This window comes from Methylomonas lenta, from assembly GCF_001644015.1.
Classification (GTDB): Bacteria; Pseudomonadota; Gammaproteobacteria; order Methylococcales; family Methylomonadaceae; genus Methylomonas; species Methylomonas lenta.
Genome location: NZ_LUUI01000066.1, coordinates 1 through 57,671 on the forward strand (window position 1 = coordinate 1; position 57,671 = coordinate 57,671).

Annotated in this window: 52 protein-coding genes and 2 pseudogenes (1 of these 54 running past the window's edge); 17 read left to right on the forward strand and 37 right to left on the reverse strand. The window is 46.0% G+C overall.

Annotated features, from left to right (window positions below; translation table 11 throughout):
• The coding region (locus A1359_RS04295) for a glycosyltransferase family protein (RefSeq protein WP_198159270.1) at positions 1–334 on the reverse strand (334 nt) is incomplete at its 3' end.
• 152 nt (positions 335–486) lie between these two features.
• A complete protein-coding gene (sseA, locus tag A1359_RS04300) occupies positions 487–1,371 on the reverse strand; it encodes a 3-mercaptopyruvate sulfurtransferase (protein ID WP_066978519.1) in 885 nt (294 codons plus the stop codon).
• 136 nt (positions 1,372–1,507) lie between these two features.
• On the opposite strand from sseA, the gene A1359_RS04305 reads away from it, so the two are divergent.
• The gene (locus A1359_RS04305) at positions 1,508–2,062 is read left to right on the forward strand and encodes a DUF2799 domain-containing protein (RefSeq protein WP_198159271.1); all 555 of its coding nucleotides are present in this window, start codon (positions 1,508–1,510) and stop codon (positions 2,060–2,062) included.
• A gap of 96 nt (positions 2,063–2,158) precedes the next feature.
• Here A1359_RS04305 and A1359_RS04310 read toward each other — a convergent pair whose 3' ends face one another.
• A complete protein-coding gene (locus A1359_RS04310; protein ID WP_232322109.1) occupies positions 2,159–2,422 on the reverse strand; it encodes a hypothetical protein in 264 nt (87 codons plus the stop codon).
• 205 nt (positions 2,423–2,627) lie between these two features.
• Here A1359_RS04310 and A1359_RS23770 point away from each other — a divergent pair.
• A pseudogene (locus A1359_RS23770) lies at positions 2,628–4,477 on the forward strand (ATP-dependent DNA helicase); the annotation flags it as partial.
• Between the two features lie 162 nt (positions 4,478–4,639).
• Complete coding sequence (locus A1359_RS23605) at positions 4,640–4,720, forward strand: hypothetical protein (protein WP_408606525.1); 81 nt, start codon at positions 4,640–4,642, stop codon at positions 4,718–4,720.
• A 357-nt stretch (positions 4,721–5,077) separates the two neighbouring features.
• On the opposite strand, the gene A1359_RS04320 is transcribed toward A1359_RS23605, so the two are convergent.
• Together A1359_RS04320 and A1359_RS04325 are read right to left on the reverse strand one after the other, a co-directional pair.
• A complete protein-coding gene (locus A1359_RS04320) occupies positions 5,078–5,653 on the reverse strand; it encodes a hypothetical protein (protein ID WP_066978525.1) in 576 nt (191 codons plus the stop codon).
• Between the two features lie 165 nt (positions 5,654–5,818).
• On the reverse strand, positions 5,819–7,531 hold the full coding sequence (locus A1359_RS04325) for a patatin-like phospholipase family protein (RefSeq protein ID WP_066978527.1): 1,713 nt from the start codon (positions 7,529–7,531) through the stop codon (positions 5,819–5,821).
• A gap of 206 nt (positions 7,532–7,737) precedes the next feature.
• On the opposite strand from A1359_RS04325, the gene A1359_RS04330 reads away from it, so the two are divergent.
• The 3 genes from A1359_RS04330 to A1359_RS04340 are packed head-to-tail and all read left to right on the forward strand — an operon-like array spanning position 7,738 to position 10,277.
• Entirely contained in the window at positions 7,738–8,391 is a 654-nt protein-coding gene (locus A1359_RS04330; RefSeq protein WP_066978530.1) for an SOS response-associated peptidase, read from the forward strand.
• Entirely contained in the window at positions 8,388–9,338 is a 951-nt protein-coding gene (locus tag A1359_RS04335; protein WP_066978532.1) for a phosphotransferase, read from the forward strand. Before A1359_RS04330 ends, A1359_RS04335 begins: the two co-directional genes overlap by 4 nt.
• An 18-nt stretch (positions 9,339–9,356) precedes the next feature.
• Complete coding sequence (locus tag A1359_RS04340; protein WP_066978535.1) at positions 9,357–10,277, forward strand: 3'(2'),5'-bisphosphate nucleotidase CysQ family protein; 921 nt, start codon at positions 9,357–9,359, stop codon at positions 10,275–10,277.
• On the opposite strand, the pseudogene A1359_RS23775 reads toward A1359_RS04340, so the two are convergent.
• The 10 genes and pseudogenes from A1359_RS23775 to A1359_RS04385 all read right to left on the reverse strand — a co-directional run.
• A pseudogene (locus A1359_RS23775) lies at positions 10,274–10,864 on the reverse strand (aldehyde dehydrogenase family protein); the annotation flags it as partial. The gene A1359_RS04340 and the pseudogene A1359_RS23775 overlap by 4 nt on opposite strands.
• Entirely contained in the window at positions 10,786–11,928 is a 1,143-nt protein-coding gene (sbcD, locus tag A1359_RS04350) for an exonuclease subunit SbcD (protein ID WP_083960490.1), read from the reverse strand. The pseudogene A1359_RS23775 and the gene sbcD, both read right to left, overlap by 79 nt.
• The gene (locus A1359_RS22695; RefSeq protein ID WP_198159272.1) at positions 11,810–12,220 is read right to left on the reverse strand and encodes a hypothetical protein; all 411 of its coding nucleotides are present in this window, start codon (positions 12,218–12,220) and stop codon (positions 11,810–11,812) included. Before A1359_RS22695 ends, sbcD begins: the two co-directional genes overlap by 119 nt.
• 104 nt (positions 12,221–12,324) lie before the next feature.
• Complete coding sequence (locus A1359_RS04355) at positions 12,325–12,783, reverse strand: DUF3368 domain-containing protein (RefSeq protein WP_066978540.1); 459 nt, start codon at positions 12,781–12,783, stop codon at positions 12,325–12,327.
• On the reverse strand, positions 12,776–13,003 hold the full coding sequence (locus A1359_RS04360) for a UPF0175 family protein (protein ID WP_066978543.1): 228 nt from the start codon (positions 13,001–13,003) through the stop codon (positions 12,776–12,778). The genes A1359_RS04355 and A1359_RS04360 overlap by 8 nt, the downstream gene beginning before the upstream one ends.
• A 2-nt stretch (positions 13,004–13,005) precedes the next feature.
• Complete coding sequence (locus A1359_RS04365; protein ID WP_066978546.1) at positions 13,006–14,400, reverse strand: HEPN domain-containing protein; 1,395 nt, start codon at positions 14,398–14,400, stop codon at positions 13,006–13,008.
• A 52-nt stretch (positions 14,401–14,452) separates the two neighbouring features.
• Complete coding sequence (locus A1359_RS04370; protein ID WP_066978549.1) at positions 14,453–15,607, reverse strand: restriction endonuclease subunit S; 1,155 nt, start codon at positions 15,605–15,607, stop codon at positions 14,453–14,455.
• Positions 15,607–17,181, reverse strand: coding sequence for a type I restriction-modification system subunit M (locus tag A1359_RS04375; protein ID WP_066978552.1), 1,575 nt, complete (start codon positions 17,179–17,181; stop codon positions 15,607–15,609). Before A1359_RS04375 ends, A1359_RS04370 begins: the two co-directional genes overlap by 1 nt.
• Positions 17,178–20,591, reverse strand: a complete 3,414-nt coding sequence (locus A1359_RS04380; protein ID WP_083960492.1) for a DEAD/DEAH box helicase family protein — start codon at positions 20,589–20,591, stop codon at positions 17,178–17,180. The genes A1359_RS04375 and A1359_RS04380 overlap by 4 nt, the downstream gene beginning before the upstream one ends.
• Before the next feature lie 28 nt (positions 20,592–20,619).
• Positions 20,620–22,137 (reverse strand): sigma-54 interaction domain-containing protein, encoded by a 1,518-nt coding sequence (locus tag A1359_RS04385; RefSeq protein WP_066978555.1) that lies wholly within the window; start codon positions 22,135–22,137, stop codon positions 20,620–20,622.
• A gap of 520 nt (positions 22,138–22,657) precedes the next feature.
• Between A1359_RS04385 and A1359_RS04390 the strand changes: the two genes are divergently transcribed.
• The 3 genes from A1359_RS04390 to A1359_RS04400 all read left to right on the forward strand — a co-directional run bounded on the left by A1359_RS04390 (position 22,658) and on the right by A1359_RS04400 (position 27,286).
• Positions 22,658–23,893: an NYN domain-containing protein gene (locus A1359_RS04390; RefSeq protein WP_066978559.1), complete on the forward strand. Its 1,236-nt coding sequence runs from the start codon at positions 22,658–22,660 to the stop codon at positions 23,891–23,893.
• Positions 23,894–24,084: 191 nt separating this feature from the next.
• Complete coding sequence (locus A1359_RS04395; RefSeq protein ID WP_066978561.1) at positions 24,085–25,842, forward strand: SIR2 family protein; 1,758 nt, start codon at positions 24,085–24,087, stop codon at positions 25,840–25,842.
• A 1-nt stretch (position 25,843) separates the two neighbouring features.
• Positions 25,844–27,286, forward strand: coding sequence for an argonaute/piwi family protein (locus tag A1359_RS04400; RefSeq protein WP_066978564.1), 1,443 nt, complete (start codon positions 25,844–25,846; stop codon positions 27,284–27,286).
• 477 nt (positions 27,287–27,763) lie between these two features.
• Here A1359_RS04400 and A1359_RS04405 read toward each other — a convergent pair whose 3' ends face one another.
• The 5 genes from A1359_RS04405 to A1359_RS04425 all read right to left on the reverse strand — a co-directional run bounded on the left by A1359_RS04405 (position 27,764) and on the right by A1359_RS04425 (position 32,422).
• The gene (locus A1359_RS04405; RefSeq protein WP_066978567.1) at positions 27,764–28,417 is read right to left on the reverse strand and encodes an SOS response-associated peptidase; all 654 of its coding nucleotides are present in this window, start codon (positions 28,415–28,417) and stop codon (positions 27,764–27,766) included.
• A gap of 54 nt (positions 28,418–28,471) precedes the next feature.
• Positions 28,472–29,908: an SEFIR domain-containing protein gene (locus A1359_RS04410; RefSeq protein ID WP_066978570.1), complete on the reverse strand. Its 1,437-nt coding sequence runs from the start codon at positions 29,906–29,908 to the stop codon at positions 28,472–28,474.
• Positions 29,909–30,104: 196 nt separating this feature from the next.
• Entirely contained in the window at positions 30,105–30,467 is a 363-nt protein-coding gene (locus A1359_RS04415) for a SpoIIAA family protein (RefSeq protein ID WP_066978573.1), read from the reverse strand.
• A 571-nt stretch (positions 30,468–31,038) separates the two neighbouring features.
• Positions 31,039–31,893, reverse strand: a complete 855-nt coding sequence (locus tag A1359_RS04420; RefSeq protein ID WP_066978576.1) for a hypothetical protein — start codon at positions 31,891–31,893, stop codon at positions 31,039–31,041.
• A gap of 223 nt (positions 31,894–32,116) precedes the next feature.
• The gene (locus tag A1359_RS04425; RefSeq protein WP_066978579.1) at positions 32,117–32,422 is read right to left on the reverse strand and encodes a helix-turn-helix domain-containing protein; all 306 of its coding nucleotides are present in this window, start codon (positions 32,420–32,422) and stop codon (positions 32,117–32,119) included.
• Positions 32,423–32,648: 226 nt separating this feature from the next.
• On the opposite strand from A1359_RS04425, the gene A1359_RS04430 reads away from it, so the two are divergent.
• Positions 32,649–33,488: a hypothetical protein gene (locus A1359_RS04430; protein WP_066978582.1), complete on the forward strand. Its 840-nt coding sequence runs from the start codon at positions 32,649–32,651 to the stop codon at positions 33,486–33,488.
• 54 nt (positions 33,489–33,542) lie between these two features.
• On the opposite strand, the gene A1359_RS04435 is transcribed toward A1359_RS04430, so the two are convergent.
• Positions 33,543–34,217: an ankyrin repeat domain-containing protein gene (locus A1359_RS04435; protein WP_083960494.1), complete on the reverse strand. Its 675-nt coding sequence runs from the start codon at positions 34,215–34,217 to the stop codon at positions 33,543–33,545.
• Positions 34,218–34,878: 661 nt separating this feature from the next.
• Here A1359_RS04435 and A1359_RS04440 point away from each other — a divergent pair.
• Complete coding sequence (locus A1359_RS04440; RefSeq protein WP_066978587.1) at positions 34,879–35,706, forward strand: OmpA family protein; 828 nt, start codon at positions 34,879–34,881, stop codon at positions 35,704–35,706.
• Between the two features lie 57 nt (positions 35,707–35,763).
• Here A1359_RS04440 and A1359_RS04445 read toward each other — a convergent pair whose 3' ends face one another.
• The 3 genes from A1359_RS04445 to A1359_RS04455 are packed head-to-tail and all read right to left on the reverse strand — an operon-like array spanning position 35,764 to position 38,660.
• On the reverse strand, positions 35,764–37,608 hold the full coding sequence (locus A1359_RS04445; RefSeq protein ID WP_066978590.1) for an Hsp70 family protein: 1,845 nt from the start codon (positions 37,606–37,608) through the stop codon (positions 35,764–35,766).
• Positions 37,605–38,255 carry a DUF2760 domain-containing protein gene (locus A1359_RS04450; RefSeq protein ID WP_066978593.1) on the reverse strand — a complete coding sequence of 217 codons (651 nt, stop codon included), beginning with the start codon at positions 38,253–38,255 and terminating at the stop codon, positions 37,605–37,607. The genes A1359_RS04445 and A1359_RS04450 overlap by 4 nt, the downstream gene beginning before the upstream one ends.
• Positions 38,256–38,276: 21 nt before the next feature.
• On the reverse strand, positions 38,277–38,660 hold the full coding sequence (locus A1359_RS04455; RefSeq protein WP_066978595.1) for a hypothetical protein: 384 nt from the start codon (positions 38,658–38,660) through the stop codon (positions 38,277–38,279).
• A 362-nt stretch (positions 38,661–39,022) separates the two neighbouring features.
• On the opposite strand from A1359_RS04455, the gene A1359_RS04460 reads away from it, so the two are divergent.
• The 5 genes from A1359_RS04460 (at position 39,023) to A1359_RS04480 (ending at position 44,934) form a co-directional block, all read left to right on the forward strand.
• Positions 39,023–39,292, forward strand: a complete 270-nt coding sequence (locus A1359_RS04460) for a hypothetical protein (protein WP_066978598.1) — start codon at positions 39,023–39,025, stop codon at positions 39,290–39,292.
• A 75-nt stretch (positions 39,293–39,367) separates the two neighbouring features.
• Positions 39,368–39,766, forward strand: coding sequence for a hypothetical protein (locus tag A1359_RS04465; protein ID WP_066978601.1), 399 nt, complete (start codon positions 39,368–39,370; stop codon positions 39,764–39,766).
• A gap of 38 nt (positions 39,767–39,804) precedes the next feature.
• Positions 39,805–40,818, forward strand: a complete 1,014-nt coding sequence (locus tag A1359_RS04470) for an HAD family hydrolase (RefSeq protein WP_066978604.1) — start codon at positions 39,805–39,807, stop codon at positions 40,816–40,818.
• Between the two features lie 80 nt (positions 40,819–40,898).
• Complete coding sequence (locus A1359_RS04475; protein WP_066978607.1) at positions 40,899–42,311, forward strand: carbohydrate porin; 1,413 nt, start codon at positions 40,899–40,901, stop codon at positions 42,309–42,311.
• A 46-nt stretch (positions 42,312–42,357) separates the two neighbouring features.
• A complete protein-coding gene (locus A1359_RS04480) occupies positions 42,358–44,934 on the forward strand; it encodes an arylsulfatase (RefSeq protein WP_198159273.1) in 2,577 nt (858 codons plus the stop codon).
• Positions 44,935–45,134: 200 nt separating this feature from the next.
• On the opposite strand, the gene A1359_RS04485 is transcribed toward A1359_RS04480, so the two are convergent.
• The 10 genes from A1359_RS04485 to A1359_RS04530 all read right to left on the reverse strand — a co-directional run bounded on the left by A1359_RS04485 (position 45,135) and on the right by A1359_RS04530 (position 53,200).
• On the reverse strand, positions 45,135–46,358 hold the full coding sequence (locus A1359_RS04485) for a glucose-1-phosphate adenylyltransferase (RefSeq protein WP_066978610.1): 1,224 nt from the start codon (positions 46,356–46,358) through the stop codon (positions 45,135–45,137).
• A gap of 77 nt (positions 46,359–46,435) precedes the next feature.
• Entirely contained in the window at positions 46,436–46,783 is a 348-nt protein-coding gene (locus tag A1359_RS04490) for a cupin domain-containing protein (RefSeq protein WP_083960495.1), read from the reverse strand.
• Positions 46,784–46,862: 79 nt separating this feature from the next.
• Complete coding sequence (locus tag A1359_RS04495; protein WP_066978613.1) at positions 46,863–47,033, reverse strand: rubredoxin; 171 nt, start codon at positions 47,031–47,033, stop codon at positions 46,863–46,865.
• A gap of 99 nt (positions 47,034–47,132) precedes the next feature.
• A complete protein-coding gene (locus tag A1359_RS04500; RefSeq protein WP_066978616.1) occupies positions 47,133–47,714 on the reverse strand; it encodes a uracil-DNA glycosylase family protein in 582 nt (193 codons plus the stop codon).
• Positions 47,715–47,870: 156 nt separating this feature from the next.
• Complete coding sequence (locus tag A1359_RS04505; RefSeq protein ID WP_066978618.1) at positions 47,871–48,239, reverse strand: DUF488 domain-containing protein; 369 nt, start codon at positions 48,237–48,239, stop codon at positions 47,871–47,873.
• Positions 48,240–48,292: 53 nt separating this feature from the next.
• A complete protein-coding gene (locus A1359_RS04510) occupies positions 48,293–48,622 on the reverse strand; it encodes a cupin domain-containing protein (RefSeq protein ID WP_066978621.1) in 330 nt (109 codons plus the stop codon).
• 94 nt (positions 48,623–48,716) lie between these two features.
• Positions 48,717–51,014 carry a nitric-oxide reductase large subunit gene (locus A1359_RS04515; RefSeq protein WP_066978625.1) on the reverse strand — a complete coding sequence of 766 codons (2,298 nt, stop codon included), beginning with the start codon at positions 51,012–51,014 and terminating at the stop codon, positions 48,717–48,719.
• A gap of 16 nt (positions 51,015–51,030) precedes the next feature.
• Positions 51,031–51,753 (reverse strand): ferredoxin--NADP reductase, encoded by a 723-nt coding sequence (locus A1359_RS04520; protein ID WP_066978627.1) that lies wholly within the window; start codon positions 51,751–51,753, stop codon positions 51,031–51,033.
• A gap of 60 nt (positions 51,754–51,813) precedes the next feature.
• Positions 51,814–52,794 carry an FAD-binding oxidoreductase gene (locus tag A1359_RS04525; protein WP_066978630.1) on the reverse strand — a complete coding sequence of 327 codons (981 nt, stop codon included), beginning with the start codon at positions 52,792–52,794 and terminating at the stop codon, positions 51,814–51,816.
• Between the two features lie 31 nt (positions 52,795–52,825).
• Entirely contained in the window at positions 52,826–53,200 is a 375-nt protein-coding gene (locus tag A1359_RS04530; protein ID WP_066978633.1) for a group I truncated hemoglobin, read from the reverse strand.
• 192 nt (positions 53,201–53,392) lie between these two features.
• Here A1359_RS04530 and A1359_RS04535 point away from each other — a divergent pair, with 192 nt between their 5' ends.
• A complete protein-coding gene (locus A1359_RS04535; protein ID WP_066978636.1) occupies positions 53,393–53,845 on the forward strand; it encodes an RrF2 family transcriptional regulator in 453 nt (150 codons plus the stop codon).
• Here the strand turns inward: A1359_RS04535 and A1359_RS04540 are convergent.
• The 3 genes in view from A1359_RS04540 to A1359_RS04550 are tightly spaced (each overlapping or abutting the next) and all read right to left on the reverse strand, a layout consistent with a single transcriptional unit that may run on beyond the window.
• Entirely contained in the window at positions 53,819–55,009 is a 1,191-nt protein-coding gene (locus A1359_RS04540) for an efflux RND transporter periplasmic adaptor subunit (protein ID WP_066978639.1), read from the reverse strand. The two genes, A1359_RS04535 and A1359_RS04540, sit on opposite strands and share 27 nt — an antisense overlap.
• Positions 54,999–56,462, reverse strand: a complete 1,464-nt coding sequence (locus A1359_RS04545; RefSeq protein WP_083960496.1) for an efflux transporter outer membrane subunit — start codon at positions 56,460–56,462, stop codon at positions 54,999–55,001. The genes A1359_RS04540 and A1359_RS04545 overlap by 11 nt, the downstream gene beginning before the upstream one ends.
• A protein-coding gene (locus A1359_RS04550) for a DHA2 family efflux MFS transporter permease subunit (protein WP_066978642.1) crosses the window boundary here: on the reverse strand, positions 56,462–57,671 show its 3' portion. Its footprint extends 371 nt past the window's final position; only the last 1,210 of its 1,581 coding nucleotides appear in the window; the start codon falls outside the window, past its right edge; it ends in the stop codon at positions 56,462–56,464. The genes A1359_RS04545 and A1359_RS04550 overlap by 1 nt, the downstream gene beginning before the upstream one ends.

The following is a 57,671-nucleotide window of genomic DNA, read 5'->3' on the forward strand; positions in this document are numbered from 1 at the left end:
CGATCACACAATCGTTTTCAGCTACCAATGTCTGGGCGGCTTGGTAGATCTGCTGCTCGGAAGGAAAGAATGCCTCATCCAGTAAAGCTCTCAACCATTGCAATGGATTCATCCGAAATGAGCGTTTGGCAAAATCTTCCATATCGAAGTCGATATGTTCCGGCACCTGTCGATAGTGAATCTGCAGTTGATCGCAGATAGCTTGGTAACTTTGATTATCGAGGCTACTAACTACTAGCGCGACCTGATGACCAGCCTGTTGCAAGCCATCGGCCAGTGCCAGTAACGGGCGAACATCACCATTAGAGCCCCAAGTTTGGATACCGATTTTCATTTAGCGTTAAATGGCCAGATAAGTGGGGGTGAGTTTAGGTTATTGGATTATTGATAGACAACACGCCAACAATTTAAAACTGTGTCTCTTAAAGTTTAACGCCGATGACTTTGAAAGGCATTGAAAAATATCTCGGTTAAAGCAAACCAAGTTTATAGCGTGGTTTGTCGAGGAAGATCTGCTCGACGACCCCATTCCGCCCAGGAACCATCAAACATAGGAACGTCATGGATGCCCATTTGATAAAGTGCCAACAATAATAACGCCGCAGAAACGCCAGATCCGCAGGTAGTCACCATTGGCTTGGAAATATCGACACCAGCCAAAGAAATCCGCTGACTCACTTGATCTATTGGACATAAAGTATGGTGTTCGTGCGTGAATAAATATTGATAGGGAATATTGAAACTACCTGGAATATGACCGGGTTGCAGACCAGCATCGCTTAGCGGACGATGGCCGTTAAAACTGTCTTCAGACCGGGCATCCAGGATTTGTCTGCTGCCCTGCTGTTGGATCACCCGCATCTGTTCCAAATCGACAAACAATTCGCGATGAAACACCGCGTCAAATACTTTCCGTACCGGCATAGTCCTGTCGGACATCAACGGAAACGATAGATACTGCCAGCGGCTTAGACCACCATCCAAAACGTTGACTTTCTCGTGCCCGAATACGCGAAACATCCACCAAGCGCGCGCAGCAGCAAAAAAGTGGTTATTGTCATAAATGATGACCCATGTGTCGTTATCGATGCCTAACTGCCCTACTTGCTGAGCAAATTGTTCTGCACTTGGCAAGGCATGCGGCAGTGGATGGGTAAGATCGGCAATGTCATCAATATCGAAAAATTGTGCACCAGGGATATGTTGATGTTTGAATTCTTCTTGGGCATTACGTTGCTGCCGTGGCAAAAAGAAGGTGGCATCCAGGATAACTTGATGGGGACGATCGATATTTTCCCGCAACCATTCGCAACTGACTAAAGCACTGCTACTATTGAATTCGGCGTGTATAGGGAATGTAATGTTAGCCATAGCAAATTAAATTTCAGTTGGTCGATTATGCTGTAAAACCCTTGAATAGTTGGGTTTTGAATGATTTATACTCATTTCCTATTCTTTTTATGGCTGATCTGATAAAGCATAACGGTCTATGTTGGCGGAATTACACATGCGACACTTATTGGGAATTCTAAGCTTCATTGTACTATCGGGCTGTGCGACACTCAGCCAAGAAGAATGCGTACGCGGCGATTGGTTTGGATTAGGTGTTAACGACGGGCGCACTGGTGAAACCATGACTCGATTGGATTCACATCAAAAGGCATGCATGGAATATGGCATTGCAGTTAACAGTGAAGCTTATTTTGCCGGTCGCGAACAAGGATTGCGTGAATATTGCCAACTAGACAATGCCTTTCGAATAGGATTGAGTGGACAGCCGTATCACCATGTTTGCCCACCCTCTATTGATGGATTATTTACCCATTATTATTCGGCAGCCTACTTCGTCTATGAAGACCATGCTGAACTGCAAGCATTAGATAACGAACTATCCAGCAAAGAGAATTATCTACATGATAAAAAATTAACCGACAAAGATCGAGCCAGGATCCGAAACGAGATTAGCGACCTGGACCGGAGACGTTATCGCCTAAGAGATGATCTCTATTACCATGAGCGACAACTGGATGATTTGCGTCGAGAAGCCAATTCATATCGCTAAGCAAGACTTCGTTTTAGATGACTTTAATTGACGGGTACAGGTCTGTCGAATGCAGTTTACTGATGGTCCGTATCATCAATTACTGTAAATTCAGCATCAATGCTTTGATGAGTGGCTTGTTGTTTTGCGTTTTTCATCAATCGCCAAGCTCTGTAGCCTATGATTCCCATCGAAATCAAAAGCACGGCAAAAAATACAGAATGTTCCCAGAATAGCACCTGCAATCATCGCCGGAACAGCCACGATCTTAGAAATGCGCTGAGAAATGGACTTTTCTTGCGCGTAGTATTCCGTTGAATTTAGTCGCTGAATGCGTTCCGGCTGACCGATATGAATGGTGCGTTTATAAATTTTGAGCATATGACTGAAAGCGAATTAAGCGTGAAGGGACATTATATCCAGTGTAGATTCAGAATAATGCAGAGCAAAAAAAATCGGTGCACCTGGAAAAAAGCATCTCAGAAACACCGACATTTTACTATCTCCAAAAGTATGACCTTCAGTAACCATTGAAGTTCCTAGTCGCTTGTTCAAAATCGCTGGCAACTTAGCTCATAATAAGGGCATGAACCATCCCTCGCCCCCACCTCATTCAGCAGACAATCCCCTTGAAAAACTACAAGGATCCATTGAGCGTGTCACTTTCCATAGTGAATCATCGGGGTTCTGCGTCCTACGGGTCAAGGTAAAAGGTCAGCGTGATATGGTTACTGTTATTGGCTCTGCAGCGACCATCACTGCCGGTGAATTCATTGAATGCGTGGGATGTTGGGTTAATGATCGAGAACATGGCCAACAATTTAAAACCGTCTCGCTAAAGAGTGTACCGCCGACAACGTTGGAAGGTATTGAGAAATACCTCGGATCAGGCATGGTCAAAGGGATCGGACCGCACTTCGCTAAAAAACTCGTCCATGCATTTGGTGAGCTTGTTTTCGATGTCATCGAGCAAACGCCGGAACGCATGCTGGATTTACCTGGCATTGGTAAAAAGCGCATGGAACGCGTCACCGGTGCCTGGGCCGAACAGAAAGTCATTCGAGAGATTATGGTATTCCTGCAATCCCACGGTGTGGGTACTTCAAGGTCTGTCAGGATTTACAAAACCTATGGCGACCAAGCCATAGCAAAAGTCAGGGAAAACCCTTATCGATTAGCGCTTGATATTCATGGCATTGGCTTTAAAACAGCGGATGCCTTAGCACAACAGCTCGGTATTGCACCCGATTCATTAATGCGTGCTCAAGCCGGTGTGCGACATACATTACAAGAGCTATCGGGCGATGGCCATTGCGCTGCCAAGCGTGAGCAACTCATTAGTAAGGCTGTCGAATTACTGGGCATTCCCGCCCCAATCATCGAAGATGCTATCAATGCCGAAATCAATGAAGCCAACTTAATTGCCGATACCATCGGCGATGATGACGTGCTGTTTTTAACGCCGCTGTACCGTGCTGAGGTTGGTTGTGCAACTCATTTACAAAGATTGAATGATGGCATCCCACCCTGGGGAGTTATTGATAGCCAAAAAGCCATTCCCTGGGTTGAATCGCAAACCGGATTAACATTATCTGACTCACAACGTTTGGCTGTCGAAACTGTTATCCAGCACAAGTTGGCTGTGATTACCGGTGGCCCTGGCGTCGGCAAAACCACCCTGGTTAACAGCCTGCTTAAAATTCTGGCCGCCAAAAAATCAAGATCGCCCTCTGCGCCCCCACCGGCCGTGCGGCAAAACGGTTAAATGAGTCCACCGGTCTTGAAGCGAAAACGGTTCACCGATTATTAGAATTTGATCCGGCGACCTTTGCGTTCAAAAACAACGAAGAAAACCAACTCGATATCGATTGCTTGGTTATCGACGAATCATCCATGATGGATATCGTGTTGATGAATCAATTGTTGAAAGCCATCCCTACGGAAGCTGGACTTTTGATCGTTGGCGATGTCGATCAATTGCCGTCTGTTGGGCCAGGCGCCGTGTTGTCCGACATTATCGATTCTGGCCGTATTGCTACTGTCAGATTAACTGAAATATTCCGGCAAGCCGGTTCATCAAAAATTATTACCAATGCGCATCGCATTAATCATGGTCAATTACCGGTCATCAATAAGTCTGAAAACTTGAGCGACTTTTATTGTCTTTATGCGGAGACGCCGGAAGAAATTTTTGCCAAGTTACTCCATGTAGTCTTGGAAAGAATTCCGCAGCGTTTCAATTTTGACCCGATTAACGATATTCAGGTGTTAACCCCAATGAATCGTGGCGGCCTGGGTGCAAGATCAATAAATCTGGAATTACAAGCAAAATTAAATGGCCAAAGCGAACCTAAGATTACCCGTTTTGGAAATACTTATGCGCCTGGCGACAAGGTTATCCAGCGCGTCAATAACTATGACAAGGAAGTCTTTAATGGCGATATTGGGGTCATCAAATCGATTGAGATTGAAGATGCTCAAGTCAAAATTCAATATGACGATCGCCTAGTGGATTACGATTTTAGCGATCTCGATGAAATTAATCTAGCCTATGCCGCGAGCATCCATAAATCGCAGGGTTCTGAATACCCTGTTGTTGTGATACCGTTGGCGATGCAGCATTTTATGTTACTTGAGAGGAACTTGATTTACACCGGTGTGACCCGTAAAAACAATTAGTGGTGGTCATCGCTCAACCTAAAGCCTTGGGTATGGCTGTCAAAAATCAACGATCACAGCGTAGGATGACCAATTTGGGGGCTCGGTTAGTTCAAACGCGTTAAAAGTTATAAGAAAAACAACTCAACGATGAACCGGATACATAGACAGTGTTGCGGTTATCTATCAGATTAATTGCCATCTGCAACGTCAAATCAGTTGTATTAGCATAAGTCATTTGAATAACTTAACAGGTTGTTGAAAAACTAATTATTATCGTTAGTCTGAGACAATCTATGGTTCCCACCTTAGCTCCTGACCACTATATGCAGTGATCAAAATTTCAAATTTTGCAAAAATCAACAGCCTGTTAAATGATCATGCTGGTGGAATATAGATCTTTGCATAGCTTATTGCTGGTATCCGCCAACCTACAGACTCATATTTAACTTCGGCTATAATATAAAAACCTTTCGTATCTACTAATTTTTTTACGATAAAAGGTGCAGATGTTTTTTCCTTGGGAGCCAGGCGCAACACATCATTATTATCAATATTTCTCATTGGAAAGTTAATAGATTTCCACTGGTAGTCTCCAAATTCCCTTGGAGTATTACTATCTTTATCAGTTATTACATATCTAATATTCTTGATTTCAGAGAGCCATTTATCGCCCCTTTCAATAGTTGCAATCACATGAATAATATCAGAATTATTTTCATGCTCTTCAATATCTAAAAATATTGAAGTCGTCGCAAAAAATGCACCAGAATACGCTTGATATAAAAAATAGGCTAAAGCAACTGATTGCAACAACCCAGTTGAATAAATACTAATTTTATCAGTACACTTGGAGTCATTATCGACAACATATTCTAAAATCACATAAGGAAGAGCCGTAACAATTACGACCAATAGCACCCAAAACAAAAAATAGGCCGTTCTAGAATACATTTTTATATGTTCTCCGCTTCTGGAATACGTTCAAAACCATGCAACTTAACCCAACAAGAAATGAAAAATCCATGCTTTCATTGGCAAAGACACCGCAACTATGAGCCTCATAATAAAAACATAAACAATAAATAAAAACTTAACATTTACCAGACAATCCTTTAATTACTTAATTTCCTCTATCAATTCCATCTTAATCAGATCATCTTTTACAATTTGTCTAACATACTCGACAGCAGCGGTCTTTTTTTGCCCAATTATCATCTTAGCTATGAAACGAACGATAGGATTATTGGATTTAAAATACTGTGCAACTAATCTGTCAAAAACAACGTTTACCCTACTTTCAATTTGAGTAGTTAATATGTTGAGTTCGTCGTAGGTATAGGTGGGCCATTTTGGTTCAACACATTCTGAAAGGCCATCAACTAACGGTATGACCGGCAATAGTCGATAGCCATCTTTAAATACAGGTTGATTATCTGTGCTCTTCACACAATAGCGTTGCTTCAAATCTGCATCCCAGTCATCAAACAATTTGTTGTTTTCCGGTAAGACGAGATGATCCTTTAGAAACTTTTGAGCATTCCGGCGACCAAGAAAGAAATCGTGGGATCTAAACTTCCGACTGAGAAACCCACCAAATCCACCCAGCAATCCGCAGGCAATCGGATAGGTTTCGCCATTGGAGCCATTTCGCTTTGGAGCAATCATAAATCTCGAGTACACATCCGTATTTCCAGCTAACGCCAGCTCATCTGGTTTAAAGCGTGCTTGATTTTTTAGGGCGTCAAAGAGCTTGAAAACAACGCTGAATAGATCTGAAGCGGGTTGATATTTCAGTTCAAACGGTGAGTAATTCGGGAACGGGTCAATCAATAAAATTGCTTTATCTGCTAAGGTGCCACTCCGCTCATTTCTGGCTGCTCCGCCTGAAAGAATTCGTCTGGCGAGCTCTAGTGGTTCATTGTTCATTACGCCACCGTCTACGCATTGGAAGTCGTAAATGAATGGTTTATCTGTCTGCCCCCAACTGGCTTCTATTGGAGCCATTGTTATGCATTGATGCGGGTGTTTGCTTTCAGGTGTTGGGATTGGCCATGTGCGAGAGCTGTAGCAGTCACCATAATCAGTTTTAGGAGCAATACTATGAAACAAGGTACGAGGCGCTAACCCCACGGGAAACGCGCCCGACGCAATAGCCGATAACTTGAGCTTTTCCTTGATCGGCGAAGATTCCCCAAATTCACCCCATCGCATAAGAACACGATCTGAAAGCCAATCTTCACCCGCATCGTTAATACGAAAATGCACATAGTCGGCATGAATCGTCATATCGTAATTTTTGGCATGATCGCCTATTAATTCAAACTCGTAAGGAACACCACGCAGATTGGTGACAGTCAAAAGGAGTTCGAAATTATCTGGGATATAAGGCCGTCTTATTTGTCTTGGTGTTACGTCAAGACCGCTATTCGCAATTTCCGGTAAGACTGATGAATCAAGTAATGAGAGAACATTGTTACCCTCTGGCAGATCCTTTGCTTCAAGCAGCTTTTTGATATCGATGCGATTAACCCAGGAATCAAAGAGTTTGTTTTGAGTACCTAGCTCAGATTTCTCATCGACTTCGTTGATAACAGGATGTTGGTTTGACCCCATATAGGCAGCCGCAATCGCGGCGGTCATTGCACCGGCTGAGGCACCTGAAAATACAGATATTTTGACGTCATGCTGCGGGACATTCTCGTTTTTAGATTTGAGGTCATACCATGTGTCCAGCGCTTGGATTAAAAAATCGATAACACCGGCTGTATATGCACCGGCAGAAATGGCGCCCGCGCCAACTAAACCTAGTTCAAAAGTCTTATTACGCATACTCCCCCCTCAGTTACTATTAGCAAACGAGAATTTTTGTTTTTATTGCTCGGAGCCAGGAACCTTTAGGCTCAGTTGCTAACTTTAGAACTGGTTCACATATTTTTCAAATTTATTTTCAGCGCGTAACATGAGATTCTGATTCCATAAGCATCCGCATCAAGCTGAACGAATAACAACCCATTATCAATAAATTTAAATTTATCATGTGTGGTCGCTACCAATTGACAGAAACTCCTGAAACCATTTCCGAGCATTTTCAACTAAACCGACTACCGCGTTTTGAGTCCAGTTATAACATCGCCCCTGCTCGAAAAATTCTCACTATCGTGGAGCTTGATGACCGCTCACGCAAAGCGGTCAATTTGTTCTGGGGCTTGGTGCCATCCTGGGCCAAGGATGCCAAAAACAGCGCACATTTGATCAATGCACGCATGGAAACGATTCGCGAAAAGCCTTCGTTTCGATCAGCTTTCAAACATCGCCGCTGCCTGATACCCGCCAACGGTTTTTACGAATGGCAAAAATCAGATAGCGGCAAGCAAGCCTTTCATATCCATCGTCAAGATAATCAGATTTTTGCCTTTGCAGGGCTGTGGGAGCAATGGCAGCACGAAACCGAAACATTGTATTCCTGTACGATTATTACCACTGAGGCCAATCAACTCATGCAGCCCATTCATGACCGTATGCCGGTAATCATTTCACAAGATGAGTATCCTAAGTGGCTGGATACATCTGATGAAGGTGATCATGCATTTGAATTACTGGCTGATCGGGCTTATGAATTGATGACTGCCACACCGGTGAGTGACTGGGTGAACAACCCTCTGCATGATAGTGAGCGGTGCGTGCAGTGAATTCCCATATTCGAGAACTAATACTTACGTCGACCGGTGCTCAAACAGCTTTTCATATTGAGATTGTTCAGCGTTTGTGGAGCGGATATGGCGATATCGTGCGTTATGGTTTAACGGGCGGCGACAGGAGTACCGTCATTGTTAAGCATGTAAAACTCCGCAGCTCGGGTCGCGGCGTGTCGCATCAACGCAAAGTGCGTTCCTATCAGGTTGAGACAGCCTGGTATAGTCAATGGAGTGGGCGTTGCGATGCGTATTGCCGCGTACCAGCTTGTCTGGCGTTTGAGTCCTTCGGTGATGAGGTGTTCATCGTACTGGAAGACTTGGACACGGCGGGATTTCCGAAACGCCGATCGTTCGTTGGTGATGATGAAATGCATGCCTGCTTAAAATGGTTGGCAAATTTCCATGCGACATTTATCGGTGAGCACCCCAAGGGATTGTGGTCTACCGGTACGTATTGGCATCTGGCGACTCGGCCCGATGAATTGCAGGCTCTGAACGATCCAGTCTTGAAAAACGCCGCTTCGTTGATTGATCAAAAATTGCGTAATAGCTCGTATCAAACCTTCGTTCACGGCGATGCCAAATTGGCCAATTTTTGTTTTTCAGATGACGGCAAACACGTCGCGGCCGTGGATTTCCAATATGTTGGCGGCGGTTGCGGAATTAAGGATGTGGCTTATTTTATCGACAGCTGCCTGGACGGAGATCAAGCCGAGCGTCAGCTGAATCAATTGCTGGATGTCTATTTTCTGGCTCTGAAACAAGCGTTGAAGACCAAACAAAAAGCCGTCGATGCGGATGACGTGGAAAGAGATTGGCGAGCGCTTTACCCTGTGGCGTGGACCGATTTCCACCGGTTCCTGAAGGGGTGGGGTCCTGGGTATTGGCCAACCAACAGTTATAGCGAACGACTGGCTCGGCAAGTGATCGCGCAATTATGAATTCGACAAGGAGTGATGATGGAATTATCGTGTAATGATTTATTTTTGCTGAGCCAATGTGCAATATCAGCAGCATGTCAGGCTGGGCATGCTATTGCGAAATATTCGAGAAGTGATTTATCTGTAAGTACAAAAGATGGTGGTGCAAGTTTGGCTGCGCAGGTGGTCACTGAAGTTGATCACTTGAGTCAGGCTATTATCTTGCAAACTCTGCTACCCACCTGCGAGATGTTCGATTTAGCCTTATTATCTGAAGAAAGTCCTGATGACGGAGAACGTCTAAACAAGGATTTTTTCTGGAGTATCGATCCTTTGGATGGCACCTTGCCTTTTATAGAAGGCGTCCCTGGATACTCGGTATCTATTGCCTTGGTGTCTCGAGCGGGCGAGCCAATCATAGGCGTCGTCTATGACCCATTAACCCAGACGGTTTACCATGCGATTATGGGGCAAGGCGCCTGGAAGGACGGCCAACCCTTAAAGCCCATCGAATTGTCGAAGCCAGCGGCACAAACTCTGCTATTCCTCACGGACAAAAGCTTTGCTCAAGATCCGCTTTACCCTGCTACCCTGATCGAACTGGATTATCTAGCGACCGAGCTAGGTTATGCCGGTGCCGCATTGAAGTTACAAGGCGGCGCGGCGATGAACGCTTGCCAAGTGCTGACGACAAAACCAGCGTGCTATTTCAAATTCCCTAAACCGCAAGTCGGTGGCGGAAGCATTTGGGATTATGCTGCGACAGCTTGCCTTTTCAACGAAGTTGGGTTGCCGTTTAGCGACGCTCTTGGCCGGACATTGGTGTTGAACCCAGAAGGATCAACTTTTATGAATCATTGCGGGGTTTTATATTGCCATGATCAAGATATTGCTGATCGGATGATTCGGGCCTACAACAACTTGAGTCAGATAAAAAAGCAATTTAAGGTTTCTAGCTAACCCCTCAAATGGCCATCCCCATAAGCCACCCATTTGTAGGTTGTTAGCTCGTCAGGCCCGACAGGACCACGGACATGAAGTTTATCCGTGCTAATGCCAACGACTGATCCCAAACCGTAATCGCCGCCACCGGACAATCTTGTTGAGGCGTTAATCATCACCGATGCCGAATCAACCTGCTCTTCAAATTGTTGGGCCAACTTCAGGCTTTGCGTCACAATGCCATCGGTATGTCCCGATCCAAAGTGGTTGATATGGTCAATAGCTTCTTCAATACCATTCACGATCTTTACCGAAAGAATCGGCGCCAGATACTCGGTATGCCAGTCCTCGTCTGTCGCCGGTTGAATATTTGGCAATAGCTTTCGCGTTTCTTCGCAGCCTCGTAGTTCGATTTTGTTTTCAACAAATGCCGCTTGCAGCAGTGGCAAAAGCTGTTCGGCACATTGTTGATCGACCAGCAGGGTTTCTAACGCGTTACAGACCTGAACGCTTTGGCATTTCGAATTTATTGCGATGGCGACAGCCTGTTCCGGATTTGCATCTGCGGCGATGTAGAGGTGGCAAATACCATCGTAATGTTTAATGTGCTGATCTTTAATAAGCGTATGGGAAGTTGCGCTATAGCTTCTTCAATTTGCTGGCGAAGACTAGGCTCTGGTTTATCAAGCCGAATTCGCAATTCCAACATTGGTCTTTGATCCATAGGTAAATCATCCAGCTGTAGGCTTTCCAATTGCTGGATCACCTCAGGTAATACTGCGAAATCTTTACCGTTGGGGATTCGTAATAGATCGATACTACGGGGTATCTTTAGGACAGAGACATCTGCGGCTTGATTTGGCTTGATATCAACTTGAAGTACCTGGTGGTGATAATCAGACTCATCAAAAGACATCGGGATCGGCGACCCACTATACCGAATGTGTTCCTTGCCGCCAACATGCTGGGCTAAATGTAAATGGCCCAATGCAACGTAGACTATGTTTTCGGGGAATAGCTCAAGAGGCAAAGCATGTTGATTGCCGCCGAGAATCTTCCGTTCGCTTAGTTCTGATAAAGCTCCGTTAACCATATAGCAATGCCCGGTCAGGATCATCCGAGAATCTTGCCCGGCTTTTTGGGCTAGTTGGTCAACAAGTTCGGCATATAGGGATTTCATGCCGGAAATTAATGGGTCGGACTCATCAATATTTGTTGGCAGGTCAGCATTCCGCAAAAAAGGCATGGCTCCACACCAAGCCCTTATATCTCCGGTAGAATTCGTCAAGGGCACTAGTAATCGATCCCAATCGATATTGCCTTCCTCGTTACGCGACAAACCACCTACAACGTGCACACCTAGTGCATTTAAGATTGGCGAAGGTGCATCCAATCTTGATGCAGAGTCGTGATTACCGCCGACTAAGATGATAGAAAGACCCGGTAAGCTTGTTCTGGCGTTAACCAAAAAATCATACAGCTGCGCTTGCGCAGTAGCTGGGGGATTGGCAGAATCGAAAATATCACCGGCAACAATCAAAGCATCCGCTTCATTGCTTTCCAAAGCATCTAAAAGCCAGTTCAAAAATTGTTGATGTTCGAAATGCCTCGAGACGCCATGAAGTTGGTGGCCTAGATGCCAGTCGGCTGTGTGGAAAATTCTGAGCATTGATTAAATAACCCTTGGTTAGTGGTTTAAAATGCCTGAAGTGATTGGCCCATCGTCCTAAATGATCGGCTGTGGTTTTTGCATCCCATTTATGACTGAAAAAACCGACGATAAACTCTTGAATATCGTGAATAGTGCTTTTTCCAGCGGAGTTTTGACCATAAAGCAAGGTCAATGCCGCCAGGGGTATTTTTGTATATTCTCGAATACCTTGGAAATTTTGCACTCCAAATGAAAATTCTGTTTTCGAGTTTCGATAATATGTTTCAAGCTTTTCAGTAAGATCTTCCAAGATTAATGTCCTTTTTGGTCGATTGCCATGCAGTCAATAACGCATCCACCAAGCAAATATTCACCCATTTACAGCGCTGTAAGAATACTTAACGTGACTTGGTGTTAAAGCTCGCCGGCTAGTTTTAATACTTCTGCTTCCAGTTTTTCAGAAAACCTGAAATTCACTTGCCTGAACTGGGCCAAAATATCGGAAACGGATGCAATGACGTTTTGTTGTTTGGCTTTGAGAAGAATGCCCAACAACCCGGTATATTTCAGATCCAATTGTTTAGCGAGCTTTCTGGCTTTTAAATCATCCAGAATCATCACATGATCGCCCGGCATTTGCACTGCCAAAGCAATGGTGCTGGCTTCGCCTAAGTCAACACTGGCGTTCAAAAGCCGCAGATAATTTTTATCCTCTACGACATTGACCGTCATCCAGTTTGCTAAAGGTTTGCCAAATTCCTGCGCCACTTCCTCGGTGAGATGAATGGTTTGATACAACTTTTGCAGAATATCCAGCCGATTAATATTGTCCAGAATGATCATGCAACTGGTGTTGGAAATCATATCAGGCATTTTCAAAATCCTGTCCAATGTCATCGGCAGGGTAATTCAATACCGATACCTGATAACGCCCTAATAGCTCCATAAAGGCGCGTTTGGAAAACCCCGCCATTTGCGCCGCCTGGCCGATAGATAACAGGCCTTTTTCATACAACTTTCCCGCCAGTAGCAATTGAATTTCCTGGGCGTCTATATTGACGGTATCGGGTAACTGGACTTGAATCGTTTGCATGATTATTCCTCTATTTTCGTAAGTTGCCGATCGGCCCAATTAGTCACGTTATTAAACCACTCACCTAATCGCCTTGAGCTAAATTTATCTTCTTTAAGTTCATCAACACCAAATTCATTTAGCACTCTCAAAAGAGTGATTTCACACAACTGGGCTCCGACATAAACGCCTTGCCAAACCTCATCCGACCTTGGTGAAATACTGCCATGTATCAATTTAGAACGTAAGTCGTATGTCTTCTTAACCTTTGCACGCCATGTTTCACGATCATCAGGCTTTTCGAAACAAAATGCAGAAACACGATCAGACACTAAACGTGAAATGTCATCGTGCTCTTCAGTCATCACCATGCGCTCAAGGGCCGTAACATATTTCACGACGCGAGTTGAAGGGCTTTTTTCGCGAGAAGCTTCGCCAAACCACTGAGCAGCATCGAGGAATCGCTGGCTTAACGGTCTAGCTAGAGCAGGATCGACTGCTAATTCCAAGGCTACGCCAAAGAGATTCAATATATTGGTGTGCTCAGGAGAAGATAATCCGACAGACCAGCCATCCGTAAAATTAACTTGCCCAAACACACTCGATGAAAGCGATGCTTCCAGTTCATTAGAATCGGACAAATACAATTTAGCTCGACGATCCATGAAAATTGCCGGCCCTTGTATTTGCATCTTATCTGTCCATTCTGCGCCCAACATCAGATGTAAGCAATCGAGCGCGGAAGTAACAGCCTGTTCTGCTATTTCGCCTGACGTTTCGCGGTCATAGCCTTTAATTTCAACTTCGGCGACCCATTGAAATTTACGATAATAACGTAGTGCGTCCTTCAGCAGCCGACGCGAATATTTATTATCTTCATGTCCATTGTCTTCAGTTCTTTGGCGTAACTTATCCAGAAATACCCGGCGAATACTGGTTCTGTTATGAAACTTTATTGGCCCTATAACTAATGCTTCAGGATCTTTAGTTCGCATTAAATGACAAGGGATGAAATAAGTAACATTTTTTAAATGGGTCTTTGCCTGTTTAACTGAAGAAGCTATAACTTTGTCAACTTCTTTAGTATTAATGGGCCTATTTTCTCGAAGAAATCGATTTACCATTATCCGTGAAAATATTTCTCTAAACTTTTCGAGCTTTATCTTCTTTTCTAATCCATGTTGTTTTGCAATATTGCTGCTTAATTCGATTAATAGCTCACTTGCGGCGCGGCCGCAGATCATTTTTGCCGAATTATTACTGGGATGAGGTATTTCGCAAAAACTGTCTTCCTTGGATATGCTAAGTAGACCCTGGCTTTGAATCTGATCCCACAACCGTTCACACTCTGCAAAAATAAACTTTATATCCTCAATCAGTTGTTTTTTTGAATCCATAAATACCGTTTGATTTTGCATGTCGCAGATAGCAATCAATCAAGTTGGTTTGGTGTTGGCTGCACCAATAATTCTATAGTTTGCCAGCAAAAGCTTTTTGGCTGAGGGATTTAAAAAGAGATTCTGAAAATTGCAGGGATTCTTGTTTAAAGTTGATTGAAAAAGTTACTTTTTTATAAAGTTCTTCATATTTATTTTGTAGCTCAATCGCGGGCAACAAAATATTCAATGTTCTAATGTCAGTAAAATTCAGTCCGGCCTTTACAGCAGACTTATTTTTTGCTTTAAACTGTGTAACACCTGCCTCAGAAGAAAGATATGCAGCAAAATATCTTGGATTCAATTTATCTTGTTTAACCCTTAATAAAGCTAAATGTTGATTTATATAACTACCTGCAATTTCCTCAGTAACGACTGCTGCTCTTCCTAAATCAGCAGTTATAGAAAGTAAAACATCGCCAATTTGAGTTTTAGTTCTATTAGCTTCAGCTCCAACAGGAGCGTTTACGTAGGCTAAATCATTTAATAGCAGCTTGTTCTTTGAAACATTTTGTATCCGAATGAATTTATCTCCCGAGCTACTGTAATGTTTAGCCCAACCGCGCGATCCACTAGTTAAAAAAATCAAGCAATCATCTAATTCTCTGACATCCCACCCCTTCGGATTAGTCACCGGATCGCCGAACATATCCAAAAACACCGCGCGGAGAAATTGGTCGGCGAGTTGGATGGCTTGCTGGTTTTTACGGCGCAGGCTGTCGGCTTTGTCGAGTATCGCAGCGATGCGTTTTTGTTCGGCTAATTTGGGTAAGTAAATTTCTACAGCTTCTAATTTACCTTTTGTAATGTGTTTGAGCCCAACTCCGCCATGAGCATGATCAATAATATGAGTTAGTTTTGAATTTATTGCATGGCGCAAATAGTTTTTATCAACAACGTTTTCATCAATATCTACCCTGAATATGTGTTGATTCAGAAATGCTTTACCTCTATTCCAAAAAAATGCACCAAATGAAGTTCCTGGAGTACCAGACCAGGAAAACAATAAATCACCAGACTGAATGTGAAACCTATCTTCGACCTCAAAATTGCAATAGTTAAAAGACTTTGTTTCATCATTTAAATTTTGGATACGAACTATCGGAGTACCGGCTTCCGCCCATTCCGATGGTTTAAATGCACGACCATTTTGTAAATCACAGACGCTTCCAAATGAAACTAAATTCATTAAAGCATCCCCTCTAACTCTTTCAACTCATCCTGAATCTCATCGACCAACCCCATCCACTGCTGCAATATCGCTTTCGGGTCTTCGTATTCTTCTTCCTGATGCACAGTTTCCTTATACCGATTGACCGATAAGTCATATTTATTAGTGGCAATCTCGGCTTTACTGACCCAGAAACAAGCTTGGGTTTTGTCATTGGCTTCTGTGTCGGCGATGGACTTATCGCGGTTTTGATAGGCTGCCAGTACCTTGGGTAAATCGCCGGCAAAACTCAGCGGATTGCCTTGCTCGTCCTGATACAGCGGGTCGCGTTTGTCGTCCAGCGAGTAGCCGTCGTCTTGCACGTCGTAAAACCAGACGTGATCGGTGGCTCCGCCTTTGGCGAAAATCAAAATTGCAGTGGCGACGCCTGCATAAGGTTTGAACACACCGCTGGGCAGGTTGATAACGGCTTCCAGCTGGTTGTGTTCGATTAGTAATTGCCGCACGGCTTGATGGGCGTTGGAAGAACCGAACAACACACCTTGCGGTACGACGGTGGCACTGCGGCCGCCGGGTTTCAGCATGTGCAAAATCAGGGCAATAAACAACAATTCGGTTTTTTTGGTTTTGACCAGCCGCAAAATCAGCGGGTTGATGGTGTCTTCGTCCAAACTGCCTTTGAAGGGCGGGTTGGCAAAGATCACATCAAAGGCATTTTGCTCAAGCTCTGGAAAATGATTGGCAAAACTCTGCGCCAAGGTGTCTTGATAATGGATATCTGGATTGTCAACACCGTGCATGTACAAATTCATGGCGGCAATGCGCAACATGGTGTTGTCAAAATCAAAGCCATGAAACATGCGGGTTTTGATGGTTTGCCATTGCTCCTGGGTTAATAAATCACCGGTGTAAATTTTTTGGCTGACGGTTTTGCCCTGATCGTCGATGAGCTCTTCCTGCATCACGCCCTGTTGGCTGCTGTAGATTTCCAGCAGATATTCCATCACGGCCACCAAAAATCCGGCGGTGCCGCAAGCCGGATCGGCTACCACTTCACCTGGTTGCGGATCGAGCATCCAAACCATCAGTTTGATGACATGGCGCGGGGTGCGGAACTGGCCGTTGATGCCGGCAGTGGTGAGTTTGCTGAGCAGGTATTCGTATAAATCGCCTTTGGTGTCGCCGGCATCCAGCGGCAAGGCGTCGATCATTTCGATGGCTTTAACCAACAGGCTGGGTTTATCGATGACCATGCGGGCATCTTTCATGTAATCACCAAAGCGGCTATCGCTGGTGTGCTCGCGAAAATGCTTGAACACTTCATCGCGCACCAAATTCATCAGGCGCTCGGCATCTTCGATATGACTGAATTGGCTCCAGCGCAGATATTGTTCGTTATCCTTAAATCGTCGGGTAAAACTACGTCCGGTGCGGTCAGCGCGTTTTTCGTCGCGGCTTTCGTTGATGTCCAGCAGCTTGGCGAACATCAGGAAGGTGACTTGTTCGATGACGGTCAAGGGGTTGGCGATGCCCCCTTGCCAAAATTCCAGCCAGAGTTTGTCGATTTTGTTTTTCAGTTCGCCGGTAATCATGCATTTGTTCCAGGTGTTGATAATGGGTTAGCCTTGGCGGGTTGTTTGCCAAAGCTTTCTACGATTGACAGTAAGTCGTCGATTTGTTGTTCGTTGGTAAATAAAGCATCCAGTTCGCCGAGGGCGGCAAACGGCATTTGGTAAAGATGGTCAATTTCAATCGCGCCGCTTTGGGCGATTTGACGTTTGAGCAAACCGAGAAACTGCACTTGCCGGGCGTTGAGGCTGGGGTAGTGTTGGATAAACGCTGCAAAACGTTCATTCACCTTGTCCGCGTCCATACCGACGATGGAACGCAGAATTTGTTCCAGCGGCGCAGCGGTATCGTAAAAGCTTTTTAACACCTGCAAATCCACATCAGGATGATGCGTGTGAATCAAGGCGTTGAGGTTGGCTAATTCGGCTTCTGTGACCGCTTCACCGGCGCGGATTTTCTTCAGGACTGCGTCCTGCTCGAACAGTTCTTTTAAGGCTTGCTCTACCTTGAGGCGATAGCTGGCCATATCGACCGCATTAAGATAAGTGCTTTGTTTTTCGCGGACTTCGTCGCCATCCGGAATGTCGATGATAGGTTTGTCGACGCTTGGGCCGGTGCCTTTGTCTCGATGTTGCATGATGCTACGCAGTTCAGTGCGCGCCTGTTCCAATTCATCGAGTGAGGCGGCTTGCCACCAAGTCAGCTCGCGGCATTGTTTGATGGTTGCGGCTTTAGCCTTGACCTGGTTTAAGTTCATTTGCAGTTGCCAAAGCTGACCGATGGCTTCGCCGGCCAGATCATCATAGGACTGGGTGTTTTGCAGTTTGTGTTGCTGAATTTGGCAGAGCAGCAAATCCCATTGGTAGGCATCGCTATGGCCGCGCACATCCAGCCATTGCATCAGAGGGGCAATCTCGGTTTCCAGCAGCGTGACGGTGTTGGGGCTGAATTGGCGCAACGCGTCGAGTTGGCTCATCTGCTGTTTGAGTTTCCATTTGTCGCGCACGGCGATGGTTTTGTCGTCCAGGCTATTGATGGCTTTGTGCAGAGTTTGAACCACGACATCGAAAAAATCCGGTTCGGCGTGGTGTAAGGCGGTTTTAGCCAAACTCAGTTGCGCTTCAAACAAGCGCTGCATCAGGGATTTGCTTTGGCTGATTTCGACCTCGCGTTGCTTCAGGCCATGGTATTCCACCACGCCCCAATGATCGAAAATCTGAAAATGGGTTTTGTGTTTGCCGGGGCCAAACAGGTTAAGGCACAGCCGTGTACCACGCCCGAGCATTTGCCAGAATTTGACCGGCGATTTAACCGGGCGGGCGAACACCAGGTTGACGATCTCCGGCACATCGATGCCGGTATCCAGCATGTCGACCGAGATGGCGATGGTGAGTTGGTCGTTATTACCTTCGCCCTTGAAGTCGTCGATCAATTCTTCGGCGCGTGGATCGTAGTTGTCGATGACCTGGCAGAATTTGCCGGCGTATTGCGGATATAGCTCGTCGAACAGTTTTTCCAGCAACTTGGCGTGCTGGTGGTTGCGAGCGAAGATAATAGTTTTGCCCAGCGTTTGCCCATCAGCCTGACGAATGCCATGTTCCATCAGGTTTTGCAGTATCTTGCGGTTGGTGTCTTTATTGAAAATAGCGCTATCGATTTGTTCCGCATCAAAATCCAGGCTGTTAGGATCAATGCCTTGGTCTTCCAGCGCAGCAATGGCTTCGGCCGACAAAGCGTGGCCTTTAATGCCGTCGCGCAAAAATTGCGTCGTGTGTTTGACCACTTGATACGGCACCAGATAACCTTCTTCAACAGCCGTTTCCAGGGTGTAATTGCTGGTGGGTTGTTTAAAGTCACAACCGAACAATTGGCAAGTGGAACGACTAACCATTTCCACCGGCGTGGCGGTCAAACCGACTTGCAAGGCATCGAAATAGCGGAACATGTCGCCGTAGATGTTGTAAATGCTGCGGTGCGATTCGTCAGCGATGATTAGATCAAAGAAGCCGGGATCAAAGGCATCGAACACTTTGGTCATGGCTGGATAGGTGGCGACGAAGATGCGGTTGTGGGTGTCCTGCACGCTTTTGCTGGTCAGTACACTAATCGGCGCAGGTAAAAAGGCGCTAAAGGCATTTTTGGCCTGTTTACGCAGCTCACGGCGGTCGCAAACAAACAAAACGCGCTTGACCCAACCAGCTTTCATGCAGACATCGGCTAAGGCAATCGACAGTCTAGTCTTGCCGGTGCCGGTGGCTTGTACCGCCAAGGCTTTGCGTTGTTTAGTTTCGAAGCGTTCGGTGATGCGTTTTAGCGCTTCGTGTTGATATAAGCGGTCTGTCAATATTTCCGGTTTGGGTGTGACCGTGTTGAAAGGCTTGCGCTCGCTGCGCTGGCGTAATTGATATTGCAGACTGGATTTAGAATAAAACCCATACAAACGGCGCGGCGGATAATTTTGCGCTGGATGATCATCCCACAACCAGATATCGTGGCCGTTGGTGTAAAAGATGATCGGACGCTGGCCGTGCATTTTTTCCAGGCCGTCGGCATAGTGTTTGGCTTGATGGCGGCCTGTTTCAGCATCGACGGCGGTTTTTTTGGCTTCGATGACCGCGAGTGGTTTGCCTTTTTCATCCCATAACACATAGTCGGCATAACCTTCGCTGCTGGCAGTGGGTTGATGCAGCACCTTTTCTTCCAGCGACACTTGCTCACTATCCTCAAGTTGCCAGCCCACTTGAGCCAGCTGCAAGTCGATTAGATACTTGCGAGTGGCGGCTTCGTTAAAATGTAAATCCAGCGCCGCTTTTTGGCCTTTGCTGGTGGCTTGTTTTTTAAGCTGCTCCAATTCTTCAGCAGTTCGCTGCAGTTGCGCGGCTTTTTCCCGTTCTACTTCCAATTCCGCCAGCATGGCCTGCATGCGGGCTTCCTGTTTGGCGTATTGCTCCAGCAGGGCTTTACGTTCTTTTTTATAATCCGCTTTTTCCGATTGTGCAGGCTTAGGCTGTTGGTAATCGGCAATGCTGTTTTGATCACCATTGGCGTAGGTGATGAACAGCCAGCGGGCGATGTCGAAGGTTTCTTTCAATAGCCATTGGGCACTTTGTTCACTGACTTTATCGCCGTGAGCGGCTTTATTGCCGTGAATGCGCAAGGCATGCAGTTTGTCGATGACGACTTTAGGTGTGACCGCTTCGAAGGCTGCGTTGGTCAACTGTTCCATAAAGTTGGCTTGCGGTGGACGCGGTAATCCCAGTTGAGAATAGACAATCGCCACCGAACGCTCGGCAAAGTTGCGCAATTTGGTCTGCGCGCTTTGCGGGTCGATTGAGGTGTAGTGCTCGGCAAAACCTGCAAGGCTGGCTAACTCCGGCCATGTGCTTCTTAGGAATTCAAAGTTTTGTGATTGCATGATGTCGATTCTGTCCATAGCTCTTCTAGTGCGAAAAGCGTGCCAATTATTCTTGTATGTTTAGCTTGTCCATCCAATTGCTGAGCGTTTGGTAGTTCGGCAATCCTAGCAGCGTCGTGGCTTTCTTTTTATTACCGGCGACTTGCGCCAGTGCCTTGGTAATGTATTGTCGTTTGATGTCGTCTAACAAGCCTTGAATATCAAGGCCTGAACCAATTTCCGGCAGTTCGCTTTTATTGCCGTTGACCGGTCGGCTAATCATAGCTTCCTTGATATCAAACTCGCTTATGGTATCCGATTCCGCCCAGATTGAAGCGCGCAATAACGTACCGTGTAATTCGCGGATATTACCTGGCCAAGCATAGCTGAGGATAATGTTTTTTGCTTTTACAGAAATTTTCTTATTGATATAGCCCGGTTGATTGGATGCTTCGCGATTGATTGATGTCATTAAATGATCAACCAATAATACAAGATCGCCACTGCGTTCGCGTAAGGGTGGTAATGTCAAAACGCCAATAGCGACACGGTAAAACAGGTCTTCGCGAAACCGCCCCTCTGCAATGTCTTGGGCAAGATTGCGGTTAGTCGCGGCGATTACTCGCACATCGACTATTTGCGCTTTGCTGTCTCCAACTTTATTGATTTCACCGTATTGAAGGACACGAAGCAATCTCACTTGGGCATCTTGCGGTAATTCGCCGAATTCATCCAAAAATAAGGTTCCGCCGTCGGCTGCTTCGAAAAAGCCGGTTTTGTTGCTAATCGCACCGGTAAAAGCGCCTTTGATATGGCCAAACAGCGCTGAATCGATCAAATCCTTAGGAATAGCGCCACAGTTTACAGTGATAAAAGGTTTGCCTTTGCGTTGGCTGGCATTGTGAATCGCTTTGGCAAAGAGTTCTTTACCAGTACCGGATTCGCCCATGATCAGCGCGGAAACATTACGCACCGCGATTTTTTCAGCTTTCCGAATGACTCGCTGAAAATCAGGGTTTTGGGTGATGATGTCGGAAAACGCTGCTGAGGTAGGAGCATGATCCAAGGCAAGCTCGCTGAGCTTTTGATCGGCACGCTTGACTAGTTGAGGAACGAACTCGGCAGAAATGTCGAATGGTATGGTGACAAATTCGCCACCTTTCTCCTTGGTGGATTGCACGAACCGCGTGTTGTACTTAGTTTTACCCAACAGGATAGATACCGCTGTCATCGATGGTGTGCCAGGTGACAGGTGAATACTGATATCCAGATCAGGATGTTCACCAGTCAGGTTTTTCAGATAGCCGTCTACCGCTTGATGTATATCACCAAAGTCAATCGGAGAGCGGAGAGCACATGGAATTGAAACGGCTTTTATAGTGTTGCTCTGAGTCAGCCAATCAAGATATGCAGTGACTTTTTGTTGATCTTGGTCGTGTAACAAATGCAGTTCATCAAAGCTGAGATTTTTTAAAGCTCCAAGTATCGGGCCGTCACCAATGGGTTCTCCGACATTGTTTGGCAACAAACTTGCCGCCTTCAAATCGGCAATTCCTAACCACGCCAACAAAATCTGCTTGCTCATTAACGTCTCTCGCATCTGGCAACGAAGAGCTATCCAAAATAGCTGATTGCCAATCCTACCACTTAACAGGTAAATTTATTTGCTAAAGGATAATAATATTTATGCTTGCCCAATACGCGATTTCGGAATCCTGTAAAGTAGTGGCGCTATTCCTATAGGATGGGTCTCATACTGATCACTTACATCTCACGCTTGCTCTCTTGTTTCACATGCCTGATTAGACAGTAAGCTAGTTTTCTTCGGGACAAAAGATGTGGTCAGAGTTTGACCGGAACCTAAGCGATCAAATTTTTCGACAGGCTGATTTCTCAAAAACATAATTCGATGAAATTTGGCAGTCCACTCTGGTAATCGTTAACGTGATATATGGCAAAACTGCATTGAGGCATTTTAGCTTTCGCGCAGAAAACTTGTCACATGCTGTGGAGACCAGAGCGAGTTTTTTGAACTCGCGCCCTGAATGCTAAACTATGTCAGTCGTCAACTCACCTTAAATGCAAGTCAGTTCTAATAATAAAAAATGACAACTCAAAAAGCTAACAGGATTGCGGTATTCATTGATGCAGAAAATGTCACTAACTGGATCAAAAACGATGGTGTTACGCCGATAATAGAAGAACTAAAACAACTGGGCCAAATAATTATTCGTCGCGCATACGGCGTTTGGAGTCGGCCCCAACTGGCTATGCATCAAACATCTATAAATCGGAATGGATTTGAACTGATTCATTGCTATCATCCGGTCACCGGAAAAAATACTGCCGATATCCAGATGACAGTCGATGTCATCGAATGTGCATGGCAACTTCCCAATATCAATTATTTTGTTTTAGTCACAGGTGATTCGGACTTCAGCCCTGTATTTCACCGTTTACGCGAAATGGACAAAGAAGTGATCGGTGTTGGTCGGCATTCAACTTTGAGCGAATGCGTCAAAACATCGTGCAGCCGTTTTATTTATACGGATGAATATTCACCTGAACTCGCCGCCTCATCAGTGGATACGGTTTCAGAACAGGACGTAACCCAAAACACAACGATAGCCCAAGCTTCTCAACCTTGTTTATCACTTGCCGAAGTGCAGTCACTGGTCATTCAACAATTGAAAGCGGCACCTGATGCGGTCAATACTTCCCAGCTAAAAAATATCTTAAAACAAACTGCGGCGGATTTTAAAGAAAGTGACTATGAATTTAAGACTTTTACAGACTTCCTCAGCGCGATTGAAAACGTCCACTTGAATAAAGTCGGAACCGTTACCTATGCGTCACTGATACCGAATACAACCAAAGCAAAAACGACTGAACCTAAGCCAGCTTCAGCCAATTTATATCAAAGTCTTCTAAACAAACACAATTTGCGCCTGACCAGCGCAGATACCATCAAAAAAATCTACAAGCAGGCTACTACAAACAAAAAAGCATGTTCCGATTTAGCCACTCTTCGCGAAACTGTTTTTGTTGATTGCCATAAGCTTGATAACCATCTTTCGAAAATCGATATCAATAAGGCATTTAATTTGTTTGTTCGGATGGACTTGGTATATACCGAGAAAGAGAAAGATGGGATAGATGCTATTCTGGTCAGAAAAATCGCTTTAAAGGATTTTTTGTTGAAAGTAGATAAGTTGATTATCGCGACCTTGTTAGAACTAAACAAAACCAATACCTTGGAGTTAAAAGCCAAAGAGGTTAAAAAACTCACCATCTCCACCATTAGCAAAGACAACATCAAAAAATTGATTGGTGAAAAATAATGGTTACGTTCAGCAGTGAATGCAGTATGCGACGGTGCATTGACGAATTATAGAAATGCAATTTTTTAGTTTGAATTTAAACAGATTTTGGTTTTACCAAGGAAGGCCTTGCAGCGATCCTTTAAGAGGGCTTTAAAAAATGAGCAAGCTGAATTTTATGATAAATGTTAGATACTTATTCGGAGCTATCAATGGAACTATCTTCTTTCCTAAGGACGTATAAAACCCGCGCTAAAAATATTCACTGGTTTATTGGCGCCGGTGCATCTGCCAATGCCGGGATAATGAGCGCTTGGGAGATGACGTGGGAATTCAAAAGAAATATTTATTGCAGTGAAAATGGAAAATCAATAAGTTCCTGTAAGGATTTATCAAATCCAAGATTCCGTGAGCTCATTCAAAGCTATTTGGATTCGCAACAAAGGCATCCAAATGTCGATTCACTAGAAGAATACTCTCATTATTTTTCAATTGCTTACCGGTCTGAATCGGATAGACGTGCATATATAGAGGAAAAAATTAGTTCTGCTGAAATTAAGTTTTCACATCGAGTGATGGCTGCATTGATCGGATTAGGTGTATGTAAAGCTATTTGGACTACAAATTTTGATTCTGTAATTGAAGAAAGTTGGCAATCCCTTGGCTTGCCAATTAGCAAATTACATATTGCTAGCATTGGCAATGCTATAAAAGCTAGTCAGTGCATTCGAGAAGACAGATTTCCACTTTATGTCAAACTCCATGGAGATTTTCAATCTTCAAATCTTAAAAATACAAAATCAGAGTTACTTGAACAAGATCGAGATTTTAGAAACGCTTTAATAGAATTAGTAGGTAGTCGCTTTGGCTTTGCTTTTGTAGGTTACAGCGGAAGAGATGATTCTATTATGAGTGTTTTTGAAGAAATAATTAGTAAGGCAAACAATGATTATCCTGGCTTGTTTTGGTTTAATAGAACTGGCGCTCCTGTTGTACCTCGTGTTTATGAACTTATAGAAACGGCTCAAAAAAAGGGTATTGATGCTCATGTGATTGATATACCGAGTTTTGATGAACTAATGCTGAACTTATATAAGTATCTAAATGATGAATTAATGGACTTTGAGGACTATTTACAGCCAATGTTGGAACGAAGGAGTCCTGTAAGTCTTGAGCCTAGTAATCAAGAAACTGACATCATCCGTTTCAACGCTTTTAAGGTTCTTTCTGTTCCACAAAGCGTCTATCTTTTTGACTGTGATATAGGTGGTGTCGGCGAGGTTAAAGATAGGATAGCTCATTGCAACAAAGTATTGGCAACAAGAGTAAGTGGGGGTGTTTTGGCTTTTGGTGATAGAGATGAAATTGCTTCAGTTTTTTCCATAAAAGAAAAAAACAGCATATCTGTTCAACCATTTAAGGTTAAAGACTACAAAACTTCTGAATACTTCTTACTTTATCAGGTTATCGAAAAGATTTTTTGTTCACGGCTACCATTGAAATCTTATCAAAACAAAAATGGGTTGACCTTATATATTGACCCAGACTCAAAGAATCTTGCTCTTTTTAATCCATTAATTAATGCATTAAAAACAAAATTTGAAAACTCACCTAAGATCAACGGAAAAACGCCTGGGCTTAATCGCTATTGGTCTGAATCTATACAGCTCAGAATTGAAGAAAGAATGGATGCCCTTTGGTTGATTGTGAATCCAGTTGTTTACATTGAACAAGGCGAGCGTAATTGGGATGATCCTAGATATGTTAAACAAGAGGATTTCAGAAAAAAAAGATTGGGAAGTCGTTATAACAAACAAGCCGATGATATATTTAGTGCATGGGCAGTATGTCTTGGGCTTGATCATCATCACTCAAATCGGAGTGTCACATTTAAAGCATTCAAAGAAGATATAGCTGTAAACCCGACAATTGAGTTTTCTACTGTCAGCTCTTTCAGTAATAGAGGATGAAATGGGCATAACTGATTACAAGCTTTCTGCGTATTATCAAGCTGAAGAACCAAAGCTGTGTTTTCATCCTGAGAGAACTACAGACGTTGACATACATCCGCTACGAGGATTGATGCGATTTGGGCCTTATGGGCAAAACACAATGGCAGCCATAAGAGGGCCAATACGTATTGCAATAATTTGTCCAAGAGGAGCTAATCTAAAGTTAAAAAGCTTTATTGATGGCTTAGATGCTCAATATGAGACAAATCACAAACCTGAATATACGCCTAACTATCCAGGAATGGCTTCGGCTTTTAGGGTTAATGCATGCATAGAAGATCATTTAAAATTTGAAGTAGATTTCGATATACGTGAAATCGATTCAAATCAAGAGCCACATATTTGCTTTGCCGAGAAACTAACTGATGTTATAAGGACATTCGAAAAACAGAGGCATAATTTCGATATACTATTTATCTATCTACCAGACGTTTACGAAAAATATTTTACAGATATTGCTACAGGATTCGACCTGCATGACTTTGTCAAGGCTGAATCTGCTAATAACGATATCATCACACAATTCATAAGGGATAAGGCAATAAATTCGAGCTGTAAGTCAACGACTTATTGGAATCTTGCGTTAGCGATCTATACTAAAGTTGGTGGTACTCCATGGAAAATGTCGGCATTAGAAGAAAATGTGGCATTTATGGGTATTAGTTATTCTGTTAAAAGCAATGCTGAAATGAGTGATGGAAAGCCCCGCTTTGTTACCTGTTGTAGTCAAGTATTTGATTCACAGGGTAAAGGATTAGAGTTTGTTGCTTTTGATGCTAAACCAAAAGCGTATTTTGGAGATAATCCATTTTTTGACCGAGAACAGATGGCTCGATTAGTTAGTCGTGGTTTAGAAATTTATCGATCACATAATGGCATTCCACCAAAGAGGTTAATTATTTACAAAACAACAGAATTTAGAAGTGACGAAATAGACGGTTGTTTTGATGTTTGGGGTAAGAATGAAAACTTGGATTTAATAAGCATTAACCAAAATACGCCATGGAAGGGAACGCTTCGCCAAAGAGTTATAAATGATCCCAAGAAAACTCAGCCATCTTTTTACCCAATTAATCGCGGTACATATGTACCAATAGATGATTATGACCTTTTGTTATGGACTCAAGGTAATGTCAACGGAATCGCCACTGGTAAGTCATTTTATCGTGAAGGAAGATGTATACCTGAGCCGCTATGTTTAACTCGCTATGGTGGACATGGGCCATGGGCAGATATTGCAAGTTACACCCTTGCCCTTACTAAGATGAACTGGAACAATTCCAGCCTTTACGACCAATTGCCTGCAACTTTACTCGTTTCAAGTAAGCTTGCCAAATTTGTGAAACATATGCCTGTGCATCAATTAATCAATCATAAATATGACTTAAGATTCTTTCTGTAGTAATGATTTTAAAAAATACTATTTCAGCTAAAAGCCCGATCAACCATATCCGGTGCAAACGGCTGTCGCTCTACGCTGTAGTCATTTTCGACCAACTTAGTTGTTATCAACGGCCATTCAAGTCCTGGCATTTCAGCCTGTATTGCTAGAGCCAAAGTCTTCTCGTCAGTTCCGATTGGGCCTTGACCATCAGGACAAAAAGGAGACCGAGTTTTTACTCAAAAGAGTATGCTAACAAAGACTGCCCCGGAATTTGGGGGCAATATTTCGTTGGACTAGTGATGGCTTGGCTATTCAGAACATTGCTCGCCGCAATGTGAAGCAAAGTTTTACAACCCAATCAATCGAGAAGAAAGCAGAAAACTTTTGCATAATTCCGCAAATACCGTTTCTACGTTAAGCCCCTGAACTTATTAGGCCAAATGACCATCGCGAGAACACTTTGGTAAAATGGTTTAAGCCGCTCTCTTGGCTAACCTACCGCAAACACCCCGCATCATCATGCCTCGGATTATTCACGTAACTACAAACCGACGTTGCCGTCATCGCTGAATATGCCTGATTGTCCAGCATCCCAAACACTTCCTGTTCATCCACTGATTTACCCAGCCACCCCCGATAATCATCAACTGGAATAATCACTGGCATCCTTTCATGAATCGGTTTCATGATTTCCTCGGCTGCAGTAGTGATTATCGTACATGAATACAGCGTTTGTTGGTCATGTTCCCAATGCTCCCAAAGACCAGCGAAGGCGAATAAGTTATTGTCTTGCCGGTGAATGTGAAATGCCTGTTTGCCTGATTCCAATGTTTGCCATTCGTAAAATCCGGTCGCGACAACCAGGCAGCGGCGCTTGTGAAACGCTGCCCGGAATGACGGCTTTTCTCGAACAGTTTCGGCACGGGCGTTAATCAAGTGATGGCTGTTTTTGTCATCCTTTGCCCATGACGGAACCAACCCCCAAAACAAATTGACCGGTTTTAACGACTTGTCTTCAAGCTCGACTATGCAAAGTATTTTTTGTGCGGGCGTGATGTTGTAGCTAAGTTGGTAGTGCAGCGGTCGCTGAAGCTGAAAATGCTCAGCAATTGTATCGGGCGATGCCGTTAGATTAAATCGACCGCACATTCATAATTCTCAGTATCGCAGTAAATTTTATGATTATGTGGAATCCGGTGTTCATCAGGGTCTAGTGGCAATCTCATTAAACCCAAGTAATGCCTCAGGACTAAAAGTTGATCCTTCCCAGCGTGGTAATCGTTGCCTATTTGCTCTAAAGTCTTCCAAAATCGGAACAAGGTCGGATTTAGTTTGTACCCCCAAGAGGAGTTTTGCTTTTTCGAAATAACTTGATGATCTTGATCTTGCAAACACCTCGAATGGTACAGAATGCCTGAGATATAAAAGTGTCTCTGGCCACCAATGCCATTGATTCTTTGATCTATCAATGTGATCTCGCATAAAAAGGATGAAGTCGGACTGCATTAAATAGCGAAAATCGATACCTGAGCTTTTAGCGCGACTTTCAAGTAAATCTGCGTGAATGGACAATCGACGAAGATTAAGTCTATTATTTCTATTATCAAGCGACCCAACGTTTTGACGGAAGTAATCAAAACTTACCATTGATGCATTATGATATTCAGATCGTCCAGCCACATAATATTCGCTAGCCATAAGGAAAGCGGCAGATTCAAATCTTTCATATTGAATTAAGGATGACATAGCATAAAGGAATAGTTCGTGAACTATAAATCTAAAGTTATCTGTTTGCCATTGGTGATAATGATTTACGTTTTCTGGTCGCTCAAGATATGGAATTAGGCGTTCAAAAAAACGGTGAATTGCTGTTCGAGTTTCATGAGAATCGCGATAAAGCGCAAGCGTTAAGAATACTTCGATTACTTCATTTCTATAAGGTAAAAATGCTTCTATATTTTCAATTATTTCATCATCAATCAGTTCAAAGGATGTGTTAATTCGGAACTTTTCTAACTCCTCGGCAAATGTCGTTAGATATTCAATCGTTATTGCACCCGCGTTGTCACGATTGCATTTAATTGCATCAATTGCTCGCTTTTGGCGAGATGCTGTTCCCAAGGAGATGGTTCGTTGATCTTCGATGAGAAATCCGGGTTTATGACCAAGATCAGGTTTTTTGTGTAATGGCTGGTCGTATACCCAGCGAAGTAGTTTTTCGAAATTTTCAGACTCTGTACTAGGGTCGCTAAAGTCGATATAAATCCGAGAGCGGTAATAAATTGGAAGACATGCCTTTCCGTCGTCGTCCCTTTCCTTGACGATGGCAACAAACTTGTCTTGGGCTTGGCTACCGTAGATTTCAGGTGAGATGATTTGAGTTTCTGTTCCCACACCGCCATTTCGGCCATTAGCCTTATCGGCGTAAATTTTGTCACAGATAATGGCAACTTTCTTAATTTCTGGGTCAGATACCATTTGCTCCATAAAAGCATGTGCATCGTGTCCTTCTTTCAAATCCCATTTATCCAGGATTACGTCGATACCGGATTCACGTAAATGAGTTGCAAGTTCAATAACCCAATTTTCGTGATCTTGGCTTGACCAGCTATAAGAAATAAAAAGTTTTGGGTCGTTCATCCGCTAGAGTCCTATTTGGTTTACACAATGGGTAGGGGGCGATATATTGCTATTGTCGGAACCGGATTTACCGCGTACATTTTCACCCGACAAGCTAACAAAGCTGATATCGGTCAGAATAGTTTTTTCCTTGGTGGTGACGGGTACCTGGTCAAAGTGAATAATTGAAAATAATTATTGAAGGGTCTAAATTACGTTAGCTTAGTAACCACTCCAAAGCCCGCTGCTTATCGCCATAAACAAAATGGCGCACTTGGGCGGAGACAAAATGGCTAACAATGCTCGGCATGATCGTAAGGAACCCACTATCAGTCACGGCGGCAACCTTGGCAACTTTTTGATGATGGTCTTTAACGAATTTCAAGTGCGCCAATAACGCGGCAAAATCTGTCCAGCCTGGAAATTTCTCTGTATAGATCAGCAGTCCTCTCAGCTCGCCTTCGGATTCAATGAATGGGTCAACGAGTTTAGCTAGATTCTCGAAATCTGATTGTTGAAGAGGGCCTTCCGGTGTAATGATCAGGATGCCCTGATCGCGCAGCAGTTCGGGGTGGATCATGATGTTGTCTCCATTCTTGGTAGTCAATAAACTTGTATGCTGTCGATGGTCGCTTGTAAATACAACTTCTGATTGCCAAGGGAAATATCAATGACCGACCTGTGCCCCGATAGGGTGTCAATGTCTGGCTGAGCGGTTGAAAGTACCATGTAGACGAATGTTATTGTTTCTTGTCGATCAGTAAACCTGAATCAGTCATTGACGGATTAATTTTTTATAACTGGGGTGTCGTTTATTCTATGAGATCGTGCTCATTTAATGCGTTTGGTTTTTGATGGGTTTTTAACGCATCATTGAGCAAACGTAATCTATTTTAGTGATTGTAACTGGTTTAATACTCGGCTGAAGACTACAGATACTGATTGAAACTGGCAGTGACTCAGGCCTCAACTTCTTGAAACATTGTGAATTAAAAATGCAAGCTGCTTCAATGTGCGCTAACTCAAATTTTTCAATGCATAAGTTCAGCCAAAAAGAAAAACAAAGAGATAAATACCCATTGCATTGTTATGACAAATATGACTTCCACTGCGGATATTTAACTACCCCGTTTAGCATGTATGGCTAGTATTCATTGTTTCCAATCTGGGTAGAGTTTGAAAATTTCGAATTGCAAAAACCGACTCTTTAATGAAACGGGTACCAATTCGAGGTATGCTTTTGTAACTTTTTTTCCGTGTAACGAAATGAGTCTTTTTTGGGTCTCTTCATCAAACGCAAGCGGTATGTTTTCGTGGTTGACCAATCTAGCAATTGCCTGGATCAGCATTAATTGGTCAGGCATACTTTTGGAATCGAACATCTCCAGATTAAGGTAATCCATCACCTTGGACTCTTCTTGTGTCGGCATTTTGAATTCCCGGACAGCCTGACCTCTACGCTTAAACGGAATGGCGATAGTGTTAGATGCGTAGGCGACTCCACGTTGAGACCGCACAAGGAAAATAGCCCCGCATGATGCTACAGCGGGCGCTCGTGACGGCGAAATCGCGAAGCATTGCATATACTCCATCAGAATCTTGCCACCAGTCTTACGACTTCCATCCGGGCCAGTTCCCCAAAGAATGAAGTGCGGATGAATCTTTGGATTGCTGTTCGAGAGTTTGTTGCACCAGTCTTTGACAAACCTTGCGTCGCCGCTCATGTGACCGGCGGCAACCCTGCTGAAATCCTTGTTTGCTATGAAGACAGCACCACAACTGGTTAAGCCCGTCACCGCGACACCTTCGTTGGCGTCAAGGCTCACCCATTTACTGAAATTACCATGTGTAAGGAACTCGGGGAGTCCGAATTCGGCCATGTTCATCGATATGTTGGAGTGTATGTCGAGAATGCAGGTTGCATTCTCGACATCAAAACTGACCTCAGTGCCAGTTGTCATGTCGAACGCAACGCTACTGCGCTGCTGACTCAAACCGAATGACATAGATACCCCCTTGATCTAACTATAAATGAACCTTAGCCAGCCAAATAGACAACCGAACTCAAGGTAAGGCTGTGAATCAGGTTTTTGAATCTTATTAGCTATCCAGTTGTGTGATATTGCGCGACTGGGTGTGCCCTATGTGCACCGACGCTTCTAATTGTCTGACCAATTAGCGTGAGAGCCATCACCACATAATTTGAGATACTGGAATGATAACCTGAAATCAGGACTTAATATCACCATCATTTTCTGTAACCAATGACTGATCAATAACACGATCCTCAACAACCGTTTGCGAGAAGAAATCCATCAGCTCTGTAGGCTCTACTGATAAAGTCTGAGCAATCAAACCGATTTTATTTAAAGTAATATTTATTCTGCCTCTCTCAATGCCACTTAGATGGCTACGTGCAAGCCCGCTTTCCGCCGCCAGTCGCTCTTGTGAAAAGCCTCTTAGCTTACGAACGATTGCCAGCCGCTGACCAAATAACGAGCGCAAATCGGGATCAGGCTTTGTGTTTTCTGCCATCTCGAAATCATATAAAAATGATTACTGTATAAGAACACGCTATTCATAACCACGCTATACAGATACACGCTATTTGTTTACACGCTATATATTAGACATTCGTCCTCAGCTTCTGTATTATCTAAACATCCCGTAGATCAATTGAAAGCAAAACTTAGTTAAATGCTAAGGAAGCTCATATTTAGAATAATTCTCGACACATAAATACGAACAAAGTAGGTAAACCATGTTGAATTCCGCTTCAAATTCATCCAAATTTAAGCCGATACTGAATGAAAGAGATATCAGATCGGATACTACAAAAATTCATATTTTTGACTTATCACTGGAACAAGCAATCACTTTAATTGCGCTTCATACGTATGCTCAAATAGAAATGCCGAAGTCATTGTTAGAAATTGACACATTATCAATAATGCCATTTTCACCCCAAGCCAGATATGGGCACTATCTTATTAATCAGCTTTTAAAAACTGAACTAATAATGAATAGTTCAATTGATGATACATTCTCATATAACGGTATCAATATATTATTAAGAAAACCAATAGAATTCGCATGGCGTGTGCCTGCTGAATATCGTACTTTATTGTGTGAGGATATAAGGGAATATCTTGAACAAGAGACTTTGCCTGATCCATGGGCTAATCAACTGACAGAAGTGGTTTGTGCGCTGAGATTAGCAGAATGCCAGGAATTTTTTGATGAATGCACAACCGAAAGACATTTTTCCGTCTCTGACACTAGTAAACATTCATTTACCATAATGTTAAGCGAGCTTTTAAATAAATATTCGGTTGCTCAATGCCAGTTTCTAATACTGGAAAGTGCAAAGATGGCATCTGATGCTTTAGCTAAAAGAACATGTAATTCATATTACATTATTGATCAAATGATAAATATTTGTGCAGAATTTATAAATGAAATTAAAAAAGAAAAAAGAGAGCTGCCGGATCTAAAACAAAACTTAAGACCGATAAGAAGTATGATCAATCAGGTTGTCTATGAGGTCATTTTACCTGGGTTCGATGGCTTTAGAGCACCATTATCAAAATTGATAATATAAGAACAAATTTAATTTATTAAACTTATTTATCCACAAATTTTCACCGTCATAACTTTAATCCAGCAAAACTCGAACAATCCGATCATCAGCTATTTGCATCGCATAACAAATCGGCGTCGAACCCGCATCATCTATAAGATTGACATCAGCATTTTGCGTGATATTCTCCGCGACACAATCGACATGAGATCTGCTTATTGCATAAAAGACTGGGCTCCATTGCTGTTTATCAATCTTGTCTCGCAGGTTTATATCAGCACCGCTGTTGACCAATAATCCTATAATTTGACAAGCACCACTTTTTGCGGCAAAGAATATAGTGGATTGCCCTTGTCTGTTGAGCGCATTTGGGCTTGCTCCTTTTGATATAAGGTAATCAATGCATTTTGCATAGTTGCTGCGCGCTGTGTAATGTAGTGCAGTGTTACGGTCGTAAATATCCGCGATATGGATATCGGGGAGCGATTTTATGATTGACAGCGCTGTGGACTCTTTGAATTTCGTTAATATATGACTAAGTGGCGATACATTATGTCGGTCATAGATAAGGAGATCTGCGTTGTTTTCTATGAGTAATTTGACTATTTTAGATTTCCTGAGTTTTATTGCATGTTGGATGGGCGTAATACCATTAAAAGATTGATTGACGTTTTGGCCTGATTTAATAAGAGACTCTATTTCCATAATATTTCCAGAGAAGATAGCGTCGATTAATGGTGTTTTGTTCATAACTGGCTATTTACATAGTTTCTATAATAATAATTATTATAGGTGGAAAACTATTTAATTATAGTAAATATAATAGTTATTAAAGTTTTAACTCTTTGGCTTCAAAACAACCATGCTTTTAAGGGCTTGTTTCAATTATCCAGGTGTTCGACACTTTTTAAGCCATAAGGAATTCTAAATTCAAAAAGCAGGCAAAAGCCGAGCGTAAAGATATATCCGAACCGCGAACGCAACACGGAATGATTTCTGATGCTAGTTTTGATTATGAATTCTTGATTTAGTGTTGCGCGTCAAAGCATTATGGACGCAACAAATAGCTAAAATTTATCAAGACAACACCTAACGATCTGCTTTCAGCGTATCTCATTGAAATATCGGTATATTTTTCACTGCAACACGCCCGCAACTACTAAGAATGGGAACTATTCGAGCGCAAAATAGCATGTATGACAATAAAGCAGCCTGGCACAGTTAATCAATTTTCTTGAGTCATCGATAAACAACAAATTAGACACAAACAATAAATTCACCTTTTGCCCGCATTAAGCCCGATTTAAGCCTGCTATCTGAAAATAAACCATGCTTAATTTACCGGTTTTTCCGAGTTAATAGCTCACTTTTACATCTTTCAAAAGAATTTTTACTCCATAAGGAACTGAACATGAATAAAAAATTAATTGTGCTAGGCATTGGTATTGGCATGTTAGCCGGCTGTACTACCAACCCATATACTGGAGAATCAAGCATAAGTAACGCCGGCAAAGGCGCTGGTATTGGCGCGGCTGTTGGTGCCGGTGCAGGTACATTATTCGGTGGTAATGACTGGAAAAATGCCGGTTTTGGCGCTTTAGCCGGCGCTGCAGTCGGCGCTGGCATTGGTTATTACATGGATAAGCAACAGGAAGAAATGCAGCAATCGCTGCAAGGTACCGGCATAGAAGTACAGCGTACTGCGGATAACACACTAAATCTGACCATGCCTAGCAATGTGACGTTTGCTCATGATAAAGCGGATCTGACTTTTGAGGCACAAAACGCTTTGAATTCGGTATCTCAGGTATTAAATAACTATCCCGATTCGCGGATAGCCATTACTGGCTACACGGACGACACTGGCTCCGATGCTTATAATCAGCGTCTGTCTGAAGTACGGGCAGCCAGTGTGGCTAACTATCTAGCGCTACACGGTGTGAATCCAGCCCGTATGTCTCAGCAAGGCCTGGGCGAAAGCTCACCCAAAGTGCCCAACACCAGTGAGGCCAATCGGGCTATCAATCGTCGAGTTGAATTAGCGATTATCGCCAACCAAAATGCGGGTGCTAATCAACAACCCCAGCAACCTCAGGGTGGTTACCAACAGCCACAACAGCAGCAGACATATCCTCAGCAGCAGCAACCCTATCAACAAGGATATCCACAACAACAGCCCTACCAACAAGGCTATCCACAACAAACTTATCCTCAACCAACCAACCCGAATTACCGGTAAAAAAACGAGTAAAGTTGGACATGCTATTCATGTCCAACTTTCTGCTGTTTTTGCCGATTAATCTTCACCAGCTCTAACATCAAACTCAATTTTCCAACGCTTGTCGTCGTCTCGATTGGATATAGCTCTTAATTCCAGGGTGCCTACTTCAGTCACTGCGGCTGATAAATGTACAGGTACGATTTCGCCTGGTGCTTTTCCCTCTTCTGGCAAGCTGATCTCAATTTCGTCCAGCTCTTCCAGTTCATCAAAACCCCAACTTTCCAAACGGGTACCAACTTTATCCTCACGACGGGTTTTGGAGGCAAAAAATCGAAACCGGACCTGCTCACCAATAATTAAACCGAATTCGTCATTCGGCAATTCTTGTTCACTGCCCTCTTCCATCCCAAAAGGCGCGATGCAGAGTGCTTCGATTTCAGGGGCTAAACCAGGCACTGCCGGCATAGCGCTTTCCACACCAACGTAATAAGAAGCCGCTGTGCCGCCTTTGATACGTACGCCTTTACCTTTGCGCACATAACCATAGTAAGCCGCACCGCGTGCCACAGCCAAATCCAGATCAGCCCCATGTAATAAACGTGCTTCCGGTGCCTGTTCTGCTTGTAACCAGCTGTTTAAAATGGCCATTAAACGCTCGGATAAAACACCGGCTTTTAATACCCCACCGTTAAACAGTACTGCAGTGGGATGCAGAAAACTGGCATTTTCGGCATTTGCCATATGACTGAATTCGCTGGTGGCATCTTTTTGTTTAGCCAAAAAAGCTGCCAAATGCCGGGTTATTCCCGCGTCCTGCGCATATGGTAGACCAGCTGATCTAAGACCAGTACGCGGTTTAACCACAGGTCTGTCGCTGGCTTGCACTTGCGGTAAAAAGCCATCGACCAACACCCGACTCAACTCATCACGAGTCAATTCAGTCCGTAAGGTACCGCCAATCAAGGCAGATCCACGACTAGCCACCACCAACGGCATGCTGCCAAGCTCTGGCTGATTGAACAGTTTTTCCTTCGCTTCACGGCAACCATGTGTTAAGGCTTGCAATTGCCAGGATTCCAAGCGCTTGCCGCTTTCCTGCTCCATTTTGGCTTTTACCGTGTACGCCAGAGCCAAATCCATATTGTCGCCACCCAATAAGATGTGATCACCGACCGCAACCCGGGTTAATTGCAAATTACCCTCTTGCTCAGTCACAGCAATTAACGACAAATCGGTCGTGCCACCACCAATGTCGATCACTAAAATCACATCGCCGATTTGCACATGATTACGCCAATCCCCTTCACTCTTCTCGATCCAGCTATACAAGGCTGCTTGCGGCTCTTCCAACAACACTGATTGGCCTAAGCCAACAGAACGTGCAGCTTCCACGCTTAATTCTCTTGCAGCCGGATCGAATGATGCCGGTACGGTAATTGTTACATCTTGATTTTCCAGCCGGTTTTCGGGAAAGTGGTGATTCCAGGCATCACGCAAATGTTGCAGATATGCTTTACTGGCAGAAAATGGTGAAATGCGCTCAACATCTTCAGGCGCATCGGCCGGCAGAATAGCTTGTTTACAATCGACGCCGGCGTGACATAACCAACTTTTTGCACTGGCGACCAATCTAATCGGCGTTTTGCTGCCCAGATTTCTGGCGATTTCACCGACTAAATGTTCAGGTTTTGCCGACCACGGCAGCGCGGTAGCGCCTTCTGCAATCTCGGCATGATGCGGCAAATAGGTAAATGACGGTAACTGGGCTTTATCTTCAATCATGCCCGGCCCGGTCAATTGCGGAATCGATAACACCGTCAAAATCACTTGGTCATCGTCAGCATGTAAGTCGACATAGGACATTACGCAATGCGTGGTACCTAAATCGATACCCACTGAATAACGCGCACCCTCACTCATAATTCCACCTCAGCCGCAGCCACAATTTTGGCGTTATGGCCTTCGGTTAATTTCGGTAAGCGCAAATCGGTTACCTGCCAGCCTTTGTGAACCAACGTTCCACTAAACGGGGCTTCACCAACGATATTACCAGTCAGGCGGAATGCTGCCGCATCAAAGCCTTTATTTAAAGTTACACGACTGCCTTCAAGATCCTGGCTAACCGGAGCCAGGGTAAAATGTTCATTCAAGGCTTTGGTACAACCTTGATGCACGACTCGCGCTGCCGCGCCAATTTCGGTATCACTGAAAGCGCTGACATCTTCCTTGATGAAGTCGATGAACCTAGCTTCTTTTTGCAGCAGACTGAGTAATTGTAAGGCTGCATCCTGTGTGGCTTCTTTTAAAATTACCGGTTCCGGTGCCGGAGCCTGCACAATTTTTTCAACTTCAACGATTTTCTCGACGATTTTGATTTCAGGCTGCAGCATTGGGGTTGGGACTACCGGTGCTGGTGCTGCCTTTTTACAGCGCCGCAAGCCTAATAAAACCGAAATTAAAACAACGATTAAAATTAATGCCAACACGGCAACTGTTCCAGCCAGACACACATGCCATAAATCGAATGTGGTCGGTTGCAGGTTTAAATCAATGGTATAGGTATTCATAAATACAATAAGTAGAGTTGATTAAGGTTTTCCAGCAGCTTTAGCCGCCTCTGCATACATAAGTTCCTGCAATAAATTGCGGGTAACCTGAATTCTGAGTTTTTTCAAATGCCGATCAGCAATCACACCCGGCACGCCGACCTCGATATATTCTTTACGCATATCAGCCAGCGTGGGTTCGCACAGCTTAATGATCGCATCGGTGGCGTGCCGGCTTTCCAGTTTTGAAAACTCTGGTTTTTGCATGGTATCGACCACGCATTTTTTATAAGTATATTGAGCATGTTGAATTTTCTGGATAGTTTCTTCATTTAAAGTGGTCGGGTTCCACTCCTCTTTAGCATCATCTGCTGCGAAAGCCAGGTTGTTGACTAACAACAGCAAAGCGATTAAAGAATATTTCATTACATAACTCCATGGATTGAACATCGTTATTCGGGATTTTACGCGATGCGGGCCGCAAGCCACAACCAAGAGCCTAAACCAAAATATGATTTGTAATGGGCATAGGCTGTCCAGCAATTAAAAATGACGCATCCCATCCTTGGTTGAACCTAAAAAAGTCATCTTCATCATCCCAATTTTAATAAGTCTTGGTGCTGCCACTACAGTAGCCGAAATCATAATAAACAGTATTCGATACCCAATTTATTATGATTTAAATATTATTTTAAGGTTGACCTGATTCGTTAGACAATTTGGGTGTCTGTTGCTAGTCTTAACCGAGAAAATTGCATTTTGTACATTTATTCAACAGGAATTAAAGAATGATCAAATCAAGTTTAATTCAAGGTTTGCTCGGACAATTGACGGCTGGCCTTGTTTTGCTTACAAGCTGTCTCACATTTTCTGCACCAGCGGCGGAAAACAAAAAAAACCAATATATGGTTATTTTGAGCGGCGATATTGGTCAGTTCAATATCAGCAATTTGGTGGGCCATACTCCCTATTCGAACGGGTTTAAAGCTAGAGCGGGTCTGCCGGGCGCAGTCGAAGGCATGAAAACGAAATTCCTGCCGTCTATCGAGTATGCGTAAAAAGGCCGCGCACAACCTCTTTAAGCGCAACTCACATACCCTTTGAAAAAACGTGAATTAATCCAGGAGCAACTCATGCCAATTACGATGACTAAATTTATTTTCTGGACAGGTATCTACAACGCAGGACTGGCGTTGACGTTAACTTGCCCACCGTTTTATCGATTACTAGGCTTGAACATCCCTGCACCATTATGGGGTTGGCTGCTGGCCGGCTTTCTGGCTTATACCAGTGCGATATTGATTTTGGCGTCACGCGATTTGCGTCGACGTGCGTCCATGGTGTATTGGGAATCCATGCTACGCTACATCGCTGCTTTGTTATTGATACCTGCTGGTCTTTTTGGGGATCTGGGCTTGATTGCTGTGCCGCTGGGTTTGGGTGATCTGGCCATTGGCTTGGTGTATATGTTCGGTTTACCTAAAGAACTAGGAGCTTCCCACAGCGACCTGATTTGGGATCGCATTGACTAAATTTAACTATAAATCGCTACATCAAAGAGATACAAACCATGAACCAATCCCTTCATAAACTGATAGTCGGCAGTGGTTATCGCTTAATCTTATGCTTAACACTGATCTCCTTTGCCGTAGCTGTAAACGCCCAAGTCATTGATCCAATGCCGTCCTGGAATAATGTACCTGCAAAGGCTGACATCATTAAATTCGTTAATGATGTCAGCCAAATAGATAGTGTTAATTATGTTCCGGTTGCCGAACGCATCGCTGTTTTTGACAATGACGGCACACTATGGTCAGAGCAACCACCTTATGCTCAACTGGCTTTTGCGCTTGACCGTGTTAAAGCGACAGCCGCTCAGCATCCAGAATGGATTGAGCAGGAACCTTTTAAATCGGTGTTGGCTGGCGACCTGAAAGCTGTGATGGCCGGTGGTGAGCATGCGATACTGGAACTGATAATGGCCACACATGCAGGCATGACTACAGTGGAGTTTGCACAAACCGTCAAGGATTGGCTGGCAACAGCCAAGCATCCGAAATATAATCGGCCTTATACAGAACTGGTCTATCAACCTATGTTGGAACTGCTGACCTACCTGCGCTATAACGGTTTTCAAACCTATATTGTTTCCGGTGGCGGTATAGAATTCATGCGACCTTGGACCGAAAGAATCTACGGAATTCCGCCCGAACAGGTTATAGGCAGCAGTATCAAAACCCAGTTTGAACTCCGTGACGGTAAACCTATACTTTTACGTCTGCCTGAAGTTGATTTTCTCGATGACAAGGACGGCAAGCCCGTGGCTATCAATAAATTTATCGGCCGCAGACCGATCGCTGCTTTTGGTAATTCGGATGGTGATCTGCAAATGCTGCAATGGACTACCGCGGGCGACGGCTTACGTTTTGGTTTGCTGGTTCATCACACCGATGCCGATCGTGAAGCAGCTTACGACCGTCAGTCATCTATCGGTCGGCTTGATAAAGCCCTGGATGAAGCCGGGCAAAAGGGCTGGACGGTCGTGGATATGAAAACGGATTGGAAGCAAGTATTTCCCAAGTGAGCACTATACATACGCAGCGGCTACTTCACCCTGCCCTGCGATAAAACAGATTAGTTAACAAGATAAAATTAGGAAAAAAAATGAAGCATACCTCTAATATTGCCTGTAGATCGCTAACCGTAATCAGCTTTACCACGCTGGTGGGTTTTAGCTCAACGGCTCTAGCGTTAGGACCGGTTGAAGTGCCGGAAACCTGGGGCGGAGATTTGTCAACGCGACCGCGACTAACAGGCGATTGGGGTGGCGTAAGGGATGAGATGTCTAAGAAAGGCGTGGAGTTGGACGCTAATATGTTCCTGTTGCCTGGAGGCGTCGTTTCCGGCGGCAGAAATACCGGTGCCGAATTTTGGGGTAACGTCGACTATACGCTAAATATCGACACCGAAAAGCTGGGACTTTGGCCGGGTGGTTTTTTCAAGTTTGAGGGGGTTTCAAGTTTTGGCAACAGCTTGTATAACCAAGCCGGTGCTTTTCTGCCAAGCAACGTAGCCACACTTTATCCTGCTTTCGACCAGGCTAGCAGCGGACTGATGCAGGCCTCATATACGCAGTTTTTCAGTGCCCAGTTCGGTGTAACGATGGGAAAAATGGATTTGTTCGAATTCACCCCCACCGAGTTCTACGGCGATTACCGGACTCAGTTTATGAACATGGGACTGAATTTTTCCTCCAGCCTTGGTATGCTGCCAATGTCTGCTTACGGCGGCGGCATGATGTTTTTACCCACCAAAGATATTACTTTGATGGCTTTGGCGTTGGATGCAGGCGGCACGCCGACGGATGATAACATCAGCAATGCTTTCAAAGAGGGTACGACGGTCCTCAGTGCGGCAAATATCAAAATCAAGCCGTTTGGTTTGGTGGGTCATCAGGGCCTGACAGGAATGTGGAGCGACAAAAGTCGTTTTTCATTGGCTCAAGATCCCTACAACCTTGGGCATGCGCTTTTAGATGAACGTTACCCCAGATTAGGTAATCCCGGCCCTATCTTGTATCGAATTTTAGAGCGACGTTTCCCTCAATTGCTAGTCCCAGTCCAACCTGCAAACCGCAAGGACAATACCTGGTCTATCGTCTACAGCTTTGATCAGTATTTATGGCAACCTGCAGGCGACTCGAAACACGGTGTCGGTCTTTTCTTTAGCTTTGGTGCAACCGACGGCAACCCTAACCCGATCCAATACAGTTACACGATGGGTATTGGTGGCAAGGGTGTACCTGGACGACCCAATGACTCGTTTGGCGTAGGCTGGGCGCGTACCCAGTTCAGCAATCAATTTGTGCCGTTACTGCGCGAAAGTTTGGGGATTGGTCTGGATCATGAAGATGCCATCGAGATGTATTACACCGCCGCAGTCACGCCTTGGTTGAATGTGAGTCCCAATCTGCAAATCATCAATTCAGGCTTGAACAAGTATCTCGATGATAATAACCAATTGCAAAATATCGACACAACAGTGGAGGCCAATCTGCGTATGAATATACAATTTTAAAACTTAACCGCCCTAAAACCACCACTAAAGCAAAGAGAGGAAACTCATGAAACAAAAACGACTCAGTTATATGCTGATTGTTTTGTCGGTTTTGACGTTCGCACTGGTTACACCCCAAGTGCATGCGGAGAAGTCACAAACCAAAGCCAGTAAAACTACTAGCAAAAAAACCCAGAAACCAACCAGTGCTTTGGAAATCACCGGTATCCTGGGCTCGCCTAGCGCCACCACCACCATCAACGGTAACCAACTTCCAGCGCCTGAACCGAAATTCGCCGGCGTTATCAACAATGACGCTCTGACTTCGAAACCCTGGTGGGCCCCACGTATTGTGCCGCCCAAGCAAGCACCCAACGTGCTGCTGATCATCACCGATGACGCCGGCTTTGGCGTGCCCAGTACTTTTGGTGGCGTCATTCCGACCCCCGCTATGGATCGGATCGCAAATAACGGTCTGCGCTACAACAATATTCACTCTACCGCGCTGTGCTCACCGACCCGTGCCGCGCTGATTACCGGTCGGAACCATCACTCGGCCGGTTTTGGGGTAATTTCAGAACAATCCACCGGTTTCCCCGGCTATAACAGTATCATCGCCGAGGATAAAGCCACTATCGGGCGGATTTTGCTTGATAACGGTTACGCCACTTCCTGGTTCGGCAAGGATCACAACACACCGGCGTTTGCTGCCAGTCAGGTTGGGCCTTTCAATCAATGGCCGACCGGCATGGGTTTTGAGTATTTCTACGGTTTTGTCGGTGGCGATTCTAACCAGTGGCAACCCAATCTATTTCGCAACACCACTCAGATCTATCCGTTCGAAGGCAAGCCAGAGTGGAATCTGATTACAGGCATGGCTGATGATGCGATTGATTACCTGAATCGCATCAATCAAACGATGCCGGATAAGCCCTTTTTCCTCAAATACGCGCCAGGTGCTACGCATGCACCGCATCATCCAACCAAGGAGTGGGTAGAAAAGATTAGCAAGCTGCATCTGTTCGATCAAGGCTGGAATAAACTGCGTGAACAAATCTTCGAAAACCAGAAAAAGCTTGGCGTAATTCCGCAGGATACCCAATTGGAGGTTTGGCCGACGTCTGTCCTGAAAAACTGGGATGATTTGACTGCCGAGGAGCAAAAGCTCTATATCAAACAAGTGGAAGTGTTTGCCGCCTTTGCCGCTTACAGCGATCATGAGATCGGACGTGTCATTCAAGCTGTCGAGGACATGGGTAAGCTTGATAACACGTTGATTATATACATCAACGGCGACAACGGCACCAGCGCCGAAGGTGGTCCGCTAGGCACACCCAACGAGGTTGCATTCTTCAATGGTGTCGCTGTGCCGGTGGCAGATCAAATGAAATGGTATGACGTCTGGGGTACCGAGCAAACCTACAACCACATGTCGGCGGGTTGGTCTTGGGCTTTTGATACCCCGTTCACCTGGTTCAAGCAGAACGCATCCAAACTGGGCGGCATTCGCCAGAACATGGCGGTCTCATGGCCGGCACGTATCAAGGATAAAGGTGGTTTGCGTGAACAGTTCATGCATATAATTGACGTCGTGCCGACTATCCTTGAAGCCAGCGGCATCAAAGCCCCAGAGATGGTTGATGGCATCAAACAGGCACCGATCGAGGGTACCAGTTTTGCCTACACCTTCGACGCAAAAAATGCCAAGGAAGCTTCAAAGCACAAAACCCAGTATTTCGAGATGATGGGGCAATGGGCGCTGTATCACGAGGGCTGGTTACTGAGTACCAAGGTAAATCGCGCGCCGTGGGAGGCCTTTGGGGCCGCCAACCCCGACCCGCTCAACAACCAGGTGCTTGAACTCTACGACCTCAACACTGACTTCAGCCAGTCCAAGAACATAGCCGACCAGCATCCGGACAAAGTTAAACAAATGAAAAAGATGTTTATCGCCGAGGCTAAGAAATATCAGGTCTTCCCGATGGATGCCTCTGTGGCTGTCCGCGTCGTCGCTCCGCGTCCGAATATTACCGCCGGTCGCAGCGAGTTCGTTTATACCTATCCTATGGTCGGTCTGCCGCAGGGCGATTCGCCCTTCCTGCTCAACAGTTCCTACACCATCACGGCCGATATCGACGTCCCAGAAGGTGGTGCTGAAGGTATGATTCTGACCTCAGGTGGACGTTTTGCTGGCTATGGTTTTTACCTGCTGAAGGGTAAGCCTGTGTTTCTGTGGAATTTGATTGATCTGAAACGCATCAAGTGGGAAGGTCCCGATGCGCTAACGCCCGGAAAACACAGTTTGGAGTTCGACTTCAAATATGACGGTCTAGGTGTTGGTACACTTGCCTTCAACAACATGAGCGGGCTAGGCCGTCCTGGCACCGGCACGCTAAAAGTGGATGGCAAAGTGGTCGCCACTGAAACCATGCCACACACACTACCGATGATTCTGCAATGGGATGAGAGCTTCGACATCGGCTCCGACACGCTGACCGGCGTAAACGATGCCGACTACAAGCCGCCATTCGCCCTCACAGCCAAGCTTAACAAGCTGACGCTCAAAGTGGATCGCCCCCAATTGTCGCCCGAGGACATTAAGAAACTCGAAGCGGCGATGCGCGACAACAAGGCTAGCGAATAACATCGTTTCATTGGCAATATCCGTAGACCGTTCCGCATTGGGAGCGGTCTACGATTTCACCTCCCCCATAAAAAGCGCGGCAAAGAGGCTGGCAAACGGCTTTGTTCCAAAATTGGCTGTCAACGCAGGCCAGCCTTTTCCCTCTTCTGCTCGTACTCAATGATGCAAATCAGCCCCTCTGGACACACCTTGCGTGGCAGTCAATACACTCGGATTTGCCCTCGCCTACCTTTAGGTACGACTACAATTCCGGATGGGCTAATATGATAGTGTTCCCGATCAGCTGCAGGGTGATAGCCGATCACCGTGTCTGGTTCAATGAAATTATATCGACCAATGATGGCACGCCGAAGCCTGGAACCTCGGCTTATGACGCAGTAATCCATAATGATGCAGTCTTCTATATCGACATCGGGTTCTATCATGACCTCGTGTCGGATCACCGAATTACGAATATTGCCGCCATTGACCACGCTTCCTCCGCCAATAATACAGTTTCGAATTTCACCACTAATGATTCTGGCTTCCGGCCCGAAATAATGATCCGAATAAATAGGCCAATCGGGATTGAATGTATCGAACCGCGGCTGCAATCCAAGCAGATCCATATGAGCCGCATGATAGGACTCAAAGTTGCCGACATCGCGCCAATACGCCGGTTCTTCATACGCTTTGACGCCCGATATGCGGTTAGCGGTGAAATCATAAGTACAGACCTTGTGCGTGCGCATCAACTTGGGTAGTACATCATGGCCGAAATCTTTTTCTCCTCCGGCATGCGCTTCCTCCAAAGCATCAATCAGCACCTGGGTTTTAAACAGGTAGTTACCCATTGAGGAAAGACAGTGTTGCGGATCGCCGGGAATAGGCTGGGGTTGCGCGGGTTTTTCCTGAAAATCAATGATTCGCGACGAATTGTCCGGCGTGATGATGCCAAAGTTGTGTCCCTGAGCTAGAGGCACGGGCAAGGCTGCCACCGTCATATCGGCCTGGTGATCCAGGTGAAATTGAACCATTTGGCTAATGTCCATCCGATAGATGTGATCGGCGCCGAAGACCGCCACTATGTCGGGACGGTGATGCTCTATCAACCCCAGGTTCTGATAGACCGCGTCAGCAGTACCCTGGAACCAGTCCGGACCGCCGCGCATCTGGGGCGGAACCACCGTCACAAAATGGTCCGCAATGATATTCGAAACCGACCATGCGCGTCGTACGTGCTCTATCAATGATTGAGATTTGTACTGAACCAGCAAATAAATTGAGTGGATTTCGGAATTAACCAGATTGCTCAGTACAAAATCGACGAGACGGTAACGCCCGCCGAAGGGAACTGCCGGTTTTGATCGTTCTGCCGTGAGTGGGTTCAGGCGAGTGCCTTCGCCGCCAGCCAATACGATCGCCAGCACTTTTGGGATAGCCATTTTGCCCTCCGATTCTAAAGTCAAATCCGCTTAAACTGAAATACATCGTCAGCTCTCTGTATATTGGTGATCACGATTCAGGATCGAATCATGGTTAGGATCATCTTGAATTGCGTCAGCGCCTTAAGGCTGTGCGGCTGCTGCGCGGGTATCAGAATAATATCCCCGCCATTTAAGTGATTCGGTTTGCCTGCAATACTGACTTCCACTTCGCCTTCGAGCACCTGCACCAGGGCATCGAATGGGGCCGTATGTTCGCTCAGGCCTTCGCCTTCGTCGAAGGCGAAGATAGTCACAGTACCCGTTTGCTTTTTGACAATTTCATGACTGACAACTGAGTCTTCCTGGTAGTTCACCAAGCCGGCGGCACTGATGATTTCGGCGCCGCTGATTCCTTTGGGTTTACGTGTATTTTCTGCTTGCATAATTTTTTCCAATCTGATTTTACCAAACGGGCAGACGCTCGATCTTAGCGACACCTATTATCATGAATAAAGTAATGGCTTATTCCATCAGTCTAAAGAAATCCTTAGGTGCGCCGCAGATCGGGCAGCACCAGTCATTCGGCATGTCGGCCCACAGGGTGCCGGGCGCAAGACCGCTATCGGGATCGCCCTTGGCTTCATCGTAGATATGCTCGCATTCTCTGCACTGATATTTTTTAAAATCGGACATGCTGTTTCTCCTGGGTGGATTAGTGAATAAAAGCAGCTTAGATGCTGCTGTGCAAGGCCATACCTTGGAAGCCTATAAGACAAAAGGTTAACATCGTCTTCATCTTTCAAGTACCTCGCTTACTCGCCGCTTAAGCATAGGGAGTAAGGTCTTTTCGAACCACGGATTGCGGCTCAGCCAAATATTGTTTCGTGGACTCGGATGTGGCAGAGGGATTATTTTCGGCCAATAAGATTGCCAGCTACGAACGGTCTCGGTCAACGACGCGCGTACGTCGTTGATGTGATACGCCTGTGCATACTGTCCAACAACCAGCGTAACGTCAACATGGCGCAGGTAATCGAGAAGTCGGCCGCGCCATGCCTCCGCGCATTCAGGCCGTGGCGGCAGGTCGCCGTGTTTACCCGTACCTGGAAAACAAAAACCTATCGGCAAAATGGCGATTTGTTGTGCGTCGTAAAAGACCTCGCGCGTCACCCCCATCCACTCACGCAAACGATCACCGCTGGCATCATCGAAAGGTATTCCTGATTCATGCACTTTTCTTCCGGGTGCCTGGCTGGCAATCAATACACGAGCTTGCGGGTGCATTTGCAAAACGGGCCGCACGCCATGCGGTAAATGAGCCGCGCAAATAGAGCAGTCAGCTACTTCGGCTAGCAACGAGGCAAATGAATTCATGGGCTGACTTGCCTAATCACGGACGCACAAGCAATCTTGTCTCGGGGCGAAGTTCGCGGGTAGTCAAAGCACAGATTATAGGCTGCCAGTGCTTTGAGCTGTTCGGTACTGCTGCCTGCATCTCTCGCCTGTACGGGTACATTGATCTTCCTCTCGCTAACGGAAAAGCCAGTCATTTTCCTGAATCACCAGCGCCTGGTTATGTGCTTCGTCCTTTGCTGCATAGACGAGTGTCACGATGCCCTTGTCCAGCTCTTGCTTTAACAGCTGAATTTGCGCCTGATTACCCTTGAGCTCATCCAGATAGCGGGCCTTAAACTCATGCCACCTGGCAGGATCATGATCAAACCATTTCCGCAGCTCCGTACTGGGAGCAATGTCTTTTAACCACAGATCGATGCAGGCTTTTTCCTTGGTCAAACCGCGCGGCCAAAGCCTATCCACCAGGATGCGCCGGCCGTCATGCTTGTCAGCTTGGTCGTATACCCTTTTAATCCTGAATCGATAATGTTCTGGCTGTTGCATGATGGTATAGAGCAGCGTTATTTGAATAATTTGTCCGGCATGGCAATAACGGTTTAGGCTTTAAAGATGATAGTGAGTAACACCACAGAATCCAGCACAGCTTTCACGGCATGCGGTTCGTCCGGCATTAAATAAACGAGCTGGCCAGGTGTTAATGATTGGGTTGTCTGCATGGCTACAAACTCAATTTTTCCGCTTATGCAATGAACCACGATAGGCCCTGAAACTTTGTGATCTGCAAATTCTTTACCCGCCGCAAGAGCCAGGCGGACAAGTTCCATGTCATTTGTTTTCATAATGACTTTTGATTTTTCATTCGGGACGTCTTCTGCCCAAGTTGCCAGGTCAACAACTTCATTGGATGATGCGTGATGTGTAGCCATGACTCTTTCCTCATACGTTTAAACTTATCAAACACAAGCTAACAATCCGGCGACAAAAAAAGTCGCTACTTTCCCAAACTAATTTTTACCAATTTCAAGCCTGCTCAAGCTGTCGATGCACATCCAGCCAAGCTTTGATGGATGCTATGAGCAACGGTACGGCACCCAATAGAATAAATACCAAGTCACCGGGCAGTCTTAGCCATTCGATCAGGCGTGATCTTTCACTGCCGATGTAGTCAAGGCTGCGCGCATGCCAATAACCGTGCTGAACAACATCCCAGACCTGCAACACGCCACCGGGGAACAAACTCATGATTAACATCAGAGCCAGACCGACGTTACTGCCCCAAAACCCGAGCTTAACGTATTTCTCGATATCGACCCAGTGCGTATCACTGCTGGTCTGGCGCAACACAAATACCATTAAAGCCAACGCCAGCATGCCAAATACACCCATCATCGCAGCATGACCATGGTTAGGCGTCAACTGGGTGCCGACCTCATAGTAGCTGACGATAGGCAGGTTGATCAGAAAACCGAAAATGCCGGCGCCGACGAAGTTCCAGAAGCCGACAGCCATCAAAAAATAGAAGGTCCATTTATGCGGTATGGCGACTGATTTGCCGCAAACGTCGCAATCAGCCCGTGTGGTGCGGACAAAATCCCAGGCGTCCAGGGTTAGCAGTGTCAGCGGCACCACTTCCAGTACCGAGACCATGGCCGACATCGCCATGTTGACACTACTTTGGCCGGTAAAATACCAGTGATGGCCGGTGCCGATCAGGCCGCCGGCGAAATATAAAATGGCATCGAGGTAAATCACGCGTAGCGCAACATTAAGCCGGGTAAGTCCCAGTTGATAAAACAGCAGTGCCACCAATGTGGTGGCGAAGAATTCAAAGAAACCTTCGACCCATAGATGAATGATCCAAAAACGCCAGGTATCGACCACAGTGAAGTTAGTCTTGGCGCCATAAAAGACTGCCGGTATGTAGAACAGCGGAATGGCCAGGGAAGCCAATAGAAACAGTCTTATCAAAGGTAAGGCCACTGGCTCACACAAGGATTTCGGCTGCACTAATTTTAATAAAAGCGTAAACCAAACTAATAGACCGACGATCAATAAGTACTGCCACAGCCGGCCGAGTTCAAGGTATTCCCAACCCTGATTGCCGAACCAGAACCACCATTGACCCAGCATTTGAGAAATCCCCACCCACTCGCCTATCAGGCTGCCGCCTATGACCACGACGAAAGCAGCGAATAGCAGATTTACCCAGCCGGCCAACCAGCGCGGTTCATCCTTGCGTAGCGATCGGCCGAGAAACAAGGCCGCGGCGACAAAGGCGGTGGCGATCCAGAAAACGGCTAGTTGCAGATGCCAGGTACGCGTCAGATTGCTGGGAAATATGGCCTCCAGTTCAAAGCCGTAAAAACTGCCGGGATCGGCGCGATAGTGTGCCGTTGCACCGCCCAACAAAGTCTGGGCAAGAAAAAGCAGTGCGACCACCACGAAAAATTTCACCAGTGCTAGCTGGCCGGCACTGGCTTGACCAGGCAGCAGATGGGGATGTACATGCTGTCCGCTGCTAATCCAACCCAGATAATCGAATTTGCCAAACATCAACAGTACGATGCCAATGCCGGCCAGCAATACGATAAGACTCAATGCACTCCACAACAGTGCGCCGGGAACGGCGGTATTACCGACACTTGGGTCATACGGGAAATTGTTGGTATAGGAATAATTTTCATCGGGACGATTGGTTACCGAGGCCCAAGCTGTCCAGGTAACGAAGGCGGTAAACCGCTGTAATTCATTGGGATCGCTAATCAGGCCGCGCTGGAGCCCACCGTTACGTTCGGGGTTCAGAAAATAATCCGTCCAGTAAGCAATCTGCTTATGGTAAGCGGTTGTCTCCGCTTGAGTCAGACGCAGGGTTGCCTTGGCGGCATCATAATGATTGGTTTTTAGTTCGACTGCTGTTTGCGCATACACTGCCGCTAGCTGCCCGGATGTCAGTGCAAGCAGTGGCTGTTGGTATTGTTGCTGCGCAATGGCCGTGGCGGTATCTTCGCCGATACGGTGCAATGCCTCGGCCGAATAATCCGGCCCCAGATATGCACCATGGCCCCAGATACTGCCGTTATTCATCAATCCGTATTTAAGGAAGATAGCCTGGCCCTCGCTGATGTCATCGCCGCTAAACAAGAGCACACCTTGCGCATCAAGCACCTGCGTGGGAATCGGCGGAGCGTTGTGATAGGCCAGTGATGTGATGGCGATTAGTCCGGCAAAGCCCAGCACCATCACAATCAACACCGTGCGTAGCCACCAGGGAGAAAGTGCGGAATCCACTGTCGTTATGGGATGTGTGGCAACATTCATGGCGTTTAAGCCCTGATCAGTAACCTGAGAACTCTTCCGTGCGGATGTTGTCTTCGTCGACGCCCGCTGCGCTGAGCATGTCACGCATCGCCTTTACCATCGGTGCTGGTCCGTCTATGTAAAAAATGGGTAGCGTCAGATCATCGATGAACTTCAGCAGCATGGCTTTATTGATAAACCCGGTTTCGCCATGCCACTCGCGACTGGACTTTTCCATCTCGGCCATGGTGCCGACAAAGGTATAGTTTGGGTTGCTGGCGTGCGCCACGGACAAATCGTCCAGAAAGGCAGCATCTTCCGGTCTTCGATTCGCATAAAAAACCAGGATTCGGTGCGGCACCTGATCATGCACGGCTTGCAGCACTATGCTTCTGACCGGCGTGACGCCTATGCCGCCGGTCAGATAAACAGCCGGCACACTGGCTTTATTGTGCAGGGTGAACGAACCATAAGGCCCATCCAGCATTACCTCGGTACCGGGCTGCATTTTTTTTAATACCCGCTTGAACGCCGTATCGCGCATACGGGCGGCAAAAATAAGCTCGTCTTCGTAAGGGGCGCTGGCAAACGAAAACGCTCGTGTGTCGCCTTCGGCATCGGTTTCCGCTGGATTTATCAGCGTCAGGTTGCCGAATTGACCTGCTTTGAAGCTTAATCCGGCAGGTTTTTCAAAATGAAACGCCATGGTTCCTTCAGCAATTTCGCGGTTGAACTTTAGTTTGACGGTGTATTTGGACATGGCGAACTCCCCTTGCTTTTGTTAATAAAGCGCACAAATATAGCCGCAAGCACAAACGCTCTAGAGCGGCTGACTGACATTGAACGCATCGGCATAGATATTCTTCATCGCAGCGCCCGCCAGAAAAGCTTTTCTTTTCGTGATCCGCACCATTTCCGGATGCCCGCACAAAAACATGCGCCAGTTCTTTAAACTGGGAATTTGCTCAAAGGCAATATCGTGAGCACGCCCTGACGCATAGCCTGCTGGGACATCGTCCCCGGAAAGGCAGGGTATGTAATTAAAATTCGCATAGTGCGCCATCAGCTCGCGTAATTCTGCAGACAAATATAGTCCATTCAGGTCGCGACTGCCGTGAAACAAATAAATGGGACCGGTATGACCCTGGCTCAGCGCATCACGAATGATACCGTACAGCGGCGCAAGCCCCGAGCCCGTGCCGATTAACATCATGCTTTGTGCATGATCGCCGGGTATGTAAAAACAATCTCCGCCAGGGCCGCGAAGCTCGACGGTTTGGCCGGGGCGAAGCTCATCATGTATCCAGCCGCTGACACGCCCCTGCGGCAAACGCCGCACATGCAAATGCAGGTGATCATCCTGATGCGGCACGCTGGCGAGCGAATAACTGCGACCCAGGGTTTGATGTTGAAACAGGTTAATGAATTGCCCTGCCCGGTAATCAAGCTGGGCATGAGATTCCAGCTCGACATGCATGATGTCAGCATTAAGCAGGCGCAAACTTTTCACGGTTGCCGGAATCACTGCCTGCGCATCGGCATCGTCCGGTAATGCCACCTCTAAATCAGTATCCGGATAGCACACGCAAGGCAGAAAATAGTTCTGCAGCCTGAGGCTGTCTTTTAGACCTTGTTGTGATGCTTCCGTAGGGGTGCCGCCCGTCGCGCGCATCAGGCAAGTCTGACAGACACCGCTGCGACAGGAAAAAGGCAGGGCCACACCGCGATGGGTTAAACAATCTAGAACAGACTGGTTTTCTTCCAAGTCATAGTTGTCTTTTGCGTAACGAATAATTGCCATAGCGGCGGCCCCCCATTAACAAATTGAACGATTAACGACTCAACACATCGTTGCGTGTGCTTTCGGCGATGGCGGCTACCTGCGCGATCAGCTCTTCCTTGACGCCTAATTCGCGCAAGGTGGCGCCTAGATCTTCGATCACGGCATCGACATGCGAGTCGTTCAAGCCGCGTGCGACCAGATGAGCATGGCCTTTGCGCATATCCAAACCGGTATAATTGTGTGGTCCGCCGAAAGCCATGGTCAGGAAGGCTTTTTGTTTAGCGGCTTGTTTCTCCATGTCCACATCGTCAAAGAAGGCATTGATACGCTCATCGCTTAGTACTTTGCGATAAAAAATATCAACGGCGGCATTAACAGCGGCTTCGCCGCCTATTTGTTCGTACAAGGATTCTTGTTGTGACATTTTCGCTCCAAATAGTAAAAAGACATTTAAGATGCACCTTAAATGAACAGCTAATGCCTTGAGGGCTTAATCTTCTGCTCAAGTAATATACATCTGAAATGCATCTTATGGCTTGATTACAAACTCGTCAACCCCTATATCATGTTTTTTAAGGTACACACAAAAACAAGCAAACTTAAAGGAGTATTAAAAATGCAACTTACGCAATTTACGGATTTATCATTGCGCTTATTAATTTATCTTGCGCGCTTGCCGGAGCCGGGAATGGCCACCATTGCCGAGATTGCCGACTATCATCAAATTTCCCGCAATCACTTGGTAAAAGTGGCAAATAGCTTGGCCAACCAAGGTTTCATCATCTCGACTCGAGGCAAGGGCGGCGGCATCCAACTGGCCAGACCCGCCTATACCATCGGCGTTGGCGACGTCGTGCGGCAGACCGAGCAAAACATGAATCTGGTCGAATGTTTCGATCTGCCTAATAATGAATGCCGCCTGATCCGCAACTGCTTCCTCAAAGCCACGCTATATGAAGCGCAGCGGGCATTTATGGCGGTACTGGACAAATACACCTTGGCGGATGCGGCCAGTTTAGGTGGCAACACGGGTTTTCCTTCTCTACCCATCGACACCTCCACCACCTGAATCAGCCATCCGCTTATTCGATGCAATAATCTGCTGGATACGTTGCTCGACGCCGTCTAACTCATGCTGGTAAATTCCGGTTCGATAGGCGTCGCCGGCAACGCTGACGTTAGACGCCAATAAAGGCCAACCTGCATCTCTGATGTTGATACGCGTGACAGTCGATAGCCCGGGCTGCAACGGATTCTCCTCCAGCTCTTCGGGATTCAAGCCTATCCGCACCTGTACCCGTTCGGCTACATGAATAAAGTTGCCGGTGGCATTATCGGTCGGCAATAAGGCAAAGGTGCTGCCGGTGCCGGGCGAAATACCTTGCACGATGCCGTGATAGATCAAGTCGTTACCGTAAGCATCGACTCTAATGTCAGCCGTCTGTCCGGGGCGAATGTCGGCTACCTGGGTTTCCAGAAAGTTAGCGTCCACCCACAGGTCGTCCAGAGGCACAATCGCCAGCAGCGGCACACCGGGCTTAACGCTGTCGCCCACCTCGACTTTGCGTTTAGCGACATAACCCGATACCGGCGCTACGATGTTGCGACGCTGAAAATTCAAAAACGCCGCGCGTACCCGGCTTTTAGCCTTTTCGGTTGCAGGATGGTTGTCGATGGGGATGCCGGCTATTTGCGCTTCGACACTATTTTTTTCAGCCTGGTTTTCCCTTATGACCGCTTCCAGCTCGCGAATTTTATCCTGCGTGTTTTGTACTTGCTGATCGGAAACCGCGCCGTCATGTGCCGCCGCCTTAAAACGATCAAGGTCATGCCTAACCTGATTCAGCGCCGCTTGTTTGGCAATGATGCGCTGTTTCAGGGTGTCGACCTTAGCCGTCAAACTCACCAGATTACGCACGATTTCGCCTAATTCGGCTTCAGCTTCTTGCAAGGCAATTTGCGCATGCACGCCGTCCAGCCTGACCAACACTTCGCCTTTTTGCGCATACTGGGTATTTTCGGTCAAAATCTCGATCACAATCCCGTCAGTTTGCGCCTTCAACGGAATCAGATGCCCCATTACAAAGGCATCGTCAGTGCTCACGCGATCCTGGTTAAGCGTCCACCAATAGACGACATACATTAAGCCGACCCACACGGCAAATAAGGTTACTCGCTTTAGTCGACGATTGCGGTGATGCAGAATTTCTTTTGGGCGAATTTTAGTTTGCATAGCTGAGTTTTTGATTGTCCGCCTGAATGTCGTGAAAGCCGCCACCTAGCGCTTTAATGGTTTGCACTGCGACTTTAAAATACTGACCTTGCAATGCAGCCAATCGCAAGCCTTGCTGATGCGCTTCCAGGTTAGCCAGCATTAGGTCGCTGCGATCGCTGAGTCCGTTACGATTAAGACTGACGGCAAGACCTTTAGCGTCGTCGGCATCGGCAACACTTTGCATTTGTGCGGCCATGCGGCTATCAATTTCCCGCCATCGCGTCAGAGCATCGGCTACGTCCTGAACCGCATGCAACAGACTGGCGTTATAACGTTCCACCGCAGCATCATAAGTCGCTTCCTGATAGCTCAAATTGGCGCGCAAGCGCCCGCCTTCAAAGATAGGAAATTCGATCGAAGGCCCCACCGCATAAGCCAGACTGGAGCCCTGCAACAGCACGTCGGTCAGACTGACGCTGTGCAAACCCGTGAACGCGATCAAGTTAACGTCGGGATAGAAGGCAGTTTCCGCGACTTTGATTTCCTGCGCGGCGGCTTGCGCCTGCAAGCGTGCAGCGCTGACATCAGGCCGGTGCGCTAAAAGCCTTAATGGCAAATCGGCCGGTAACGCCAAAGGCTTTGGTAATACAACGCTTGTGATCTCAATGCTGCGCCCCCAGTCAGGCCCCTGCCCGGCCAGCGTAGCCAACAGATTTTTATTTAATTCCACCTCGGCACGTATACTGGCAAGCAGTTGCTGCGCGCCATGCAGCGCCATCTTGGCTTGCAGCACCAGCGTCTCGGTGACCAAGCCGGTCGTCAAACGGACTTGCTGCAGATTTAGCAGCGCTTCCCTGTCGGCGACGATGCTTTCGGCAATCGCCTGTTTTTCGCTGGCCATTACCAGATCGAAATAACTAGCCGCTATCGCGGTTGCCAGCAATAACTTAACATCGGCCAGTTCGGTTTCCACGGCTAACGACCTACCCACGGCCGCTTCCAAGGCGGCCTGGTCACGCCCCCAAAAATCCAGGTGATAGCGTAGAACCAGGGGATTGATCAGCAATTGGCGAAAATTTTCTCCGGCGAATTTGGCCTGAGTGCTGTTGGCTGAAAAACGCTGCGCACTGAAGCTGACATTGGCATCAACCGTGGGATACAGCTCTGCCGCTTGCCCATCTACCATGGCTTGCGATTGCCGTAACCGCGCGGCGGCGGCCTTGAAATCAGGATTGTCCGCCAAAGCCGTTGTGATTAATCGATTCAATGCCGGCATGTTAAAGCTCTGCCACCAGTTGGCTTGCGGCCATGCGGCATTGGTTGACTTGGCATCCGCCAGTGTCTGTGACATGGCTGGTACAGCCATCATTTCGGCCCGCTGGGTCTCATCCCCGAACCAGGCGCAACCCGATACGAAACTGAGTATGGTGACTAAAAAAATTAGGACTCGATAGCGCATAACTGTTGCCATTACAGATCCTCCACCAGCATTTCTTGGGATTCCCGGCGTTGTTCCTGTTTTAGCGTACGTCTGGCGGATAGCTTGGTGGGATTAGCAAACCAAACCAGAATCGCTAACCCGACAAACAAACAGCTGGCCAGCCAAAACGCATCATTCATGGCGTGAATTACCGAGTTGCGACCAGCCAGCTTGGCCAATTTGGCAACGGCGGTCGATTCGGTAAAGCCCGCCGACATCAGGGTATCCAGCGTTTGTTCAAGTCTGGCATCATAAATCGTATGCGACTCGGCAAATCGGGTCGTATGCACGGGCGCGCGCTGATAAATCACAATGCCTTGCAAGGAAATGCCCATGGCGCCGGCGGCAATACGCAATAGACTGGCCAACTCCACCGCGCGCCAGGTTCGTTCCGGCGGCAAGCCATGCATTAACAAGGCGGTCACGGGCACAAAGAAACTGCCCAGACAAGCCCCTTCCAGAACTTTGGGCCAGAATAGTTGCGCAAAAGCATCATGACCATCGAAATGGCTCAGCCAAAAATAGATGGCGGCAAAACCCAGGCAATTAAGCGAAACCAACCAACGGGCATCGAAGTATTTGATTACTTCATGAAACACGCTGGCGACCGGCTTGGCAAAAATCGCCATCGGTAAAAACACCAACCCCGCCAACAACGACGAATAGCCCATTGCTAATTGCAACTGCACAATCAACATGGATAACAAGCCCTGAAACATCAGAAAACCCAGGAACAAAATGATCACGCCTATGGTGAAATTTCGTTGGGCAAATAAGCAGATGTCCAGAAAGGGTCGACGCTGGCTGAATTCCCAGATCACCCAATAAATCAGCGTCAGCAGCACGAAAATAATCAGACCGACGATATACAAGGAGTTAGTCCAATCCCAGTCGTTGCCTTGATTGAGCACCGTTTGTATGCCGAAAAATACTAGCGAAATCAGCACGAACCCTACAACATCAAAACGATGGCGGATACGGGTAATGCCTCGTTGACAAAGCAGATAACCGACAATGCCGCCAATGGCCAGAGCCAGCGGAATATTCAGCCAGAATAACCAGCGCCAACCCAGCGTGTCGGCTATCCAGCCACCTATGGGCTGGGCGAAGGTGAACGGCGTCAGGGTAAATACGCTCCACACCCCGATGCCGATGGATTTTTGTTGCTCCGGATATTCCTTGATCAGCAAGGATTGCCCC

What these genes read in the sequence shown, in the direction of transcription:
- A1359_RS04490 (WP_083960495.1), bottom strand. Translation starts at nt 46,783, where the DNA reads ATGCAAGCAGAAAATACACGTAAACCCAAAGGAATCAGCGGCGCCGAA.
- A1359_RS04435 (WP_083960494.1), bottom strand. Translation starts at nt 34,217, where the DNA reads ATGAACAAAACACCATTAATCGACGCTATCTTCTCTGGAAATATTATG.
- A1359_RS04425 (WP_066978579.1), bottom strand. Translation starts at nt 32,422, where the DNA reads ATGGCAGAAAACACAAAGCCTGATCCCGATTTGCGCTCGTTATTTGGT.
- A1359_RS04405 (WP_066978567.1), bottom strand. Translation starts at nt 28,417, where the DNA reads ATGTGCGGTCGATTTAATCTAACGGCATCGCCCGATACAATTGCTGAG.
- A1359_RS04465 (WP_066978601.1), top strand. Translation starts at nt 39,368, where the DNA reads ATGCCAATTACGATGACTAAATTTATTTTCTGGACAGGTATCTACAAC.
- A1359_RS04440 (WP_066978587.1), top strand. Translation starts at nt 34,879, where the DNA reads ATGAATAAAAAATTAATTGTGCTAGGCATTGGTATTGGCATGTTAGCC.
- A1359_RS04475 (WP_066978607.1), top strand. Translation starts at nt 40,899, where the DNA reads ATGAAGCATACCTCTAATATTGCCTGTAGATCGCTAACCGTAATCAGC.
- A1359_RS04385 (WP_066978555.1), bottom strand. Translation starts at nt 22,137, where the DNA reads ATGAGCAAGCAGATTTTGTTGGCGTGGTTAGGAATTGCCGATTTGAAG.
- A1359_RS04520 (WP_066978627.1), bottom strand. Translation starts at nt 51,753, where the DNA reads ATGTCCAAATACACCGTCAAACTAAAGTTCAACCGCGAAATTGCTGAA.
- A1359_RS04430 (WP_066978582.1), top strand. Translation starts at nt 32,649, where the DNA reads ATGTTGAATTCCGCTTCAAATTCATCCAAATTTAAGCCGATACTGAAT.
- A1359_RS04500 (WP_066978616.1), bottom strand. Translation starts at nt 47,714, where the DNA reads ATGAATTCATTTGCCTCGTTGCTAGCCGAAGTAGCTGACTGCTCTATT.
- sbcD (WP_083960490.1), bottom strand. Translation starts at nt 11,928, where the DNA reads ATGCTCAGAATTTTCCACACAGCCGACTGGCATCTAGGCCACCAACTT.
- A1359_RS04390 (WP_066978559.1), top strand. Translation starts at nt 22,658, where the DNA reads ATGACAACTCAAAAAGCTAACAGGATTGCGGTATTCATTGATGCAGAA.
- A1359_RS04365 (WP_066978546.1), bottom strand. Translation starts at nt 14,400, where the DNA reads ATGCAAAATCAAACGGTATTTATGGATTCAAAAAAACAACTGATTGAG.
- A1359_RS04510 (WP_066978621.1), bottom strand. Translation starts at nt 48,622, where the DNA reads ATGGCTACACATCACGCATCATCCAATGAAGTTGTTGACCTGGCAACT.
- A1359_RS04495 (WP_066978613.1), bottom strand. Translation starts at nt 47,033, where the DNA reads ATGTCCGATTTTAAAAAATATCAGTGCAGAGAATGCGAGCATATCTAC.
- A1359_RS04480 (WP_198159273.1), top strand. Translation starts at nt 42,358, where the DNA reads ATGAAACAAAAACGACTCAGTTATATGCTGATTGTTTTGTCGGTTTTG.
- A1359_RS04305 (WP_198159271.1), top strand. Translation starts at nt 1,508, where the DNA reads ATGCGACACTTATTGGGAATTCTAAGCTTCATTGTACTATCGGGCTGT.
- A1359_RS04410 (WP_066978570.1), bottom strand. Translation starts at nt 29,908, where the DNA reads ATGAACGACCCAAAACTTTTTATTTCTTATAGCTGGTCAAGCCAAGAT.
- A1359_RS04380 (WP_083960492.1), bottom strand. Translation starts at nt 20,591, where the DNA reads ATGGACAGAATCGACATCATGCAATCACAAAACTTTGAATTCCTAAGA.
- A1359_RS04330 (WP_066978530.1), top strand. Translation starts at nt 7,738, where the DNA reads ATGTGTGGTCGCTACCAATTGACAGAAACTCCTGAAACCATTTCCGAG.
- A1359_RS04460 (WP_066978598.1), top strand. Translation starts at nt 39,023, where the DNA reads ATGATCAAATCAAGTTTAATTCAAGGTTTGCTCGGACAATTGACGGCT.
- A1359_RS04415 (WP_066978573.1), bottom strand. Translation starts at nt 30,467, where the DNA reads ATGATCCACCCCGAACTGCTGCGCGATCAGGGCATCCTGATCATTACA.
- A1359_RS04445 (WP_066978590.1), bottom strand. Translation starts at nt 37,608, where the DNA reads ATGAGTGAGGGTGCGCGTTATTCAGTGGGTATCGATTTAGGTACCACG.
- A1359_RS04535 (WP_066978636.1), top strand. Translation starts at nt 53,393, where the DNA reads ATGCAACTTACGCAATTTACGGATTTATCATTGCGCTTATTAATTTAT.
- A1359_RS04455 (WP_066978595.1), bottom strand. Translation starts at nt 38,660, where the DNA reads ATGAAATATTCTTTAATCGCTTTGCTGTTGTTAGTCAACAACCTGGCT.
- A1359_RS04370 (WP_066978549.1), bottom strand. Translation starts at nt 15,607, where the DNA reads ATGAATTTAGTTTCATTTGGAAGCGTCTGTGATTTACAAAATGGTCGT.
- A1359_RS04450 (WP_066978593.1), bottom strand. Translation starts at nt 38,255, where the DNA reads ATGAATACCTATACCATTGATTTAAACCTGCAACCGACCACATTCGAT.
- A1359_RS04540 (WP_066978639.1), bottom strand. Translation starts at nt 55,009, where the DNA reads ATGCAAACTAAAATTCGCCCAAAAGAAATTCTGCATCACCGCAATCGT.
- A1359_RS04525 (WP_066978630.1), bottom strand. Translation starts at nt 52,794, where the DNA reads ATGGCAATTATTCGTTACGCAAAAGACAACTATGACTTGGAAGAAAAC.
- A1359_RS04360 (WP_066978543.1), bottom strand. Translation starts at nt 13,003, where the DNA reads ATGCAAACGATTCAAGTCCAGTTACCCGATACCGTCAATATAGACGCC.
- A1359_RS04545 (WP_083960496.1), bottom strand. Translation starts at nt 56,462, where the DNA reads ATGGCAACAGTTATGCGCTATCGAGTCCTAATTTTTTTAGTCACCATA.
- sseA (WP_066978519.1), bottom strand. Translation starts at nt 1,371, where the DNA reads ATGGCTAACATTACATTCCCTATACACGCCGAATTCAATAGTAGCAGT.
- A1359_RS04375 (WP_066978552.1), bottom strand. Translation starts at nt 17,181, where the DNA reads ATGATTACCGGCGAACTGAAAAACAAAATCGACAAACTCTGGCTGGAA.
- A1359_RS04310 (WP_232322109.1), bottom strand. Translation starts at nt 2,422, where the DNA reads ATGCTCAAAATTTATAAACGCACCATTCATATCGGTCAGCCGGAACGC.
- A1359_RS04420 (WP_066978576.1), bottom strand. Translation starts at nt 31,893, where the DNA reads ATGTCATTCGGTTTGAGTCAGCAGCGCAGTAGCGTTGCGTTCGACATG.
- A1359_RS04470 (WP_066978604.1), top strand. Translation starts at nt 39,805, where the DNA reads ATGAACCAATCCCTTCATAAACTGATAGTCGGCAGTGGTTATCGCTTA.
- A1359_RS04355 (WP_066978540.1), bottom strand. Translation starts at nt 12,783, where the DNA reads ATGCCTGATATGATTTCCAACACCAGTTGCATGATCATTCTGGACAAT.
- A1359_RS04530 (WP_066978633.1), bottom strand. Translation starts at nt 53,200, where the DNA reads ATGTCACAACAAGAATCCTTGTACGAACAAATAGGCGGCGAAGCCGCT.
- A1359_RS04325 (WP_066978527.1), bottom strand. Translation starts at nt 7,531, where the DNA reads ATGCGTAATAAGACTTTTGAACTAGGTTTAGTTGGCGCGGGCGCCATT.
- A1359_RS04320 (WP_066978525.1), bottom strand. Translation starts at nt 5,653, where the DNA reads ATGTATTCTAGAACGGCCTATTTTTTGTTTTGGGTGCTATTGGTCGTA.
- A1359_RS04485 (WP_066978610.1), bottom strand. Translation starts at nt 46,358, where the DNA reads ATGGCTATCCCAAAAGTGCTGGCGATCGTATTGGCTGGCGGCGAAGGC.
- A1359_RS04505 (WP_066978618.1), bottom strand. Translation starts at nt 48,239, where the DNA reads ATGCAACAGCCAGAACATTATCGATTCAGGATTAAAAGGGTATACGAC.
- A1359_RS04515 (WP_066978625.1), bottom strand. Translation starts at nt 51,014, where the DNA reads ATGAATGTTGCCACACATCCCATAACGACAGTGGATTCCGCACTTTCT.
- A1359_RS04340 (WP_066978535.1), top strand. Translation starts at nt 9,357, where the DNA reads ATGGAATTATCGTGTAATGATTTATTTTTGCTGAGCCAATGTGCAATA.
- A1359_RS04400 (WP_066978564.1), top strand. Translation starts at nt 25,844, where the DNA reads ATGGGCATAACTGATTACAAGCTTTCTGCGTATTATCAAGCTGAAGAA.
- A1359_RS04395 (WP_066978561.1), top strand. Translation starts at nt 24,085, where the DNA reads ATGGAACTATCTTCTTTCCTAAGGACGTATAAAACCCGCGCTAAAAAT.